At 63.2% G+C, this 55984-nt stretch carries 54 protein-coding genes, 1 tRNA gene and 1 pseudogene (2 of these 56 cut by a window edge); 31 read left to right on the top strand and 25 right to left on the bottom strand.

Annotation, left to right across the window (positions count from 1 at the left end; genetic code table 11):
- Nucleotides 1-571: the 3' portion of a bifunctional 2-polyprenyl-6-hydroxyphenol methylase/3-demethylubiquinol 3-O-methyltransferase UbiG gene (ubiG, locus tag ACZYHG_RS11265; protein ID WP_027031212.1), read on the top strand. It extends 179 nt beyond the left edge of the window; the window shows 571 of its 750 coding nt (coding positions 180-750); the start codon falls outside the window, past its left edge; its stop codon occupies nt 569-571.
- Nucleotides 572-577: 6 nt separating this feature from the next.
- On the opposite strand, the gene ACZYHG_RS11260 is transcribed toward ubiG, so the two are convergent.
- Nucleotides 578-1468 (bottom strand): DMT family transporter, encoded by an 891-nt coding sequence (locus tag ACZYHG_RS11260; RefSeq protein WP_464613847.1) that lies wholly within the window; start codon nt 1466-1468, stop codon nt 578-580.
- 117 nt (nt 1469-1585) lie between these two features.
- Between ACZYHG_RS11260 and ACZYHG_RS11255 the strand changes: the two genes are divergently transcribed.
- Entirely contained in the window at nt 1586-2071 is a 486-nt protein-coding gene (locus ACZYHG_RS11255; protein ID WP_464613846.1) for a MarR family winged helix-turn-helix transcriptional regulator, read from the top strand.
- A 4-nt stretch (nt 2072-2075) separates the two neighbouring features.
- On the opposite strand, the gene ACZYHG_RS11250 is transcribed toward ACZYHG_RS11255, so the two are convergent.
- The 4 genes and pseudogenes from ACZYHG_RS11250 to ACZYHG_RS11235 all read right to left on the bottom strand — a co-directional run bounded on the left by ACZYHG_RS11250 (nt 2076) and on the right by ACZYHG_RS11235 (nt 4457).
- Nucleotides 2076-2501 carry a DUF1178 family protein gene (locus tag ACZYHG_RS11250; RefSeq protein WP_464613845.1) on the bottom strand — a complete coding sequence of 142 codons (426 nt, stop codon included), beginning with the start codon at nt 2499-2501 and terminating at the stop codon, nt 2076-2078.
- Nucleotides 2498-3363 (bottom strand): annotated as a pseudogene (locus tag ACZYHG_RS11245) (carbon-nitrogen hydrolase family protein). The gene ACZYHG_RS11250 and the pseudogene ACZYHG_RS11245 overlap by 4 nt, the downstream one beginning before the upstream one ends.
- A gap of 9 nt (nt 3364-3372) precedes the next feature.
- The gene (gene grxC / locus ACZYHG_RS11240) at nt 3373-3642 is read right to left on the bottom strand and encodes a glutaredoxin 3 (protein WP_464613844.1); all 270 of its coding nucleotides are present in this window, start codon (nt 3640-3642) and stop codon (nt 3373-3375) included.
- A 26-nt stretch (nt 3643-3668) separates the two neighbouring features.
- Complete coding sequence (locus ACZYHG_RS11235) at nt 3669-4457, bottom strand: ComF family protein (protein ID WP_464614663.1); 789 nt, start codon at nt 4455-4457, stop codon at nt 3669-3671.
- Nucleotides 4458-4533: 76 nt separating this feature from the next.
- Between ACZYHG_RS11235 and ACZYHG_RS11230 the strand changes: the two genes are divergently transcribed.
- Nucleotides 4534-5406 (top strand): methyltransferase domain-containing protein, encoded by an 873-nt coding sequence (locus tag ACZYHG_RS11230; protein ID WP_464613843.1) that lies wholly within the window; start codon nt 4534-4536, stop codon nt 5404-5406.
- A gap of 29 nt (nt 5407-5435) precedes the next feature.
- Here ACZYHG_RS11230 and ACZYHG_RS11225 read toward each other — a convergent pair whose 3' ends face one another.
- From ACZYHG_RS11225 to argJ, 5 genes are all read right to left on the bottom strand, one after another.
- Nucleotides 5436-5615, bottom strand: coding sequence for a Flp family type IVb pilin (locus tag ACZYHG_RS11225; RefSeq protein WP_464613842.1), 180 nt, complete (start codon nt 5613-5615; stop codon nt 5436-5438).
- 110 nt (nt 5616-5725) lie between these two features.
- The gene (locus ACZYHG_RS11220; RefSeq protein WP_464613841.1) at nt 5726-6040 is read right to left on the bottom strand and encodes a hypothetical protein; all 315 of its coding nucleotides are present in this window, start codon (nt 6038-6040) and stop codon (nt 5726-5728) included.
- A gap of 127 nt (nt 6041-6167) precedes the next feature.
- Complete coding sequence (gene mutT / locus ACZYHG_RS11215; protein WP_464613840.1) at nt 6168-6590, bottom strand: 8-oxo-dGTP diphosphatase MutT; 423 nt, start codon at nt 6588-6590, stop codon at nt 6168-6170.
- Nucleotides 6583-7335 carry a GNAT family N-acetyltransferase gene (locus ACZYHG_RS11210; protein WP_464613839.1) on the bottom strand — a complete coding sequence of 251 codons (753 nt, stop codon included), beginning with the start codon at nt 7333-7335 and terminating at the stop codon, nt 6583-6585. Before ACZYHG_RS11210 ends, mutT begins: the two co-directional genes overlap by 8 nt.
- A gap of 29 nt (nt 7336-7364) precedes the next feature.
- The gene (gene argJ / locus ACZYHG_RS11205; protein ID WP_464613838.1) at nt 7365-8606 is read right to left on the bottom strand and encodes a bifunctional glutamate N-acetyltransferase/amino-acid acetyltransferase ArgJ; all 1242 of its coding nucleotides are present in this window, start codon (nt 8604-8606) and stop codon (nt 7365-7367) included.
- 168 nt (nt 8607-8774) lie between these two features.
- Here argJ and ACZYHG_RS11200 point away from each other — a divergent pair, with 168 nt between their 5' ends.
- Together ACZYHG_RS11200 and ACZYHG_RS11195 are read left to right on the top strand one after the other, a co-directional pair.
- Nucleotides 8775-10001, top strand: a complete 1227-nt coding sequence (locus tag ACZYHG_RS11200; protein WP_464613837.1) for a caspase family protein — start codon at nt 8775-8777, stop codon at nt 9999-10001.
- Between the two features lie 107 nt (nt 10002-10108).
- Nucleotides 10109-10711: a TetR/AcrR family transcriptional regulator gene (locus ACZYHG_RS11195; RefSeq protein WP_464613836.1), complete on the top strand. Its 603-nt coding sequence runs from the start codon at nt 10109-10111 to the stop codon at nt 10709-10711.
- 151 nt (nt 10712-10862) lie between these two features.
- Here ACZYHG_RS11195 and ACZYHG_RS11190 read toward each other — a convergent pair whose 3' ends face one another.
- A complete protein-coding gene (locus ACZYHG_RS11190; protein ID WP_464613835.1) occupies nt 10863-11792 on the bottom strand; it encodes a peptidylprolyl isomerase in 930 nt (309 codons plus the stop codon).
- A gap of 262 nt (nt 11793-12054) precedes the next feature.
- Between ACZYHG_RS11190 and secA the strand changes: the two genes are divergently transcribed.
- The 4 genes from secA (at nt 12055) to ACZYHG_RS11170 (ending at nt 18832) form a co-directional block, all read left to right on the top strand.
- Nucleotides 12055-14787, top strand: a complete 2733-nt coding sequence (secA, locus tag ACZYHG_RS11185) for a preprotein translocase subunit SecA (RefSeq protein ID WP_464613834.1) — start codon at nt 12055-12057, stop codon at nt 14785-14787.
- Between the two features lie 403 nt (nt 14788-15190).
- Nucleotides 15191-16591, top strand: coding sequence for an oligosaccharide flippase family protein (locus ACZYHG_RS11180; RefSeq protein WP_464613833.1), 1401 nt, complete (start codon nt 15191-15193; stop codon nt 16589-16591).
- Entirely contained in the window at nt 16591-17871 is a 1281-nt protein-coding gene (locus ACZYHG_RS11175; RefSeq protein WP_464613832.1) for a GNAT family N-acetyltransferase, read from the top strand. Before ACZYHG_RS11180 ends, ACZYHG_RS11175 begins: the two co-directional genes overlap by 1 nt.
- Nucleotides 17872-18151: 280 nt before the next feature.
- On the top strand, nt 18152-18832 hold the full coding sequence (locus ACZYHG_RS11170) for a hypothetical protein (protein ID WP_464613831.1): 681 nt from the start codon (nt 18152-18154) through the stop codon (nt 18830-18832).
- Between the two features lie 126 nt (nt 18833-18958).
- On the opposite strand, the gene ACZYHG_RS11165 is transcribed toward ACZYHG_RS11170, so the two are convergent.
- Nucleotides 18959-19750 carry a bestrophin-like domain gene (locus ACZYHG_RS11165; RefSeq protein WP_464614662.1) on the bottom strand — a complete coding sequence of 264 codons (792 nt, stop codon included), beginning with the start codon at nt 19748-19750 and terminating at the stop codon, nt 18959-18961.
- Nucleotides 19751-19937: 187 nt separating this feature from the next.
- A tRNA-Leu gene (locus tag ACZYHG_RS11160) sits at nt 19938-20022 on the bottom strand.
- Between the two features lie 274 nt (nt 20023-20296).
- Here ACZYHG_RS11160 and ACZYHG_RS11155 point away from each other — a divergent pair.
- Together ACZYHG_RS11155 and ACZYHG_RS11150 are read left to right on the top strand one after the other, a co-directional pair.
- Entirely contained in the window at nt 20297-20881 is a 585-nt protein-coding gene (locus tag ACZYHG_RS11155; RefSeq protein ID WP_464613830.1) for a YqaA family protein, read from the top strand.
- Between the two features lie 87 nt (nt 20882-20968).
- The gene (locus tag ACZYHG_RS11150; protein WP_464613829.1) at nt 20969-21487 is read left to right on the top strand and encodes a disulfide bond formation protein B; all 519 of its coding nucleotides are present in this window, start codon (nt 20969-20971) and stop codon (nt 21485-21487) included.
- Between the two features lie 187 nt (nt 21488-21674).
- Here ACZYHG_RS11150 and ACZYHG_RS11145 read toward each other — a convergent pair whose 3' ends face one another.
- Entirely contained in the window at nt 21675-22232 is a 558-nt protein-coding gene (locus ACZYHG_RS11145; RefSeq protein WP_027031236.1) for an HNH endonuclease, read from the bottom strand.
- Nucleotides 22233-22360: 128 nt separating this feature from the next.
- Nucleotides 22361-23002, bottom strand: a complete 642-nt coding sequence (locus ACZYHG_RS11140; RefSeq protein WP_464613828.1) for a DNA-3-methyladenine glycosylase family protein — start codon at nt 23000-23002, stop codon at nt 22361-22363.
- 75 nt (nt 23003-23077) lie between these two features.
- Here ACZYHG_RS11140 and gluQRS point away from each other — a divergent pair, with 75 nt between their 5' ends.
- Together gluQRS and ACZYHG_RS11130 are read left to right on the top strand one after the other, a co-directional pair.
- The gene (gene gluQRS, locus ACZYHG_RS11135; RefSeq protein ID WP_464613827.1) at nt 23078-23953 is read left to right on the top strand and encodes a tRNA glutamyl-Q(34) synthetase GluQRS; all 876 of its coding nucleotides are present in this window, start codon (nt 23078-23080) and stop codon (nt 23951-23953) included.
- Nucleotides 23954-24101: 148 nt separating this feature from the next.
- The gene (locus ACZYHG_RS11130) at nt 24102-25004 is read left to right on the top strand and encodes a DMT family transporter (protein ID WP_464613826.1); all 903 of its coding nucleotides are present in this window, start codon (nt 24102-24104) and stop codon (nt 25002-25004) included.
- Here ACZYHG_RS11130 and ACZYHG_RS11125 read toward each other — a convergent pair.
- Nucleotides 24974-25825: a YihY/virulence factor BrkB family protein gene (locus tag ACZYHG_RS11125; RefSeq protein WP_464613825.1), complete on the bottom strand. Its 852-nt coding sequence runs from the start codon at nt 25823-25825 to the stop codon at nt 24974-24976. The genes ACZYHG_RS11130 and ACZYHG_RS11125 overlap by 31 nt on opposite strands.
- Before the next feature lie 58 nt (nt 25826-25883).
- On the opposite strand from ACZYHG_RS11125, the gene ACZYHG_RS11120 reads away from it, so the two are divergent.
- The 7 genes from ACZYHG_RS11120 (at nt 25884) to ACZYHG_RS11090 (ending at nt 31559) form a co-directional block, all read left to right on the top strand.
- Nucleotides 25884-26750 (top strand): SDR family oxidoreductase, encoded by an 867-nt coding sequence (locus ACZYHG_RS11120; RefSeq protein WP_464613824.1) that lies wholly within the window; start codon nt 25884-25886, stop codon nt 26748-26750.
- Between the two features lie 26 nt (nt 26751-26776).
- Nucleotides 26777-26968, top strand: a complete 192-nt coding sequence (locus ACZYHG_RS11115) for a twin transmembrane helix small protein (protein WP_027031242.1) — start codon at nt 26777-26779, stop codon at nt 26966-26968.
- 25 nt (nt 26969-26993) lie between these two features.
- Nucleotides 26994-27575: a cob(I)yrinic acid a,c-diamide adenosyltransferase gene (locus tag ACZYHG_RS11110; RefSeq protein WP_464613823.1), complete on the top strand. Its 582-nt coding sequence runs from the start codon at nt 26994-26996 to the stop codon at nt 27573-27575.
- 33 nt (nt 27576-27608) lie between these two features.
- Nucleotides 27609-28409, top strand: coding sequence for a rhomboid family intramembrane serine protease (locus ACZYHG_RS11105; protein ID WP_464613822.1), 801 nt, complete (start codon nt 27609-27611; stop codon nt 28407-28409).
- Between the two features lie 235 nt (nt 28410-28644).
- Entirely contained in the window at nt 28645-29394 is a 750-nt protein-coding gene (locus ACZYHG_RS11100; RefSeq protein ID WP_464613821.1) for an electron transfer flavoprotein subunit beta/FixA family protein, read from the top strand.
- 161 nt (nt 29395-29555) lie between these two features.
- Complete coding sequence (locus tag ACZYHG_RS11095) at nt 29556-30485, top strand: electron transfer flavoprotein subunit alpha/FixB family protein (protein WP_464613820.1); 930 nt, start codon at nt 29556-29558, stop codon at nt 30483-30485.
- A gap of 195 nt (nt 30486-30680) precedes the next feature.
- Nucleotides 30681-31559, top strand: a complete 879-nt coding sequence (locus ACZYHG_RS11090; protein WP_027031247.1) for a 3-hydroxybutyryl-CoA dehydrogenase — start codon at nt 30681-30683, stop codon at nt 31557-31559.
- 94 nt (nt 31560-31653) lie between these two features.
- On the opposite strand, the gene ACZYHG_RS11085 is transcribed toward ACZYHG_RS11090, so the two are convergent.
- The 4 genes from ACZYHG_RS11085 to ACZYHG_RS11070 form a co-directional block, all read right to left on the bottom strand.
- The gene (locus ACZYHG_RS11085) at nt 31654-33618 is read right to left on the bottom strand and encodes a PAS domain S-box protein (protein ID WP_464614661.1); all 1965 of its coding nucleotides are present in this window, start codon (nt 33616-33618) and stop codon (nt 31654-31656) included.
- Nucleotides 33619-33797: 179 nt separating this feature from the next.
- Nucleotides 33798-34436, bottom strand: coding sequence for an NrsF family protein (locus ACZYHG_RS11080; RefSeq protein WP_464613819.1), 639 nt, complete (start codon nt 34434-34436; stop codon nt 33798-33800).
- Between the two features lies 1 nt (nt 34437).
- Nucleotides 34438-34974, bottom strand: coding sequence for a sigma-70 family RNA polymerase sigma factor (locus ACZYHG_RS11075; protein ID WP_027031250.1), 537 nt, complete (start codon nt 34972-34974; stop codon nt 34438-34440).
- Between the two features lie 110 nt (nt 34975-35084).
- Nucleotides 35085-36101, bottom strand: coding sequence for a hypothetical protein (locus ACZYHG_RS11070; protein ID WP_464613818.1), 1017 nt, complete (start codon nt 36099-36101; stop codon nt 35085-35087).
- Nucleotides 36102-36323: 222 nt separating this feature from the next.
- Between ACZYHG_RS11070 and ACZYHG_RS11065 the strand changes: the two genes are divergently transcribed.
- From ACZYHG_RS11065 to ACZYHG_RS11045, 5 genes are all read left to right on the top strand, one after another.
- A complete protein-coding gene (locus ACZYHG_RS11065; RefSeq protein ID WP_464613817.1) occupies nt 36324-36845 on the top strand; it encodes a GNAT family N-acetyltransferase in 522 nt (173 codons plus the stop codon).
- Nucleotides 36842-38068 carry a cytochrome P450 gene (locus ACZYHG_RS11060; RefSeq protein WP_464613816.1) on the top strand — a complete coding sequence of 409 codons (1227 nt, stop codon included), beginning with the start codon at nt 36842-36844 and terminating at the stop codon, nt 38066-38068. Before ACZYHG_RS11065 ends, ACZYHG_RS11060 begins: the two co-directional genes overlap by 4 nt.
- 150 nt (nt 38069-38218) lie before the next feature.
- The gene (locus tag ACZYHG_RS11055) at nt 38219-39226 is read left to right on the top strand and encodes an iron ABC transporter substrate-binding protein (protein ID WP_464614660.1); all 1008 of its coding nucleotides are present in this window, start codon (nt 38219-38221) and stop codon (nt 39224-39226) included.
- Nucleotides 39227-39399: 173 nt separating this feature from the next.
- Nucleotides 39400-40980 (top strand): ABC transporter permease, encoded by a 1581-nt coding sequence (locus ACZYHG_RS11050; protein ID WP_464613815.1) that lies wholly within the window; start codon nt 39400-39402, stop codon nt 40978-40980.
- Nucleotides 40977-42059, top strand: coding sequence for an ABC transporter ATP-binding protein (locus tag ACZYHG_RS11045; protein WP_464613814.1), 1083 nt, complete (start codon nt 40977-40979; stop codon nt 42057-42059). The genes ACZYHG_RS11050 and ACZYHG_RS11045 overlap by 4 nt, the downstream gene beginning before the upstream one ends.
- A gap of 32 nt (nt 42060-42091) precedes the next feature.
- Here the strand turns inward: ACZYHG_RS11045 and ACZYHG_RS11040 are convergent, their stop codons facing one another.
- From ACZYHG_RS11040 to ACZYHG_RS11025, 4 genes are all read right to left on the bottom strand, one after another.
- On the bottom strand, nt 42092-43192 hold the full coding sequence (locus ACZYHG_RS11040; protein WP_464613813.1) for a sn-glycerol-3-phosphate import ATP-binding protein UgpC: 1101 nt from the start codon (nt 43190-43192) through the stop codon (nt 42092-42094).
- Between the two features lie 13 nt (nt 43193-43205).
- Nucleotides 43206-44120: an ABC transporter permease subunit gene (locus ACZYHG_RS11035; RefSeq protein WP_464613812.1), complete on the bottom strand. Its 915-nt coding sequence runs from the start codon at nt 44118-44120 to the stop codon at nt 43206-43208.
- A 7-nt stretch (nt 44121-44127) separates the two neighbouring features.
- Entirely contained in the window at nt 44128-45012 is an 885-nt protein-coding gene (locus ACZYHG_RS11030) for a carbohydrate ABC transporter permease (protein ID WP_464613811.1), read from the bottom strand.
- A gap of 104 nt (nt 45013-45116) precedes the next feature.
- A complete protein-coding gene (locus ACZYHG_RS11025; RefSeq protein ID WP_464613810.1) occupies nt 45117-46469 on the bottom strand; it encodes an extracellular solute-binding protein in 1353 nt (450 codons plus the stop codon).
- A gap of 374 nt (nt 46470-46843) precedes the next feature.
- Here ACZYHG_RS11025 and ACZYHG_RS11020 point away from each other — a divergent pair, with 374 nt between their 5' ends.
- Complete coding sequence (locus ACZYHG_RS11020) at nt 46844-49294, top strand: putative bifunctional diguanylate cyclase/phosphodiesterase (RefSeq protein WP_464613809.1); 2451 nt, start codon at nt 46844-46846, stop codon at nt 49292-49294.
- A gap of 68 nt (nt 49295-49362) precedes the next feature.
- Here ACZYHG_RS11020 and tlpA read toward each other — a convergent pair whose 3' ends face one another.
- Nucleotides 49363-50043 (bottom strand): thiol:disulfide interchange protein TlpA, encoded by a 681-nt coding sequence (gene tlpA, locus ACZYHG_RS11015; protein ID WP_027031259.1) that lies wholly within the window; start codon nt 50041-50043, stop codon nt 49363-49365.
- 37 nt (nt 50044-50080) lie between these two features.
- Between tlpA and argH the strand changes: the two genes are divergently transcribed.
- From argH to ACZYHG_RS10990, 5 genes are all read left to right on the top strand, one after another.
- The gene (argH, locus tag ACZYHG_RS11010; protein ID WP_464613808.1) at nt 50081-51481 is read left to right on the top strand and encodes an argininosuccinate lyase; all 1401 of its coding nucleotides are present in this window, start codon (nt 50081-50083) and stop codon (nt 51479-51481) included.
- 117 nt (nt 51482-51598) lie between these two features.
- Nucleotides 51599-51805, top strand: a complete 207-nt coding sequence (locus tag ACZYHG_RS11005; protein WP_027031261.1) for a hypothetical protein — start codon at nt 51599-51601, stop codon at nt 51803-51805.
- A gap of 64 nt (nt 51806-51869) precedes the next feature.
- The gene (gene lysA, locus ACZYHG_RS11000) at nt 51870-53138 is read left to right on the top strand and encodes a diaminopimelate decarboxylase (RefSeq protein ID WP_464613807.1); all 1269 of its coding nucleotides are present in this window, start codon (nt 51870-51872) and stop codon (nt 53136-53138) included.
- 26 nt (nt 53139-53164) lie between these two features.
- The gene (locus ACZYHG_RS10995) at nt 53165-54106 is read left to right on the top strand and encodes a threonine/serine dehydratase (protein WP_464613806.1); all 942 of its coding nucleotides are present in this window, start codon (nt 53165-53167) and stop codon (nt 54104-54106) included.
- A 117-nt stretch (nt 54107-54223) separates the two neighbouring features.
- Nucleotides 54224-55984: the 5' portion of a TIGR02302 family protein gene (locus tag ACZYHG_RS10990; protein ID WP_464613805.1), read on the top strand. Its footprint extends 828 nt past the window's final position; only the first 1761 of its 2589 coding nucleotides appear in the window; it begins with the start codon at nt 54224-54226; its stop codon lies off the right edge, out of view.

The following is a 55984-nucleotide window of genomic DNA, read 5'->3' as shown; positions in this document are numbered from 1 at the left end:
GCGCCCTTTCGAGGGCCTGCGCATCCTCGACATCGGCTGCGGCGGTGGCCTTTTGTGCGAGCCGATGGCGCGGCTTGGCGCCGAGGTGGTCGGAGCGGACGCCTCTGAGACAAACATCGAGGTGGCGAAACTGCACGCGGCCGAAGGCAATGTGAGTGTCGACTATCGCGCCACGACGGCCGAGGATCTCGCCGATGCCGGCGAGACATTCGACGTCATCCTCAACATGGAAGTGGTCGAACATGTCGCCGACATCGACCTGTTCGTGGCCAAATGCGGGCAGATGGTCCGCCCCGGCGGCATCATGTTCGTGGCCACCATCAACCGCACGCTGAAGGCACTCGGCCTGGCGATCATCGGCGCCGAATATGTGCTGCGCTGGCTGCCGCGCGGCACCCACCAGTTCGGCAAGCTGGTGCGCCCGGAAGAACTGGAAAAGGCGCTTGGCGGCGCCGGCCTGACAATTATCGACCGCACCGGCGTCACCTACAATCCGCTTGCCGACCGCTGGGCGCGGTCGAAGGACATGGATGTCAACTACATGGTGCTGGCGGAAAAAGGATCGGTCTGATCCTGCTTACGCCTTCTGGCTTTGCGCCTTGGTGGTGATGACGACGCCGATGGTGATGATGATGGCGCCGACCCAGGTCAGCAACTGATAGTGCTCGCCAAGGAAGATCGTGCCGGCAAACAATCCGACCGCCGCCGCCACATAGCCGATCTGGCTGAGATAGACCGGGCCGCCCACCGCCTGCAGCCGGAAGAAGAAGGCAAACATTGCCGTGGCCGACGCAACCTGCGCGATGACCACCAGGGGCACGGCGCCAAGTGGGGCGAAGGCCTTGCCGCCCAGCAGGACAAGAATACCGGCGAGCAGCATCGCTGCCGACGCCAGATGGCTGCCGACGGCAAGCTCGATCGGGCCGGTGCCTTCCGGCCAGTCGATCGTGCGGTAGATGTTGCCGGCGGCAAGGCTGACCGGGATCAGCAGCCCCATCACCACCCAGAACAAATCGGCCGGCTGGCCGGCCTCGCCGCGCGTCACCGCCACCATGACGGCGCCGACGAAGCCGACGGCGATGCCAATGATGCCCAGCATGTTGGGGCGCCGGACACGCAGCACGATTGAAAACACCAGCGTGACGACGGGCGAAAGTGTGAACATGATGCCGGTGTAGCCGGCGCCAAGATGCGGAATGGCCGAGAACATCAGCAGGTTGGGCGCGGCATAGGACACTGCCGCGGTAACGAAGAAATAGCGCAATTTGTGCGCGTTGAGCCGGATGTGCTGGCCGCGTGCCAGGAGCACGCAGAGCAGCACGCCGCCGGCGCCGAGCGAGATGACGAAGGCCCAGACCATGGCCGGCACGCCGGCCGCCGTGGCGAGCTTGCCGAAGGGCAGCGTCAGGCCGAGCAGGCCGCCCGTGACGACCAGCAGGCCGAGCGCCGAATCCCAGAGATATTTCATCGGATTGTCCCGTCACTCAATTGCGAAGTTTGGCACTTGCGGCGCTTGGCCGGTCCTGTATGTTAAGATAACATATCGCAAAGATTCTTAACGTCAAGATATATAACGGTGAGACAGATGGATCGCGCGGCAAAGGCGATCGAGCAGTGGAAACGGGAGCGGCCGGACCTGGACGTCTCGCCGATGGGCGTGCTCGGGCGATTGAACGAAGCCTCGTCGCTGATCGCGCGTGACCGCCTCGCCCCGCTGTTTGCCCGTTTCGGACTGCAGGCCGGCGAATTCGACGTGCTGGCGACGCTGCGCCGTTCCGGCCAGCCTTACGCGCTGACGCCGACCGCTCTCTACGAGGCGACGATGGTGACGTCAGGCGCCATGACCAACCGGCTCGACCGGCTCGAAAAGGCCGGATTGATCCTGCGCGGCCCGCACCCCAGCGACCGACGCGGCATTGTCGTGCAGCTCACAGAGAAGGGCTTGGCCTTGTTCGACGAGGCGCTGACCGCCCACGTCGCCAACGAGCATGAGATCCTCGCCGGCCTGACTGGCGCCGAACAGGAGACGCTAGCTCTGCTGCTTGGCAAATTGATCGGAAGCTTGAGCTAGTCGCTCAGTTGCGGTCGTCCGGAAACACCGGGATCGGCATGAAATCGACGCCATCCTCGGCCAGGCTCTTGGCCTCGTCCAGCGTCGCCTCGCCATAGATTCCGCGTGCATCGGTTTCGCCGAAATGGATTTTGCGTGCTTCCTCGGCGAACTTGTCGCCAACATAGTCGGCATTCTCGCGCACCTTCTCGGCCATCGCCTTGAGCTGCGCCAGCGCCTGTTTCTGCGCCTCGCCCATGGCGAGCGCTATGGTTTCCTGCTTGCGCGCCGTCGAAACCGCCGGCGCCATCAGCGCCTTCTGCACCTTGTGCGAACCGCAGCTCGGGCAATCGACAAAGCCGCGCTTCTTCTGGCTGTCGAAATCGTCATTGCTGCGAAACCAGCCCTCGAACTCGTGATCGTGATCGCAGATCAGGGAAAATCGGATCAAGAGGCTGCACCCCTGAGGCGGGGCGCCTCCGCTGCACCAGCGTTGACGGCAAAATCCCGCGCATTTTTCAAATTGGGATCTTCTTGCGTACCGCAAGCGACTGCGCCGGGTCGATCTCTGCGACGATCACCGCCGGTTCGTTGTGCGTGGCTTCCGCGATTATGCGGCCCCAAGGATCGACGATCAGCGAATGGCCATAGGTCTCGCGCCCATCCTCATGCAGGCCGCCTTGCGCGGCAGCGATAACATAGGCGCCGTTCTCGATGGCGCGGGCTCTCAGCAGCACATGCCAATGCGCCTCGCCGGTCTGGCGGGTGAAGGCGGCAGGCACGGTCAAAACTTCGGCCCCTGCCAGCGCCTCGGCACGGAACAGCTGCGGGAACCGCAGGTCGTAGCAGACCGCAAAGCCCAGTTTCGTGCCCGCGACCTCGGTCACGACAGCCTCGGTGCCGGGCTCGTACGCTGCGGATTCGCGCCAGCTTTCGCCATTGTCGAGGTCGACATCGAACATGTGGATCTTGTCGTAGATGGCGAGCGTAGCACCGTCTGGACCGAACAGCAGCGCCCGGTTGGCGAGCTTGCCGTCGGCGCGCAGGATGGCGGTCGAGCCGATATGCAGGAAGACGCCGAGTTCACGCGCCAACCGGCGCGCGGTCGCGACGACGATGTCCTTGTCCTCCGAGGTGAAGGAAGCGGCCCGCGCTTCCTTGTCGCGGATCAATGCCCCGGTCATTTCCGGCGTCTGGATGTAGATCGCACCCTGGCCTGCCGCTTCACGCACCAGCCGTTCGAGATCGACCGCATTGCGCTCCGGGCTTTCGCCTGAACGCATCTGGATCGCAGCGGCCTTGAAAACACCCATCGTCAACCCTCAAATCGTTGCGCCGTTGGCGAGCATCTTGTCGAGCCGGCCTTCGGCCTCCAGCTCATGGAGGTCGTCGCAGCCGCCGACATGCGTGTCGCCGATGAAAATCTGCGGAAAGGTGGTGCGCCCGTGCGCCCGCGAAATCATCTCCTGGCGCAGTTCCGGCGAAAACGAAGCGTCATGCTCTGTGTAAGTAACGCCCTTGTGCTCCAGCAGCCGCTTGGCTGCGGTGCAGTAGCCGCACATCATGCGTGTGTAGATGGTGACATCGACCATGACGAATTTCCGCTTTCCTTGCCGACTTATATAGTCGCGGACTCGTCCGCCCGGAAGTCCCCCGGCAACACACGCGCGAAGGTCAGCACGTCGACGCTGGCCGCACCTCCCCTTTTTAGCGCCTTGGTGGCCGCACGCACGGTGGCGCCGGTGGTGTAGACATCGTCGATCAGAAGCACCCTGCGGCCGGCAATCTCGATTTCGGCTTCGGCGGGCACGCGAAAGGCGGCGCGCACATTCTCCTCGCGCTCCTGCCGCTCCAGCCCGACCTGCTGGCGCGTGAGTTTCACGCGCCGCATGGCGGAAGGCGCGAAAGACAGCCCACTCAGTTCGCAAACCGAGCGTGCCAATTCCGCCGACTGGTTGAACCGCCGCCTGAAGAAACGCCGCCAGTGCAGCGGCACCGGCACCACCACATCGGCCTCGGCGATGAGGTCGGCGCCGGCGCGCACCATCCAGCGCGCCATCCAAGGTGCCAAATCGGTACGATCCTGGTATTTCAGCCCTTGCACCATCTGACGGGCAACGCCGGAATAGGCAACGGCGGCCCGCGCCCGCTCGAAGGGCGGGGGATCGGCGATCGCCTCGGCCGAGAGAAAGCCCTCGCCCATATGGTGGGTGAACGGCGTGCCCATCACCGGGCACCACGGCCGTTCCAGAAGCCGCAGCTTCGGCCAGCAGGCGCCGCACAGCACGCCGGGCTGGGAAACATGCCGGCGGCAACCGGCGCAGACCGGCGGAAACAGGATGCGCGCCGGCCAGCCGAAAGCCGATCGGGTGAGCTTCCTGATCCCAATGGACTTGATCTCCAGCATCGGATCGGCCACGTGGTTGGTCCTTCGCGCCACCATACCAATTACATCGGGGCGTCGACAAACAAGGATCCGCCCGTTGCAGCCGATAATGGATACCGATCTCTGGCTGGCGCACAAGCGGCGTGCGCTCACTCACCCGGTCGACGGTGCCGATTTCCTGATGAACCGCGCGGCCGAGGATCTTGCCGACCGGCTGAGTGCCGTAGAGCGCAGGTTCGGCAAGGCGGCGGTGCTGTTTTGCCAGACGCCGGCCGCGGCTGACGTGCTCGCCGCGAGCGGCAAGGTGACGGATATCGTCCGTGTCGAGACGGACGCGGTCTTCCTGAATGGGGCCGCCGGCTTGACCGCACCGCTGGAAACCGTGCCCTTCGAGCCGCAGAGCCTCGATCTGGCGGTCTCGCTTCTGTCGCTGCAGGCGATGAACGATATTCCCGGCATGCTGATCCAGATCCGCCGCGCGCTTCGGCCGGACGGGCTTTTCCTCGGCGCCTTCGCTGGGGCCGGCACGCTCGCGGAGCTGCGCGAAAGCCTGCTTGCGGCCGAGACCGAACTTTACGGTGGCGCCAGCCCGCGCGTCATCCCGTTCACCGACGTGCGCGATGCCGGTGCGCTTTTGCAGCGCGCCGGTCTCGCTCTGCCGGTCGCCGATGTGGAGACGGTGACGGTGCGCTACGCCAATTTGTTTGCCCTGATGGCCGATCTGCGCGCCATGGGCGAAACCAGTGCGCTTGCCGACCGCAGCCGGCGGCCGGGCTCACGCCAGCTGTTTGCGAGGGCCGCGGAAATCTACGCCGAGCGTTTTTCCGATCCCGACGGCCGGATCCGGGCAAGTTTCTCGATGGTCTGGATGTCCGGCTGGGCGCCCGACGCGTCGCAGCAGAAGCCGCTGAAGCCAGGTTCAGCCAAGGTCTCGCTGAAAGCTATACTGGAGGGGCCAGAGGGACATTGACCCGCGCGCAAGCGCGGACAGGGCAGAAGTCAATGCGCAAAAGCGTTGGCTAGCCTGCTGCCGCTGTCGCTGAACATCCAGGTAATCGCGTTGAAGACCTGGCCGATACCACCAATGATCGTCAGCGACAGCACAGCGACGATCAGGGCGTACTCGACCACCGTGGCACCGGTCTCGTCCTTCACAAAGCGCAGCAGCAATGTTTTCATCACCTCGATCCCCCGTGCCGGAACCTTACCGCCGATCTGTTAAGAAAGGTTAACGGCAAAGCCTTAACAGGCGGTGAAACAGCCGCCCTTTCGAAAACATCTTAACCATATCAGCAGTCGCCGCTGGTCTTGCCGTCAGACGCGATAATGCAGACTGAATCGGGCTGCGACTGCAGCACACTGCGGCGCACCGTATAGGTGCCGCGATGGCCGATCGAGCCGGTGGCCGTCATGTCGAGGCCGGGAAAGTCATTGCGGGCCGCTTGCGAGCGCGTCCCGCTGTCGAGGAAAGGTGTCGCGATCAGGGCCAGTGCCACCGCGGCCGAGCCAAACAGCAGTGTGATGCGCAGGACGCCCATGCCGGCATCGGCGGCGCGAAAACTACGGTCGGGCCGGATCGAATCCCAATCCCTGTCCAGGCTCATACGATCGCTCCCCAGCGAAATCGGCGACGCGGCCGCGACGACACGGCCATGGGTCAATTTTTCATGATCAGATAAATCTTCCATTAACGCTGGCTGATCTGGACCGTGGTCCTCCAGTCGCGAACGCTCAGAGGAGATCGATGAGGAACGGGATCAGCGGCGCGTCGGCCGGCGGCATCGGATAGTCGCGCATCTGTTTCGGCCGCACCCACTTCAGCGCCTGCCCTTCCCGGGGTTGCGCGATGCCACGGAAGCGGCGGCAGATGAACAGCGGCATCAACAAATGGAAGTCGTCATAGGAATGGCTGGCAAAGGTAAGTGGCGCCAGGCACGGAATATCGGTCTCGATGCCGATCTCCTCTTGCAGCTCGCGGATGATGCATTGCTCCGGCGTTTCACCGGGTTCGACCTTGCCGCCGGGAAATTCCCACAGGCCGGCAAGCTGCTTGCCTTCTGGCCGCTGCGCCAGCAGCACGCGGCCGTCGGCGTCGACCAGCGCACAGGCGGCGACCAGCAGCAGGCGCTTGCCGGCATTCGCCACGTCATTCATGACCAGGTGGCCGGCGATAGTGGTAGCGGTAGACCTCCTCGAAGCCGAGCGATCGATAGAGCGCCAATGCCGGCACGTTACCGGCCTCGACCTGCAGCCAGGCTTCGCGCGCGCCGCGCAGCCGCGCCCATTTCAGCGCCGACAGGATCAGGTTGCGGCCGTGGCCCTTGTTGCGCGCCGCCTTGTCGGTGGCGACCTCGAACAGGCCGGCGAGATCGCCGTCATGCACGCAGATCAGCGTCGCCAGCGCCTCGGCGCCGTCTTCGAGCGCGAACAAGCCGGCCTCGGGCTGGATGGCGCCAATGATCTCCGACAGGCCGGGCCGCAGCGAAACGTCCGAGCCGCTGACCTTGAGCGAGGCGCCGATGAAGCGGCTGATGTCCTTCAGCGGAATCTGGTCCATGGCGGCATCGAGCTGCGCGTCAGCCAGCGGCAATCGAATGACCAGCGATTCGTCAAAGCGGCTCCAGCCCTCCTTGTCGAGATGGCTGGCCAGATCGGGACCCGACAGTGGCGACATGCGGAACGTCAGCGGCCTGCCATAGGCGTCGAAACGGCGGCTGGCGCGGCCGATGCGGTCGGCCATGTGCTGGATGTCGCCGGGATCGAGCGGATTGACCGAATTCAGACGTTTGGCGGGATGGCCGGCGGTCAGCCGCACCACCCAGGTGCCATCATAATGGACGGCCGCCGCCGGCCAGGCGCGAAAGCCGGCCGCCTCGTAGCGGCGCACGATCGCGAGCATGCTTGCCGGATGCCTGGAAGTCAAAACCGTCAGCTCCGGTAGTCGCCATTGATGGCGACGTATTCCTTGGTGAGATCGCAGGTCCACACCGTCGCCTTGCCGCGGCCGATGCCGATATCGGCGCGGATGAGGATATCGTCGCGCTTCATGTAGGCGGAGGTCTTTTCTTCCGAATAGGCCGGGTCACGTTCGCCCTCATGCGCCAGCCTGTTGTCGCCGAACCAGATCGACAGCCGGTCGCGGTCGGCGGGCTCGCCGGCCTTGCCGACGGCCATGACGACACGGCCCCAATTGGCGTCCTCGCCGGCAACCGCCGTCTTGACCAGCGGCGAATTGGCGATCGACAGCGCGATGCGCTTGGCCGAGCGGGCCGACTTCGCACCGGTGACGGTGACTTCGACCTGCTTGCGGGCGCCCTCGCCGTCGCGCACCACTTGCAGCGCCAGCGACTTCAGCACCTTGCCCAGCGCCCGGCGGAACTGGCCGAGCCGGGCGTCCTTGGGATCGGTGATCTCAGGCGCGCCACGCTTGGCGGCCTTGCCGGTGGCAAAGATCAGCAGCGTGTCGCTGGTCGATGTGTCGCTGTCGACGGTCACCGCGTTGAAGGTCTTGGCGGTGCCGCGCGACAACAGATCCTGCAGCACGGGCGCGGCGATCGGCGCATCGGTGGCGATGAAGGACAGCATCGTCGCCATGTCGGGCGCGATCATGCCGGCGCCCTTGGAAATGCCGTTGATGGTGACATCGGTGTCGCCGAGCTTGACCGTCTGCGTCGCCACTTTCGGATAGGTATCCGTGGTCATGATGGCTTTTGCCGCCTCGGTCCACAGGTCCGGTTTGCCGTCGCTGACCAGCCCGGCGAGCAGATGGCTGAATTTGGTTGTGTCGAGCGGCTCGCCGATGACACCGGTCGAGGCCAGGAACACCTCGCCAGCCGTGCAGCCGGCCGCCTTGGCCGCCGCCGCGCCGGTCAGCGCGGTGGACTCGCGGCCCTTCTTGCCGGTGAAGGCGTTGGCGTTGCCGGAATTGACGATTAGCACCCGAGCCTTGCCGGCGCCAAGGTTCTGCCGGCAGAAATCGACCGGTGCCGAAGGGCATTTCGATTTGGTGAACACGCCGGCGACCGCCGTGCCCGCATCGAAGACCATGGCCAGCAGATCGGTACGATTCTTGTACTTGATCCCCGCTTCAGCGGTGGCGATGCGCACCCCTTCAATGACCGGCATTTTTGGGTATTTCTTCGGTGCGAGCGGCGAAATCGTCGTGGACATGGGGACCTCGGGCGGGAAATTCGCAAGGGAAGGCCGGTTTGCCCGATACGGCGCGCGGGCGCAAGGGCGTTTTCGCCGCGCTTGCCGGGGCGGGCAACCATTGCGAATTAAGCTTGCATTTCAAATCTGTTGGCGTCGCGGGGGCCTGTGGCGCTATGATTGCGCCCCATGGGCAGGCTTGCGATCCTCGCATGGGCATTTCTGGGACTTTTGCTGCTGAGCGCCGACGCTGAGCCGCAGCGGCGCGTGGCTCTGGTCATCGGCAACGGCACCTATTCCGAAGCCGGGACATTGGCCAATCCGGTCAACGACGCGCTCGACATCGCCGACAAACTGCGTTCCATCGGCTTCGAGGTCATCGAAGGCAACGACCTCGGCAAGCGCGAGCTTGAACGCAGCATCGGCGAGTTCTCGGATGCGCTCGAAGGCGCTGGTGTCGGGCTTTTCTACTATGCCGGCCATGGCCTGCAGGTCGACGGGCGCAATTACATAGTGCCGGTCGACGCCAGGCTCGACATGCCGGTGAAACTCCAACTCGAAGCCGTGCCGATCGACGAAATCCTCGACATCATGGAACAGCAGACCAAGGTCAGCCTGGTGTTTCTCGATGCCTGCCGCAACAACCCGTTTGCCCGCAGCCTAAGCCGCACCGCCACGACGCGGTCGGCGACGGCACTCGCCGGCCTGGCGCAGTTCGATTCGACGCGCGGCTCCTTCATCGCCTTCTCGACAGCACCGGGTGCTGTCGCCATGGACGGAAGCGGGCGCAACTCGCCCTTCGCCGCCGCCCTTTTGCGGCACATCGCCGAACCCGGCCAGAGCATCAACGACATGATGATCGCGGTGCGCCGCGACGTGGTTTCGCAGACGCGCGAAAGCCAGCGCCCCTGGGAACAGGGCTCGCTGCTCGAGCGCTTCGAGTTTGTGCCGAGCGGCGAGCCGGTGAAACCGCCCGCACCAGCCGCGGCACCCGAGCCCTCAACACAAGTGGCGACGCTCGAGCGTTCGGTCGGTGACGACAAAAGCGCGATCGAGAAGTTCCTGCGCGACGATTACCTGTCGCCGGACATCAAGGATATGCGCGCGGCCGTCAAACGGCTTTACGGCCCATCCGCCACCATCTTCGGCACGCCTTACGATGCCGAAGCGCTCGTGAAAGTGAAAAGCGACTGGTTCGCGCAATGGGCCTCATGGTCGCTTGGCCTGGAACCAGGCAGCCTGGAGGTTACACCGCACGGTGAGGGCAGTGCCCAGGCCGTCTTTGCCATGAGCTACGACTACACACCAAAGGACAAGTCGGCGGCGCGTGTGGCAGGCAAGGCGCGGGTGACGCTGGAATTGATCAAGACCGCTGATGGGTGGCGTATCGTGTCGGAGACGTCACAGGCGATGTGACGGCCATCGCCTGATGGCGGCTCAGCTTCTGCGCTTGAAAACGGGGCGTTTCGTTTCATGGCCGGATCACTTATCGTTGCCGGCAAATTCAAACGAGGACGTCAGGAATGGCCGAGGACGCGGATCCGGCACGCAAATCGATTGGCGCCCGGCGCAATCCCGACAGCGCCGAAGCCATTCTGGAGGCCGCCGAAGCCGTACTGGTCGAGGCCGGCTATGCCGGTTTCTCGATCGAGGCGGTGGCACGCCGTGCCCGCGCCGGCAAGCCGACCATCTACCGCTGGTGGCCGAGCAAAGCGGCACTGCTGCTTGACGTCTACCAGCGCCAGAAGCGCGTCGACATTCCGGATACCGGAAGACTGGAAGAGGATCTCGTCGGCTTCCTGAAAAATCTGTTCGAGCACTGGCGCGAGACATCGTCGGGCAGCGTGTTCAGGTCGCTGATCGCCGAGGCGCAGTCGGATGAAACCGCGGCCGCCGCTCTTGCCGGATATGCCGAAGGCCGCCGCACCCACACCGGCCAGATCATCGAGCGCGCCAAGGCACGGGGCGAGATCGCCGATGATATCGATCCGGCCGTGGTCGCCGACCTCGTCACCTCCTATGCCTGGCGGCATCTGCTGACCAACCGGCTCGACGAGCCTGAGACGACGATCCGCAAAATGGTCCGCTATCTCCTGCAAGGCATAGCGGCCAGCGCGGGCCAATAAAAAAGGGCGCGGCAACCTTGGCTGCCGCGCCCTTTTGAAAAGTTTTCGAGCAATTCCAGGAAAAGTGTGAAGCGGTTTTCCGTCCGGAATTGCGTTGGAAAAGAGATAAAGCGGTTCGGCGTTTCCATGAAACGATGAACCGCTTTAAGGCTTACTTGGCGCTTTCCAGCGTGTCGACGGCCTGCTTCAGCTTGGCGTCCGCGATTTCGACCTTAGCGCCGGCGCGCAGCGACTTGACCAGAGCGAAATACTTGTCGCGGATGACCGCCTGCTTGGCCTGGTCCTTGACGTCGTCGAAGGCCGGCGGCTGCTTGGCGCGCTTGTCCTCGACCTTGATGACATGCCAGCCGAACTGCGACTGCACCGGCTGCTCGGTGTACTTGCCGACATCGAGCGCGAAGGCCGCCTTGTCGAACTCCGGCACCATCTGGCCAGGTCCGAACCAGCCGAGGTCGCCGCCATTGGACTTGCCCGAGGGATCGCTGGTGTGCTCGTTGGCGAGCTTCTGGAAGTCGGCGCCGCCGTCGAGCTGCTTGATGATTGCCTCGGCCTCTTCCTTCGTCTTCACGAGGATGTGACGGGCATGCACTTCGTTGACCGGCGGCGTGTTGGCGATTTCCTGGTCGTAGCGGGCGCGGATCTCGGCGTCGGTGACCTTGTCGACAACACCCTTCTCGACCATCTCGCCATGCAGCGCGCGCTGCTGCAGGAAGGCCATGCGGCGCTGGAAGTCGGGATCCTTGTCGAGACCGTCGGTAACGGCCTTGGCGGCCATGACACGGATCTCGATGGCCGCCGAAAGGGCAGCGGCGCGGCGCTGTTCAGGCGGCAGCTGCGCGAATTGCTGCGACAGCTCGCCCTCGGCAAGCACCAGATCGGCCTCCGTCAAGGGCTGGCCGTTGACGGTGGCGACCACGGCATTCGGGTCGACCGGAGCCGCGGGGGGTGCTGCTGGGGCCGCGGCATCGGCCGGAGCAGCGGGAGCGGTCTCCTGCGCCATGACGGGCGACAGGCAAAGAGCCGACAGGCCGAAGGCCAGACCAAGGCTGGCGAGCGACGCACGGCGAAACAACAAGGGCATAAGGATAACTCCGGTGAGGGATTATAAGGAGGGTGGCTTCCAGATCAGCCAGATTGTGGCGGAATTTGGCGCGACCGGCAGGGCCAGCGCGGCGTTGACATCAGTTGAGCCCCCTCTTATCTGTCCAACGACTTTGCGTCCAGAACCGTTTTCCGGGCGCTTTTTGTGTTTGCCCGTATTTGGGCGACGCATTCACGCGGATTTGATGGGGCCGGCCGGCGCCTATCTTAAAGATTGAGAATTCTATCGAAAGGACCATTGAATGGTCAGTCTCGGCGGTCTCGCCCGTAAGGTTTTCGGTTCCTCCAACGACCGTCGGGTCAAATCGACCCGGCCTCGTGTCGAGGCGATCAACGCCATGGAAAACGAGATGCGGGCGCTCTCCGACGCCGAACTCGCGGGGCGCACGGAAAAATTCCGGCAGGATATCGCCAATGGCGCCAGCCTTGAGGATCTTCTGGTCCCGGCTTTTGCCACCGCCCGTGAGGCAGCACGCCGCGTGCTCGGCATGCGCCCCTTCGACGTCCAGCTGATCGGCGGCATGGTGCTGCACAATGGCGGCATCGCCGAGATGCGCACCGGCGAGGGCAAGACCCTGGTCGCGACGCTGCCGGTCTACCTCAACGCGCTTGCCGGCAAAGGCGTCCACGTCGTCACCGTCAACGACTATCTCGCCACCCGCGACTCCGAATGGATGGGCCGCGTCTACAAGTTCCTCGGCCTCTCGGTCGGCGTCATCGTCCACGGCCTGTCGGACGAGGAACGCAGCGCCGCCTACGCCTCGGACGTCACCTACGCCACCAACAACGAGCTCGGCTTCGACTATCTGCGCGACAACATGAAGTATGAACGCGCCCAGATGGTGCAGCGCGGTCACAACTACGCGATCGTCGACGAAGTCGATTCCATCCTGGTCGACGAGGCGCGCACGCCGCTGATCATTTCCGGTCCGCTCGAGGACCGTTCGGAAATGTACAACACCATCGACACCTTCATCATCCAGCTGCAGCCGCAGGATTATGAGATCGACGAAAAGCAGAAGACCTCGATCTTCACCGAGGAAGGCACCGAGAAGCTGGAGAACCTGCTGCGCGACGCCGGCCTGCTGAAGGGCGAGTCGCTCTATGACGTCGAGAATGTCGCCATCGTCCACCATGTCAACAACGCGCTGAAGGCGCACCGGCTGTTCCAGAAGGACAAGGACTATATCGTCCGCAACGACGAGATCGTCATCATCGACGAGTTCACCGGCCGCATGATGCCCGGCCGCCGCTATTCGGAAGGCCTGCACCAGGCGCTGGAAGCCAAGGAGCATGTGGCTATCCAGCCGGAGAACCAGACGCTCGCCTCCGTCACCTTCCAGAACTACTTCCGCCTCTACAAGAAGCTTTCCGGCATGACCGGCACGGCGCTGACCGAGGCCGAGGAATTCGGCAACATCTACGGCCTCGAAGTCACCGAGATCCCGACCAATTTGCCAGTCATCCGCAAGGACGAGGACGACGAGGTCTACCGGTCGGTCGAGGAGAAGTACAAGGCGATCGTCAAGGAGATCCGCGAAGCCAGCGCCAAGGGCCAGCCGACGCTGGTCGGCACGACCTCGATCGAAAAGTCCGAGCAGCTAGCAGAGCGCCTGCGCAAGGAAGGTTTCAAGGATTTCGAGGTGCTGAACGCCCGTCATCACGAGCGTGAAGCGGCGATCGTCGCCCAGGCCGGCAAGCCCGGCGCCATCACCATTGCCACCAACATGGCCGGCCGCGGCACCGACATCAAGCTCGGCGGCAATGCCGAAATGCGCATCGAGGACGAACTGGGCGACATGCCTGCCGGTCCCGAGCGCGAGGCGCGGGAAAAGGAAATCCACGCCGACATCGAGCACCTGAAGGAAAAGGCGCTGGCCGCCGGCGGCCTCTACGTGCTCGCCACCGAGCGCCATGAATCGCGCCGCATCGACAACCAGCTTCGCGGTCGCTCCGGCCGCCAGGGCGACCCCGGCCGCTCGAAATTCTTCCTGTCGCTGCAGGACGATCTGATGCGCATCTTCGGCTCCGAGCGCATGGACGGCATGCTGCAGAAGCTCGGCCTCAAGGAAGACGAGGCGATCATCCATCCCTGGATCAACAAGGCGCTCGAGAAGGCGCAGAAGAAGGTCGAGGCGCGCAACTTCGACATCCGCAAGAACCTCCTGAAATATGACGACGTTTCCAACGACCAGCGCAAGGCGGTTTTCCAGCGGCGTATCGAGCTGATGGACGGCGAAGGTCTTTCGGAAACCATCGCCGAGATGCGCGAAGGCGTCATCGACGATATCGTCGCCAAGGCCATTCCCGAAAACGCCTATGCCGAGCAGTGGGACGTCGCCGGCCTCAAGGCCGGGGTTGCCGAATTCCTCAATCTCGACCTGCCGGTCGATGACTGGGCCAAGGAAGAAGGCATCGCCGAGGACGACATCCGCGAGCGCATCACTGCTGCCGCCGATGCCGCCGCCAAGGAGCGCGCCGAAAGGTTCGGCCCCGAGGTGATGACCTATGTCGAGCGCTCCGTGGTGCTGCAGACGCTCGACCATCTGTGGCGCGAGCACATCGTCAACCTGGACCACCTGCGTTCGGTCGTCGGCTTCCGCGGCTACGCGCAGCGCGATCCGCTGCAGGAATACAAGAGCGAAGCCTTCGAGCTTTTCCAGGCGATGCTCGGCAATCTGGAACAGGCCGTCACCGCGCAGCTGATGCGCGTCGAACTGGTCCGCCAGGCAGCCGAAGCCCCGCCTCCGGAAGCCCCCGACATGTTCGGCACGCACATTGACGGCACCACCGGCGAGAATGATTTCGAAGGCGGCGAAACCGCCCTCCTGGTGCGCCCGGAGCAGAACGTCATCGTCGCTCCCGAGGATCGCGACCCCAACAACCAGGCCACCTGGGGCAAGGTCGGCCGCAACGAAGCCTGCCCCTGCGGTTCGGGCAAAAAGTACAAGCACTGCCACGGGGCATTCGCGTAAGGCGGCCCTTTCTTCTCCCCGTTCAACGGGGAGAAGGTGCCCGAAGGGCGGATGAGGGGCGGCGCCGAGTTCCAAGATTTGGCCTATTTCCTCTAGCCGTATCGCCGTCGGTGTTCCGTAACACGGCGGATCTCGAAAAGCGGATTCTGGGGGCTTCACCTACTTATGCGTTCGCCGGCCCTCCGCTATGGCTCCCTGCCCTTCGGGCGTTCAGCCCCTTCAAAAGGTCCACTGGACCTTTGATCCGCCCGAAGGCGGACCGGGCCTTCACCGTTCGTCGCTCGAAAAGCCAAATCGTTGGCTTTTCGTCCGCTGCGCGGACCGCTCCTCACCCAACCGTTTCTTAATGTGTCTCGCATATACCCGAGCCTGAAAAAGAGGCGGAAAACGGAGAGAGATCGGGGTGCGCTTTTCCGCGGCCACGACAGCCGGGCGGTTCTTGCCGCAGCGTTTGGCGCTGCGTGTGGGGCCTCTGCTTGGCCGCATCGATGCCGTGCTGTTCACCGCCGATGAACGCGGCGAAGCCGGCCGCATGTCGGTCATCGCCTTCTCCATCCGCATCGTCAGCGCTGTTATCGCCTTCATCAGCCAAGTGCTGATGGCGCGCTGGATGGGTTCGTTCGAATACGGCATCTTCGTGCTTGTCTGGGTGACGATGGTCATCGTTGGCAACCTCGCTTGCCTCGGCTTCCACACCTCGGTCATCCGCTTCATCCCCGAATACCGCGAGCGCGGAATGATGGATGAACTGCGCGGCATCGTCGTGGCCAGCCGCCTGTTCGTGCTGATCGCCTCCACCATCATCGCCGGGCTCGGCGCCCTCGGCGTCTGGCTGGCAGCACCCTGGCTCGAAAACTACTACGTGATACCGTTCATCCTCGGCGTCATCTGCTTGCCGATGATCGCGGTGTCGGATCTGCTGCAGGGCCAGGCCAGGGCCAACAGCTGGGCGCTTTTCGCCCTGTCGCCGACCTATCTGATACGGCCGGTGCTGATCTTGCTGTTCATGGCGCTGATGCTCTACGCCGGCTACGCCGCCGATGCCAGGACGGCGATCTTCGCCTCGATCGCCGCCACCTATGTCACCACGCTCGCCCAGCTGATCGGCGTCACCCACCGCATGGAAAGGCAGATCCCTGCCGGGCCGATGAAGGTGCATTTCGCGCAGTGGTTCGTCGTCTCGCTGCCGATCTTCCTGGTCGAAAGCTTCTTCTTCCTGCTCACCAATGCCGATGTGCTGATGGTCGGCGCCTATATGGCGCCCAACGACGTCGCCGTCTATTTCGCCACGGTCAAGACGCTGGCGCTGGTGCATTTCGTCTATTTCGCCGTCAAGGCCGGTGTTGCCCAGCGCTATGCGCAATTCACCCATGGCGACCCGGCAAAGCTTGCCGCTTTCGCCCGCGAGACGGTGTCGTGGACCTTCTGGCCGTCGCTGCTGATGGCGTTCCTGGTGCTGGCGCTGGGCGAACCCATGCTGGTGCTGTTCGGCCCCGAATTCACATCAGGCTATCCGCTGCTGTTCCTGCTCGTCTTCGGCGTCGTGGCGCGCGCCGCCGTCGGCCCTTGCGAAAGCCTGCTCACCATGAGCGGCAACCAGAATATCTGCGCCGCCGTCTATGCCATGACGCTGGCCTTCAACATCGGCCTCAACGTGGTGCTGATCCCGCATTTCGGCCTGTGGGGCGCGGCCATGGCCACCGCCTTTGCCATGATCTTCGAAGCCAGCGCGCTGTCCTTCACGGTGTGGCGCAAGCTCGGCATCGTCATGGTGATCTTCGTGCCTGCCAAAGGAGCCGCCTGATGGCCGCCATCCCGTTGCTCGAGGAAACCAGCGGCGGCACCGCCGGCGCCATGGTGTCCGGCCTTGCCGGGCTCGGGCGCGACGCCGATCCCGCCCATATCGAAATCCTCGCCAACAACCGGCCCGAGCGCAAGCTTGCCATCTATCCGGCATCGGCCGGCTTCGATCTGGTCGAGGAACTGGATTACCTCTGCGCCCGCACGATCGAGCCGAACGTCTTTTTCAACCCGCGCTTCCTGGCCCCGGCCATGCCTCGGCTGGAGGACCGCGAAGTGCGGCTGGCGGTGATCCGCGACGGCGATGAATACCGCAACCGGCTGCGCCTGCTGGTGCCGATCTCGGTCGAGCGCCCGGTGGTGCCGTTCGGCGTTCCGGTGATGCGCACATGGTCGAGCCCGTTCGGTCCGCTCGGCACGCCGCTCATCGACCGCGACGATCCGATCGGTGTCGTCGAGGATTTCTTCTCGATGCTGTCGCGCCCACACCTCAAGCTGCCGAGGGTATTCGTCCTGCCTGACATCAGGCTCGACGGTCCGGTAGCGAGCCTGCTTGGCACGGTGGCCGAGACGCGTGGGCTGACGCTGGTCACCACCAGCCAGGCCCAGCGCCCCGCGCTGGAGAGCGAACTCGACGGCGATGACTATCTGAAGGCCTCGCTGCGCTCGCACCACTATCGCGAGTTCCGCCGCCTGAAGCGGCGCCTTGGCGACCTCGGCAGGCTGGAGCATGTGGTGGCGCGCGGCTCCGAAGACATCCGCCACGCCATCGAAAGCTTCCTGACGCTCGAAGCGTCCGGCTGGAAGGGCCGCGAGCGCACCGCCATGGCGATCGACCGCTTTCGCGCCGCCTTTGCCCGCGAGGCCGTGCACAGGCTGGCCGAACAGGACATGTGCCGCATCCATTCGCTGACGCTCGACGGCCGCACAATCGCTTGCCTCATCGTCTTCGTCGAAGCCGGCGTCGCCTATACCTGGAAGACGGCCTATGACGAGACACTGGCTACCTATTCGCCTGGCACGCTGCTGATGATTGAGGTCACCAGGCAGCACCTCGACGACCCCAACATCATGATGACCGATTCCTGCGCGGTGCCGGATCATCCGGTGATGAGCAGGCTGTGGAGCGAGCGCAAGCCGATCGGCACGCTGGTGATCGGGCTGACGCCGGATGCCGACCGGCTCACCCGCCAGGCCGCCTCGCAACTGCATCTCTACCGCGAGACCCGCAACATGGCGCGCCTGCTGCGCAACCGGATGAAGAGCCTGCTAAGACGGCGGTAGGGCGACTCAGGTCTGAGCTCACACCGGCGCGGTGGACAATGTCGGTGCCGAGCGTGCCGGCACCGTCGGCACCACCATCTCGTTGAAAAGTTACCTGCCGCCACCGCCTGGCTAGTGTGGCCAAACTGCACCGCCGATATCTCGCCCGCAGCCGTTTGAACAAAGCGACCCGCACGGATGGCACATCGTCACATAACTGTAATAGGGCGCGCCTAGCTAAATCCTCGCCACACCCCAACGCGCCTCTATCCGACGCGCCGCCACATCTCGAGGAAAGACCATGCTTTTGCGCACCATCATCGCCCCATTGGGCGTCTGCTTGTCCATGGCCACATCGGCCTTTGCAGCCGACCTGGTCGAAGTCCCGCCACCGGCAGCGCCGACCTGGACGATTGCCATCGAGGGAAGCCCCGAATTCTACGCCATCGACAATGGCAGCAACACCGCCCGGTCGCTTGCCGACAGCTACTTCAAGCTCAGCGTCTCGCACAGTTTCGAAAACAACTTCGTCGGCGGCATCTTTATTCAGCCGACCTTCAAGACGGGCGGAAAGTCGCAGTACTATGCCGAAGCGAGCCTCGGTTACAAAATCAAGATCACCGATGCCTTCACCCTGACCCCCAGCCTCGGGCTCGGTTACACCTGGCATGATACGGGCATCATCAAGGACGCGGATGCCAACGCCAACGTTCCCTACTACGCCCTGTACATCGCGGGCGATTGGAAGCTCTCCAAGCAATGGACCTGGAACGTCTTCAACTTCCGCTACCGCAATGCCTTCAGCACCACCTGGGAAACCCCGAAGCTGGCCACCGGCCTGACCTACAACATCGACTCCACCGACGCGGTCTATGCCAGCGTCGGCTATTCCTGGAAGAAGACCGAAACGACTTCGTCACCCTACAACGATCTCGCCGGCGACAAGTGGAACATAGCGATCGGCTACAAGCACTCGCTCTGAGCGGATTGGCGAGGGCCGGTTGAAGCCACAGTGCGGGCTTCATCCACGTTCTCTCGGCTCTGAACAGGCTGGGGCCGGGAGAACGTACCCTTGCGAGCGCATGGCCTCACGCATGCCCGGCACAGCCTATCTGTTCATATCAGCCAAGGCGTCGCGCATAGCGGAACTCTTGATGCCGAATATGCCTCCGTAGGGAAAATTCAAATCGACAATGACAAACATCACGCTGGCGACGGCCACGACCGAGATGGCCAAGGCCATGACACTCAACGTGCGCCGTGGAACCTGAAGTCCAAAGCTGAAGAACACGAGCGCCAGCCAGAAGCTGACTATGTCAGTGTACGAATTGCTGCCGCCACGATCCGAATCTTCAATGACCAGCCAACGGCTCTCCTCGACCATTGTGAAATTCAATCGGCACCTGGCAGCCATGTTTATATGCGCGGTATCCGCCGGCGCCACGGAGTTGATCGATACGCCGACCTCGTTCATGATGGCCTTTAGAGTCGCATCTTCGCCACTTACGGCCATGTGCCGAATATCCGGCATGCCGTCGACGACGGGCGCAATCTCGTGCGGCCACGTACTCGCTATAACGGCAGCGGTATATTGGCGAAGGCGTTCTCTCGTTGCTCCCATCTCGGGGCCAAGATTTCGAAGGCATTCGTCCAAGCGTGCCAATTTGGCGGCGTAGAGCGAGCGGTCGCGGTTGGCGACATCGAAAGTCGATCTCGCCGAAGACAACTGCAGGCTGAGAACCAGGGCGGCGAAGGTGACGAGGAGACCTGTTCCCAGGCTTACCGCATGCATATTGTCCTTCGAGAAGTGGGCTTCGTGCAGCCGGGCGCGCAATGCGACCCCACTGACCGCGCTTAAGCTGAACAGCACCAGAAACCCAAGCCCGTAGAGTATTTCCATCACGCAAAGTGGCCGGAAACTCGGCAATTGTGCCGCTTGATGTGTTGGCCTCTAGGAGTATCGCCGCAGGCTAAACTACGCAAGCAGGTGCTCCGGGCAAGGGTCGGCGGCCATGGTCTATGGGTGGACGTTCGCACCGCTCTGGAAGCAGGCCCCGCCACTGTCGCGTAGCGGGTTGTAGAGAAAATGGTGCCCCTAGCCGGAATCGAACCAGCACTCCTTGCGGAACTCGATTTTGAGTCGAGCGCGTCTACCAATTCCGCCATAGGGGCTCAGGCCGGGCGGCCTGGATGGGCGCGGACTATACGGTCGGAGGCCTGTTCGTCAACTGGCCAATTCCAGGGATCGCCCTGATGCGACCAATCTTCGCCTTTTGATTTCATTGCCGGGCTGCCATTGTGCAGCGCGGAAAATCTTTCTAGACAGGCGGCGCATGGAGCGTGGCGCGTCTGAAACGATGGCCGCGCGCGCTTTGGGTCCTGTTTTCATCCATGCCTTTGCCCCAGGCATCCGCGCGTTTTGGACGACACGGGATTAGGAGAGCCGATGCTTCGCGGACTGTACGATTGGACCCTGTCGCTGGCGGCGCGCAAATCCGCCGAATGGTGGCTGGCCTTCATCGCCTTCGTCGAGAGCTCGGTGTTCTTCATTCCGGCGGACGTACTGTTCCTGCCCATGGCGTTGGCACGGCCCGACCGCGCCTATCGCTACGCGCTGACCGCCACGGTGGCGTCCGTGCTGGGCGGCATTGCCGGGTGGCTGATCGGCTATTATGCCTACGACACGATAGCACGGCCGATCCTGGAGCACTTCGGCGGCCTTGCCGCCTTCGAGCAGTGGCAGTCGTCCGGCACGGGGCTAATGCTGGTGCTGCTCGTCACGTCCGGCGTTGCGCACCTGCCGCCGATCAAGGTGGTCACCATTCTGGCCGGGGCGCTTCACATAAATCTTGTTGTCTTCATCGTTTCGGCCATCTTGGCGCGAGGCGCTCGGTTCCTGCTGCTTGCCTGGCTGCTGCGCCGCTATGGTGAGTCGATCAAGGAGTTCATCGAGAAGCGCCTGGGATTGATTGTCGGCGCCGGCGCGGCTGCCCTGATTTTGCTCTATATCCTGATCAAATACGCGCTCTAGTCCATGTCGCCCAATAGTGTCCTGCGGTTTTGGGACAACGACATGGATAAGGGCGAACGGGCGGCGAACACAACGGACGAAAGAACCATGACAGCGACCATGAATGCCGACACCGGACGCCAGCGCACGCGGATGGCCTTGTTTCTCGCGGTCGCCATGGCCGCGACCGTCGGCTCGGCGCTCGGCTTCCAGTATATTGGCGGCTACATCCCCTGCCATCTCTGCCTGGAACAGCGGACCCCCTATTATATCGGCGCGCCGCTGATGCTGCTGGCGGTGATTGCATCGATGCTGCGCGCGCCCGCTTGGCTGACGCGCGGCCTGCTGGGCATTGGCGGCCTGCTGATGCTCTACGGCCTCTATCTCGGCGTCTACCACTCCGGCGTCGAATGGCAGTGGTGGGCAGGCCCGACCGATTGCACGGCAGGCGCCGGGCCGGTGGACACCGGCGGCAAGGGCGTGCTCGACGCACTCGACAAATTCGTGCCGCCCTCCTGCGACAAGGCCGCACTGCGCATCCTGGGCCTGTCTTTGGCCGGCTGGAACGCCATCGCCAGCCTGATCCTCGCCGCCGTCGCGTTCAGGGGTGCTCTGGCCCGCGATTGATCTAGCGCGAAAGCGCCGACGCGAGATCTTTCCAAGAATTCGGCAGGCTGAGTCATATGGAGTGATTGTCGAGAACCGAAGCGGAGCGGACATCTGGTCCGTGAGCTCTGTTCTACTGTGACGCAGTAGAACGGGGAAGCGCAGACAATTGCTCCAGACGGCCAGCCTCCCGAAGTCTCGAACGATCTCAAGGTTCCAGTTCGACATCCCAGTAGAGATAATCCATCCAGCTTTCATGCAGATGGTTCGGCGGAAACAGCCGGCCATTGTTGTGCAGATCGTGCACAGTCGGCTGGTAAGGCTTCTGCAGCGGAAACATCTTGGCATGCGCCGGCATCATGCCGCCCTTCCTGAGGTTGCAGGGCGAACAGGCGGCAACGACATTCTCCCAGGTCGTGGCACCGCCGCGATGGCGGGGAATGACGTGGTCGAAGGTCAGATCTTCCGGCGTGCCGCAGTACTGGCACTGGAAGCGGTCGCGCAGGAACACGTTGAAGCGGGTAAAGGCCGGATGCCTAGACGGCTTCACGTAGGCCTTCAGGCTGACCACGCTCGGCAGCTTCATCGAGAAGGTCGGCGAGGACACCGCATGCTCGTATTCGGCGACGATGTTCACCCGGTCGAGGAACACCGCCTTGATGGCGTCCTGCCAGGACCATAGCGACAAGGGGTAATAGCTGAGCGGACGGTAATCCGCATTCAGCACCAGTGCTGGAAGCCCATCCGGAGATACGGCAACCGTCACGTGTTCACCTCCTTGGTTCTAGACCCGAACGGCGCGGATACTGTAAGCCCGACATGACAGGGATGTGAAGCGGATTGTCGTTCGGCCAAAGCGCCAAAAACGCATGATTTTCATGGTTTTTTGCAGAGTCAGGCCGGCGGCGCAGCGTCTCGCCCCCTGGTTTCGCGATAATAGGACCAGAAAAGCCGCGATGCGACACCTCGCCACGGGCTCCATGATTCGGCGAGTTGGATCAGTATTTTCTCCGGCGGACGCGGGTCGATGCCGAGCGCATGGCCGACCGCGCTCTGCAAGGCAACGTCACGCGCCGGGAAGATGTCGGGGTGGCCCGCGGCAAACAGGAGGTAAACTTCCGCCGTCCACGGGCCGATACCGGACACCGCCGTCATCGCCGTGATCGCCTCCTCAGCCTCAAGTGAACAGAGGTGATTGAGGTCGAGGCCGTCGGCAACCGCCTGGGCAACCGCGATCAGGCCGCGCTGCTTGGGCCGCGACAGGCCGGCCTCGCGAAACATGTCCTCGCCGGCGGCCAAGATCGCCTGGGGCGTCAGCGGATCGACCAGCCTGGTCAACCGGCCGAAGATGGCGTCGGCGCTCGCCCGGGAAACCTGCTGCGAGACGATGATCGAGGCCAGGCTTCTGAAGCCCGGCTCTGAGAGCCGCAGCGGCACCTCGCCGGCCATGCCGCGCACCTTCTCCAGGCGCGGATCGATGATGCAAAGCGCATCCAGCCCCCGCGCGATGTCGTCCAGTGTCGCGATGCGTTGCATGGTATCCTTGTCCGCCAATGTGCAGCAAGGTAGCAACCGCCAAAACCACAGCACAACCCGATTGCCGCTTGAGACATGACGCTCCTGACATTCCGCTTCGCGCCCAGCCCCAATGGCGAACTGCATCTCGGCCACGCCTATTCGGCGCTGCTCAATCAGGAGCTGGCAAGGGCGTCGGGCGGCCGCCTGCTGCTGCGCATCGAGGATATCGACACGACGCGCTGCACGCCGCAATTCGAGGCCGGCGTGCTTGCCGATCTCAAATGGCTGGGCCTTGGCTGGGAAGAGCCGGTGCGCCGCCAGTCCGAGCATTTTTCCGAGTACGGGGCGGTGCTTGACCGGCTGATCCGCGAGGAACTGGTCTATCCCGCCTTCATGAGCCGTGGCGACATCAGGGCCTTCATCACCGACAGTGAAAACCGTGGGCGTGACTGGCCGCGCGATCCCGACGGCGTGCCGCTCTATCCACCGGCGGACAAGACGCTGCCGATCAGGGAACGCAAGCGGCGCATCGCCGAGAACACACCCTTCGCCTGGCGTCTGGACGTCGATGCCGCCATTGCGCGTGTCGGCAAGCACCTCGCATGGACCGAATTCGCCGATGAGACGCTTTCCGCGACCCGTTCGGTCGAAGCCCGACCGCGGGACTGGGGCGACGTGATCGTGGCGCGTCGCGACATCCCGACAAGCTATCACCTCGCAGTCGTCATGGACGATGCGCTGCAAGGCGTCAGCCATGTCGTGCGTGGCCAGGATCTGTTTTCCGCCACCGGCGTGCAGCGCCTGCTCCAGGAGCTTCTGGGGCTCCCGCAACCGGCCTATTTCCATCATCGTCTCATCCTCGGGCCGGATGGGCGAAAACTGTCGAAGAGCCTTGGCGACACTGGCCTTGGCAGGCTGCGCGAGGCCGGCACATCGCCGGACGATATCAGGCGAATTATCGGACTTTGACCTCAGTGAGCCTGTAAGCAGCCTGCCGGACGCACCACCGGTTGAATTCCCGTGATGCATGGATCAATCGTTTGGTTTTGCGCGCCGGGCTGAACGGGATTAGAGCAGCGCCACGTTCAACTCTTTCCAGTGCGGCGGTTTCCGGAAAATGCACAGCATCAAGCGGTTCATCCCCGCCACCTTCGTCGTCCTGTGGGCGACCGGCTTCATCGGCGCGCGCTACGCCATGCCGTGGGCGGAGCCGTTCACCTTCCTCGCCGCACGCTTCGTTATCGCCGCCATCTTGCTGGCTGTGCTGATGCTGGTGCTCGGCTCGAAACGCGCAACGCGGGAAGAGGCGCTGCACGCGACGGGCGCCGGTGTGCTGATGCACGGCGTCTATCTCGGCGCTGTCTTCTGGGCCATCCACCGGGGCATGCCGGCCGGGTTTTCTGCCCTGATCGTCGGGCTGCAGCCGCTGATCACGGCCGTGCTTGCCGGCAAATTCCTTGGCGAAGCGATCCTGCCGCGCCACTGGCTTGGCCTTGGCATCGGCCTGATCGGCATCGTCATCGTGCTGTGGCCAAAGCTCGGCGCGCTCGGCGGCGGCGTGACCACGGCGACCCTGACCGCCTCGCTTGTCTCGGTGCTCGGTATGAGCGCCGGCACCATCTGGCAGAAGCGCTTTGCCTCCGGCGGAGACCTCGTTGCCGCAACCATGTGGCAATATGTCGGCGGCGCTTCCGTGATGATCCTGGCCGCGCTCGCCTTCGAGACGCACACCGTGGTCATCAACGGCGAACTGATCTTCGCCATGGCCTGGCTGGTGCTGGTGCTGTCGCTCGGTGCCATCTTCCTTTTGATGGTGATGATCCGCGACGGCGAAATGTCGAAAGTCGCCTCGCTGTTCTACCTAGTGCCGGCGGTGACGGCGATCATCGCCTGGGCCTTGTTCGACGAGCAGCTCAACGCGTTGCAGATTGCCGGCATGGCGATCACCACCTTCGGCGTTGGGCTGGCAACGGCGCGATCTGCAAAATCTCAGCCGACCCGAGCCCGGGCCTCCAGATAACGGCTGATGGCGGCATTGAGCTCGCCACCAAGGATGAAGATCGCCGACACAATGTAGAGGAAAACCACCGCGATCATGATCGAGGCGAGGCCGGCATAGGTCGTCACATAGGACGAGAAATGGTCGAGATAGGTGGCAAACATCGTCGAGCCGATAAGCCACGCGGCCAGCGTGAAGATGATGCCCGGCACCAGCGACACGAAGCGGCGCTTGCCGGCCGGCAGCCAGTAGTGCACCGAAAACAGCCCACCGATGATAACGGTTGAGGCAATGATGTAACGCCACAGCGTGATCGTGCCGGTATAGGGTTTGATCCACTCGAAATGCGCTTCCGCCAGCCGCGCCAGCAAGGGCGCGAACACCAGCAGCACGCTGATCGCGAGGAACCCGGCCGTCGCGATCAGCACGAAGAACAGGCTCTGCACGCGGCGATGGATGATGCCGCGCGTCTCGGTGACCCGATAGGCACGGTTGAGCGAGGTGCGCAGCGCCTCGATCCCGTTGGAGGCAAAGTAAGCGGCAAGCAGCACGCCATAGGTCAAAAGGTCGGTGCGCCTGACAGTCAGCACGTTCAGCACCTCATGCGCGATCGGCTTGGCGATCTGATCCGGCCAGGTATCGAAGACCAGGTGCACGGCCGTGTCGGCAAAGGCCTGGGCGCCGAGGAAGCTGCCCAGCGTTGTGGCAAAGATCAGGAACGGAAACAGCGCCATCAGCGAGGTGATCGCCAGATGGCTGGCCATCGCCCAGCCGTCATCGGTGTTGAAATGGCCAAGCGCGTCGTAGAGCACGCGGCGCAGGGCGACAATATTCCGCAGCAAGGACGCGCGCTCCCTTCGATTGTCTCGACGCCGCGAATATGGGAAGTGAATGCGGCAAATGGCAACCCTAAGTCAAACCACGAATTCTCCAGCGACCGAGTTGCGCACCATCATCGTCACCGGTGCATCCTCGGGCATCGGCGCCTACTGCGCCCGCGCGTTGAAGGCCGAGGGCTGGCGGGTGTTCGCGACAGCGCGCAAGCCGGAAGACATCGCCGCCCTCGAAGCGGACGGCATCGAGGCTTTCTATCTCGACTACAGCGAACCGGACTCGATCGCCGCCCTGGTAGCGGCGGTGCTCAAGCACACCGGCGGAACGCTCGACGCGCTGTTCAACAACGGCGCCTACGCCCAGGCCGGCGCCGTCGAGGACCTGTCGGTGGCAGCGCTGAAAGAGCAGTTCGAGGTCAATTTCTTCGGCTGGCATGATTTGACCAGCCGTCTCGTGCCGGGGATGCGCCGCCATGGTCATGGCCGCATCGTCCATTGCTCGTCGATCCTTGGCCTGGTGCCGGTGCGCTTTCGCGGCGCCTATTCGGCGTCGAAACATGCGCTGGAAGCGCTGATGCTCTGCCAGCGCCAGGAACTGGCCGGCAGTGGCGTCCATGTCTCGCTGATCGAGCCGGGGCCGGTGAAATCGAAGATCGCCAGCAACGGCCTGCCCTGGTTCCTGAAAAACATCGACATCGAGAATTCAGTGCATAGCGCCGACTATGCCGCGCAACTGGAACGGCTGCGCGCCGGCGGCAGCCAATCGGCGCTGAAACCCGGGCCTGAAGTGGTTTATAAGGTCCTGCGCCATGCACTTCTGTCGCGGCGCCCGCGTCCGCACTATGTGGTAACGGTGCCGGCTAAGATCGGCGCGACGCTCAAACGCATCCTGCCGGCATCGATACTCTACCGCCTGATGGCCAAACGCGCCTGAACACCAAAACAACTGGAAACGCAACAATGGCAACCGTCTTCAACATCCTCGCCATTCTGGTCATGGCCGCCGTGGTGATCGTGCTGATCCGAGGCCTCATTAACATGATGCGCGGCGGTTCCGGCGTCACCTCGAACAAGCTTATGCAGGCACGCGTCATGCTGCAGGCCGTGGCGCTGGTGCTGATCCTGCTGGCCGTGTATTTCACCCGCAAGTGAGGATATCGGCAGCGGAAGAGACGACGTGGTCAAGCTCAACAAGATCTACACCCGCACCGGCGACGACGGCACCACGGGCCTCGGCACAGGTGAACGGCGGCTAAAATCCGACCGGCGTGTGGACGCCTACGGTACGGTGGACGAAGCCAATGCCTGCATCGGCATTGCCCGGGTCCATACCGCAGAGAACCACCCGGCGATCGACGCCATGCTTTCGCGCATCCAGAACGACCTCTTCGACCTCGGGGCCGACCTTGCGGTGCCGGACGACGGCAAGCCGCTCGAATACGAGCCGTTGCGGATCACGGCGGCTCAGACAGACCGTGTCGAGAAGGACATCGACCTCCTCAACAAGGACCTCCAGCCGCTCAAATCCTTTGTGCTCAATGGCGGTTCGCCGGCGGCCGCAGCCTTGCATCTTGCCCGCACCGTGGCGCGGCGGGCCGAACGGCTGATGGTGGCCTTGGCGCAAGAACCGCATGAACACGTCAACCGCGACGGGCTGAAATACATCAACCGCGTCTCGGATTTCCTGTTTGTCGCCGCCCGGGCGGTCAATGACAATGGAAATGCCGACGTGCTATGGGTTCCCGGCAAGAATCGCTGAACGGACCGACAAGCGGGAGGGGGCCAGCAATCGATGTTCATCCCGCTTTATGACACCAACAGACTGCGCCATATCAGGCTGCAATATGTGACGATCGGGCTGATCGTGGCCAACGCGCTGGTCTATTGCGCCACCGCACTCGGCGGCGAGAACTTCACCAATGCGGCGGTGCTTGGCCTCGGCTTCATTCCATCGGTCGTTCACAACACGGCCGAACTCGACCCGCGCTTTATCATCATCCCCGAAAGCCTGAGCTATCTCACCTATTCCTTCCTGCATGCCGATATCTTCCACCTCGGCGGCAACATGCTGTTCCTGTGGGTGTTCGGCGACAATGTTGAGGACGCGCTCGGCCACATCCGCTACCTGATCTTCTATCTGCTGTGCGCCATCGCCGGCGCCGCTTTCCAGGGGCTCGTCGCCTGGGATTCACAGGTACCGCTGATCGGCGCCTCCGGTGCCATCGCCGGCGTGGTCGTCGCCTACCTGATCCTCTATCCCAGGGTGAAGGTCTGGGTGCTGGCCTTTGCCCGTATTCCTTTGCGCATACCGGCCTTCATCCCGCTCATCCTGTGGGTGCTGTTCCAGGTTTTCATGTTTGCCCGCGGCGGGGAGGACCAGATTTCCTGGGCCTGCCACATCGGCGGCATCATGGCAGGCGCCGTGCTGGTGCTTGTCCTGCGCAGCCGCGGCGTGCCGCTTTTTGCCGGCGCCGATGAGGATATCGTGTCTCCCGCGCCCGACCAGCCGCCGGTTGCTGCCGAACCAGCGGCGTCGGAACCGCCGGCCACCACGGCGCGCTGGGGCCGCGGAAACCCATCTGGCCCAAACTGAACCGATTTGAGCCGCTTGCAGCGTATTGACGTCAAGGGTTGCCCCAACTACGGAAACGTCTCCGTCTGAGCCTAGGGCTGTTAAGGGAGCAGTCCAAGACGGGCAAAGACCAGAATTTCCATCCGGCCAGAATTCCATCTGGCCGGAATTCAGTCAGGAATGTCGGCTTTCGACAACTCAGAACGGGCGCAGGCTGCTATAGCGCGCCCAACTAGCGTGAAGAGGTGACAGGCAAATGAAGATCCTTGTGCCCGTGAAGCGGGTTGTGGATGCGAACGTCAAGGTTCGTGTGAAGGCTGATGGTTCGGCAGTTGAACTCGCCAATGTCAAGATGGCGATGAACCCGTTCGACGAGATCGCGGTCGAAGAGGCGATCCGGCTGAAGGAAGCCGGCAAGGCCGAGGAAATCATCGTCGTGTCGATCGGACCGCAGCAGGCGCAGGAAACCTTGCGCACCGCGCTCGCCATGGGCGCCGACCGCGCCATCCTGGTCAAGACCGACGAGCAGACCGAGCCGCTGGGTGTCGCAAAGGTGCTGAAGGGCGTCGTCGACGCCGAGCAGCCCGGCCTCGTCATCCTGGGCAAGCAGGCGATCGACGACGATTCAAACCAGACCGGCCAGATGCTGGCCGCTTTGCTCGGCTGGGCGCAGGGCACCTTCGCCTCCAAGATCGTGCTCGAAGGCGACAAGGCCAAGGTGACGCGCGAAGTCGACGGCGGCCTGCAGACGGTGGAGCTGAAGATGCCGGCGATCGTCACCGCCGACCTTCGCCTCAACCAGCCGCGCTATGCCTCCCTGCCCAACATCATGAAGGCCAAGAAGAAGCAGCTCGACGAAAAGAGCCCGGCGGACTACGGCGCCGACGTCAAGCCGCGCCTCAAGGTCGTCAAGACCGAGGAGCCCAGCGGCCGCAAGGCGGGCGTCAAGGTGAAGAGCGTCGCCGAGCTCATCGACAAGCTCAAGAACGAAGCCGGCGTCTTGTAAGGAATTCCGATGAGGCCGGCCTGCAAACGGTCGGCTTCTGCGCTTCCGGTGCTCACGTACAAACGTACGCTCCGCTCCGGTTCTCGAAACCAACCGTTTTCGGCTCGGCCTGACCGGAATTCAGGGAGCCTCGAAGACGAAAGTCAGGGAAACCAAATCTAATGGCAATTCTCCTCATCGCCGAACACGACAACGCGACGCTTTCCGACCAGACCGCCAAGGCGCTGTCGGCAGCCCTGCAGATCGGCTCGGACGTGCATGTACTGGTGGCCGGCAAGGGCGCCAAGGGCGCTGCCGACGCCGCCGCCAAGTTGAAGGGCGTAACCAAGGTTCTGCTGGCCGAGGCCGACGAGCTCGCTGAGCGCCTCGCCGAACCGACGGCAGCACTCGTTGTGTCGCTCGCGGGCGCCTATGACACCATCATCGCACCAGCGACATCATCGGGCAAGAACGTCGCACCACGCGTCGCGGCCCTGCTCGATGTCGCGCAGGTCTCCGAAATCATCGAAGTGGTGTCGCCTGATACCTTCAAGCGGCCGATCTATGCCGGCAACGCCATTCAGACGGTGCAGTCGACCGACGCCAAGAAGGTCATCACCGTGCGCACGGCTTCCTTCCAGGCGGCCCCCGAGGGCGGTTCGGCCGCGGTCGAAACCGTCAAGGCGGCGGCCAATCCCGGCCTGTCCACCTTCGTCGAGAACAAGCTCTCTGAGAACGACCGTCCGGAACTGACCTCGGCCAAGATCATCATCTCCGGCGGCCGCGCGCTCGGCTCGGCGGAAAAATTCCAGGAGGTCATCCTGCCGGTTGCCGACAAGCTTGGTGCGGCGGTTGGTGCTTCGCGCGCGGCGGTCGATGCCGGCTATGCTCCGAACGACTGGCAGGTCGGCCAGACCGGCAAGGTCGTCGCCCCCGATCTCTACATCGCGGTCGGTATCTCCGGCGCTATCCAGCATCTCGCCGGCATGAAGGATTCCAAGGTTATCGTCGCCATCAACAAGGATGAGGAGGCGCCGATTTTCCAGGTTGCCGACTACGGCCTCGTCGGCGATCTTTTCGTTATCCTGCCGGAGTTGCAGAAGGCGCTTTGACGCTTTCTGACAAAGCGTATTAAATGCCTGGGGTGGGGTAGACGAAGTCGCCCCGCCCTTTTAGTTTGCACTGCACAAAAACAGGCCGCAAAGGCCTAAGCAATTCCAACGGTTTTGCGTCCGGAATTGCGGAAAACAAAAAAGGTGGGGCGCTTCCGCAATTCAGGCGGAAGGGCTCCGGACGGGATCGGTGTAATGAGCAAGATCGAGACGATCGGCATCATCGGCGCGGGCCAGATGGGTGGGGGTATCGCCCACGTCTCCGCGCTTTCAGGCTTCAAGGTGCTGATCTACGATATATCGCCTGATCGCATCGAGAAGGGCATCGCCACCATCAGCGGCAACATGGCCCGCCAGGTGGGCTCAGGCAAGCTCGACGAGAAGCTGCGCAACCAGGCAATGGCGCGCATTGCCTCGGCGCCGACGATGGCCGATCTTGCCGGCGCCGATCTGGTGATCGAGGCGGCGACCGAGGACGAGACGGTCAAGCGCAAGATCTATGCGCAGCTCTGTCCGCAGCTCAATCCCGAAGCGATCCTGGCGACCAACACCTCATCGATCTCGATCACCCGGCTGGCCGCGCAGACCGACCGGCCGGAGCGTTTCATCGGCATACATTTCATGAACCCGGTGCCACTGATGAAGCTGGTCGAACTGGTGCGTGGCATCGCCACCGAGGACCAGACCTTCGAGGCGGCCAAGACCTATGTGAAGCAGCTCGACAAGACGATCACGGTCTCGGAGGATTTCCCGGCCTTCATCGTCAACCGCATCCTGCTGCCAATGATCAACGAGGCGATCTACACGCTCTATGAGGGCGTCGGCTCGGTCGACGCCATCGACACCGCCATGCGGCTCGGCGCCAACCATCCGATGGGACCGCTGCAGCTGGCCGACTTCATCGGCCTCGACACCTGCCTGTCGATCATGCAGGTGCTGCATGACGGCCTGTCGGACTCGAAGTACCGCCCCTGCCCGCTGCTGGTCAAATATGTCGAAGCCGGCTGGCTCGGCCGCAAGACCGGGCGCGGCTTCTACGACTATCGCGGCGAGCATCCCGTCCCGACGCGCTGAAGCAATTCCAGGAAAAGTGTGAAGCGGTTTTCCCGGGAAACGCATCGCGTTTTCCCTTGGGAATTGCCCCAAAACAAAGAGGTAACGCGTCCGCTTACGACGCCGCAGCCAGCGGCGTGGGCGGCGCTGACCTGTCATCATCGATTTTGACGTCCGGCGCCACGGAAACGCATCCGCGGCCGGCGGCCTTGGCCGCGTAGCAGGCGGCATCGGCCTTTGCGATGATCTCGTCGACTTCCCCGCAATTGGCGCAGATCGCCGCCAGGCCGATGCTGGCGCCGATCGCGTGCTGGCGGCCATCCCAGGTGAAGTTCAGGCCGGCTATCGCATCGATGACGGAGCGTGCCGCGATCCTGGCGCCGGCGGTCGAACCGGATTTCAGGATAACCGCGAATTCGTCGCCGCCCAGGCGCGCGACGATGTCTTCAGGACTAAGCACGTCGCGCACCGCCTCGGCAACCCGCTTCAGCAAGGCGTCTCCCGCGGCGTGACCGCCGGTGTCGTTGACCAGTTTGAAATGGTCGAGGTCGATGAACATGAACTGATGGCCGCCCCCAGCCGTCGTGCCGTCCTTGCGCGCCTGATCGACCAGTCCCTCCATGGTGCGGATAAAGCTTGAGCGATTGGCAAGGCCGGTCAGCGCATCATGCGCCGCGGCGTGGGCCAGCTGGCGCTGCAGCGCACGCGCATCGGTGAAGTCCTGGAAGACGATGACCAGACCGCAGAATTCGCTGCGTTCATTCATGATCGGCGACACGACCTGGCGGATGCTGCAGCGTGTGTCATCACGCCGGATCAACACGGCGCGGCTGTTCTGGTCGGAGGGCGCCTCCGCGCCAATCGCGGGCCGTGTCACCCCGATCCTGTGACCCGTCTCCTCGTCGACCGCCCAATAGACATGGCCGAGCGTCTTGCCGAGAGCCGCCGCGCCGGCAACGCCGGTCAGCTTCTCGGCAACCGGGTTCATGAAGGTGACGCGGTTCGCCGCATCGGTGCAGATCACGGCATCGCCGATCGACTGCAGCGTCACCCTGAGCCGCTCTTTCTCGTCGGCCAGCATCGCCGCCGACACCGTCAGGCGCTCTTCGGCCTGCTTGCGCCGGGTGATGTCAGTCAGGCTGCCGATGGCCCTGACCAGACGCCCGTCCCGGTCACGCTCGATGGCTTTGCCGCGATCGAGGATCCAGACCCACTGGCCATCCTTGTGGCGCATCCTGAACTCGGCTTCGAAAAACTCGGTCTTGCCGTCGAGATGGGCGCGGTCCGCCTCGGCGACGGCCTCGCGGTCGTCGGGATGGATCATCGTCAGCCAGCGATCGGGGTCGCCATCGAGTTCACCATCCGCGTAGCCAAGCATCTTGACCCAGGTCGAGGAATAGGTGGTGCCGCCTCTGCGGATATCGAGGTCCCAGACGCCTTGGCCGGCGCCGGCCAGCGCGAAATTCCAGCGCGTTTCGGCCTCGACAATGCGCGCTTCGGCCTGCTTGCGCGCGTCGATGTCCTCGATCTGCGAGACGAGATAGAGCGGGCGCCCGTTTGTCTCGTCACGAATGACGGAGCCGGCAAGATGTGCCCAGACGGGCGTGCCGTCCTTGCGCAGATAGCGTTTCTCGAAGTGAAAAGCATTGACGGTCCCGGCCTTCAGACCGCCCATCGTTTCGCGTCCGATCTGCAGGTCGTCGGGATGGGTGATCTGAAGAAAGGTTAGCGCCTCGATCTCCTCGCGGCTGTAGCCAAGCATGGCGGCGAAAGCTGGATTGGTTTCGAGAATGCGCCCGTCCAGCCCGACAATGGCGATGCCGATCGCCGAATCCTGCATGGCCCGACGGAACCGCTGCTCGCTCTGCGCGATCTGCCGCCGGTCGTCGGAGATGCGAACGACAAACAGGCCGGCGAGGAAAAGCGCGCCGGCGGCAACGGCGACCGACACCTGAAGACAAAGCCTGAGTGTGTCCGCGCCAAGATCCAGCCTCGGCAGCATGAGGGAGGCTGCCACCACGGCAAGACCGGCCACAAGCAAAGCCGGTGCAGCATGTTTGTGGCGCCGCGGCCCCATCATTCCTCGCAATGTCACGATCTGTGCCACCCCCGTGGGCAATCGCTTTTTCCCGAAAAACCTTGAAGGATCGATTTTAAGGAAAGGTTGCGCCTGGGGTACTGGCGATATGGAGAACCGGCAAACAATTGCCGGCATGATTAAGGATCGGTATGCACGAGGTGTGGTCGCAGGTACCCAAGCTACCAGCGCACGAAAAAGCGCCCGCCCAGCGCGCCAAGCACGGCAAGGGCCGCGATTGCGATCGTGTACCAGGTGGCGACGAAAAGCGGTAAGTCGTCGAAACAGTGCGCGGCATAGAAGGTCGCCGCCAGCCCGCCGGCGAGCAGGCCAGCCACCGCCCCGGCAAGCACCGGCCGCGTCGGCGCGCCGTAGCGCAGCATCCACAGGAAGATGGCCAGCGGGCCGATGCCGATCAGCGGGATGAAGCCCATGCAGATCATCATGTTGGAGCCGACCATGCGCGTGCCCCACAACGCCTCCGGCACCATGAAGAGCTCCAACACCACCGCCACGGCGACCAGCAGCGGCGCAGCGATCATTCCCGCCATTGCCCGGCCTGTCGCCGCACCCGGTGTAGACAAGGCACGGATCAGGGCGAAGGCGCTGACGGCGAGCACGATGGTGAAAACGAATTTGGACAGAAAGCGCATCGTGTGCGCGGCCACCATGAAATCGGGGCGCGGACCGATCGTCAGCAGGAAAACGACCGCCGCAATGACAATGGCCGCGCCAGCCGCCAGCCGCCAGGCCGAGCGCAGCGGCATCGCCTTGCTGCTTGCATCGGCGTCGAGCGCCTTGATGAGATCCTCGGTCCTCATGTCATTCCCGCCCAAAACGCTTGGCTATGGCGGCAAGTCCGCGATGCAGCGACACACGCACCGCCGTCTCGGTGATGCCGAACTTGGCAGCCGTCTCGCCGATGGATCGGCCTTCCACCGACACAGCCGACACCACGGAACGTTGTGCCGGCGACAGGCCGTCGAGAGCCCGGTTGATATCACGCTCACTGACGGTTTCCGGCTCCGGCTCGGCGAAGGTCTCGGCGATATCGTCGACATCGATCTCGATGCGTCGGCCGCGCCGCCGGAACGCGTCGATCAGCTTGAAGCGGGCGATCGCATAGATCCATGGCAGCACCGGCGCGTCCTGGCGCCAGGTATGCCGTTTCACATGAATGGCCAGCAAGGTTTCCTGCACGACATCCTCGGGATCGACCCCGCCCTGCACGATCTTGCGCCGGACAAAACCGCGAACCAGCGCGGCAATCCTGTGCAGAAAGTCGGCGTAGGCCCTTTCATCTCCTGCGATCGCGGCTCGCAACAGCCGGGAAAGCTCGGCCTCGTCCTTGCCGCTCACAAGAGTTCACTCCCCGATTTTCGCGCCTCGGCACTGATTTGTTACGTGGCCGGCGAAATAATGTCCAAGCCAAACTATGGGCAAGTCACGAAAGTTTGCAGGCTCCGTTCTTACGTCGCGCCGAACGTGGCGCCCCAGAAATATCTCAACCCCTTCCGAACCGTTAGCTTCACCCGTCTGCGGCGGTACTTGGTTCGCAAGCGGCCCAGCATCTGGAAATGGGTCTTGTCGATATCCGGTGTGGAGGCGGGATCGTCAGCATGGGGCAGTTGTGCCAACGCTTTCGCATGCATATCGGCATAAGGCTGAGAATCATACGTATCGAAAGGTGTTGGCGGATAATTCAACACTGTCGGATTGGTGTTGATCTCAAACACCTGGATGCGACCATCGACAACCGTATAGTCAATCCGGCCGTATGAAATCCTGGCCTTCTCAAAGATCGGCATCAACGCGCTTGCGTGCGGATTGTCACGAACATAGGCGTTGTGCTCGGCCAGTTGCTGTCCCGACATAGCTTTTCCCGGGTCTTTTACGAACCATTCCTCGCTGGCGAAGCAGTGCTGCGCATAGCTGTGCGCACCGATGCGATAGGCTGCATACTTTCGGTAGCTGCCGTCGGACTCCGCTTTTGATCCGAACTCTACCACCATGGGGCGAACAAAGTTCATCCCGCCCAGATTCGAAAGCTCCCGGTCGAGATCTGCTCGTGATGGTAGCAGCCGCGGCGTCTTGTAGGTCGCACCAGCTTCGTCGCGCAGGAATACGGGAAAACGCATCCTCTCCGGCAGAATCTCGGGCCGGTATACGTTGAAATCATTGGTGCCGTCCGAGAACAACATGCACAGCAGATCGAAACGCTGAAGACTTTGCCGAGGATGATTGAGTTGGAAGAGATCGGGCTGCCGCAATCTCATATGCTCGCTGAGGTTGGAGCTTGCTTCAATCTCGGCCTCGCTCAAGCGGTCCAGATCCGTCCAGATAACCGTGCCTTTGGAAATTCCAGACAGATGCGCCGCTTTGTCATAGGGAACGAAGCGGACGAAATCCTGCAAATCGGTTCGAAAATAAAGCAGCAGGCTTGCCTGAGTGTTGGCATGTGAACGATGACAAACGTAGAAGATCATGAGACACCCAGCCCTTCCTGATGCATTCTCCAACGGTTGGCACAAGGAATCGCCCATTTTGTTGCGCAATTGTCGAGTAACCACTCTAAGATGATAACGGTCACATTTCGTCAACTTGTTGAAGACGACATATCAGCCATGGTGGCGATGGAAACAGCTGCCTGGGGTCCGCTTGGCGCCAGCGAGGCAGCGATCCGTCGCCGCCTTTCATACGGACATACAATGATCGTGGCCTTGGTCGGGAACCTTATCGCCGGTGCGATCTGCTTCGTGGAGACAAGCCAGGACCCTCGCGATACGCAAAAGTTCCCAAAGACCTTCTCCGCTTATTCGTCACTTGCCAGGAGCGAACCGGCGCACTCGCTCTACGTTTACAACCTTGGTGTGCGACCCGAGTTTCGCGGCACCGACATAGCGCGCCAGCTCCTGTCGCAACTAACGGACCACGGCCGTCGAGCCGATGCGCGTTGGTTGGTCGGCGATGGACGCTGTCCGTCCTATGCTGGAGCGCAGAATGATTTTCCCGACAAGGTTCGGCCGGATCCAGCATTCCGCCAAACGATCGATGAGTGGCAACGGACCGGCGTGATGCCTTCAATCGAGGCGATAACCAAGGACCCTTTGCTGCGGTTTTACCGACGCGTTCTGCATTGTGAATTTCTGCATCTGGCGCCCGACTTTCTGCCCGAGGACCTGAGTTCCGGCGGATTTCGCGTGATCTTTGCCGTCGATCTCACCCGATGACAGGCCAGGCCGACCTTTTCGATCCTTTCGCGCTGGACGGCGATCCGTTTCCTGAATTCGCACGCCGTCGGAGCGCGGGAGGCGGCAGTTGGGGCAAACCTCCTTACCCGGAGGTCGGCGAGGCGTTCTACGTATTCAGCCACGAGCTTGTATCGCAGGCATTGAAACACCCGTTGTTACTCCAAGCCCCGCCGGGCGCCTATCAGGAAGTCAGGCAGAAAATCAGTGCCAATCCGGCGTTGGATATTTTGACCCGCTCCATGCTTTTATCCGACCCGCCGCGGCATATGAGCTTGCGCCGTCCACTGGCAGGTTCGCTAACCTTTTCCGCTGGCAGAGGCCTGCTCGGCCAGCTAGCGTCCAGGGCATCGGAGCTGGTGCGATCCGCCGTGAGAAAACGGGAGTTCGACGCTGTCGTCGATATAGGCCTTCCACTGGCTTTCTCAGGCCTGGAGCGCATCCTTGGTATCGACATCGATGATCCATGGCGCATTGGCTACGACGCACAGCGTATGGCCGATGCCTTGGACATGAGGATTGGCGGCATCAACGAAGATGCAAACGAGGCTTGTCGCCGGTTGGAGGCATGGGTCCTGCGGGCGATAGAGCACGGCGACGTCCATCCAGACGGCATTTCCGCTCATATGCTCGCTGAGGTCGATGCTGGCCGCTGGCACAAGGACGATGCCGTTGCAAACATCGTGTTTCTGCTGTTTGCCGGACAGGCGACGGTTGTGGACACATTCGGCAATGCTCTGGCGGCGCTGGCCAGTTCTCCGGAGCAACTGTCGTCGCTCGAAAACGGGAATGTCGGTTGGTCCACAGCAGCAGAGGAACTGCTTCGTTTCTGCGCGCCCGTCCAATACGCCGGGGCACGTATTGCCGCGGAGGATCTGCAGTTTGGTGGTGCTGCCATAAAGGCTGGGCAGGCTGTTGTCCCTGTTCTGGCGAGCGCAAATAGAGACGTTTCCGTCTTTCCGGCAGGTGATCGGCTGGATCTGCATTCCGGTGTTTCGCCGGCCCTTGCGTTCGGCACCGGGCTTCATGTCTGTCTCGGTCAGCATGTGGCCCGGGTGGAGCTGGCAGTGCTGCTGGAGGCACTGTTCACTGAAGCCAAAGGTTGGCGCCTTGATGCTTCCAAGGCTGTCAGACGGCGCTCAGTGCTTTTCTACGGTCTGCAAACCGCCCCGATGATTCAGGCGAAAGATCGGTCATCGGCTTGAATTCCGCGTTGCGGCTTTTGGGCGCGCGACATCACATGGAATTATCCCCGGCCTCGTTACGTTTGTGTGGGCACGAGAACAATGTTGACTAACGTAGTCATGTATTGATAGGTGGAACTCGTGCCAAAACCCCAGATCGAGGACGACACCATGAAATACAAGCTTTCCATGCTCGTCGGCGCGACGGCGCTGGCAATTGGCCTGATCGCCGGCCCGGCGATGGCCGAGGATGCCGGCATCATCGTCTACAACGCCCAGCACGAAAGCCTGGCGAAGGAATGGGCCGAAGGTTTCACCAAGGAGACCGGCATCAAGGTCACCTTGCGCAATGGCGGCGACAGCGACTTCTCCAACCAGATCGTCGCCGAAGGCACCGCTTCACCCGCCGACGTGTTCCTGACCGAGAATTCGCCGGCCATGGTGCTGGTCGAAAGCGCTGGACTGTTCGCGCCGGTCGACGCCGACACGCTGGCTCAGGTGCCGCAGGACTATCAGGCAGCCAGCGGCAAATGGGTGGGTGTGGCCGCGCGCAGCACCGTCTTTGCCTACAACACGACCAAGCTCAAGACCGACCAGTTGCCCAAGTCGCTGCTCGATCTTGCCGACCCAAGCTGGAAGGGCCGTTGGGCGGCATCGCCCTCGGGCGCCGATTTCCAGGCCATCGTCAGCGCGCTGCTGCAGCTCAAGGGTGAAGCCGCCACGGCGGACTGGCTGAAGGCCATGAAGACAAACTTCACCGCCTACAAGGGCAACAGCACGGTGATGAAGGCGGTCAACGCCGGCGAGATCGAAGGCGGCGTGATCTATCATTATTACTACTTCGGCGATCAGGCCAAGACCGGCGAGAACAGCAAGAACGTTGCGCTGCACTATTTCAAGAACCAGGATCCGGGCGCCTTCGTCTCGGTCTCCGGTGGCGGCGTGCTCGCCTCGAGCAAGCATCCGAAGGAAGCCCAAGCCTTCCTGAAGTTTGTGACCGGCAAGGGTGGCCAGGATGTGCTGAAGAACGGCACATCCTTCGAATACGCGGTCGGCAAGGGGGCTGAGTCCAACCCGAAGCTGGTGCCGCTGGTTGATCTGCAGGCGCCAAAGGTCGATGCCACGACACTGAACTCCAAGAAGGTCACCGACCTGATGACGGCAGCCGGCTTGCTTTAATAGCCGTTCGTCCTGATAAGGACGTCAGACCGTGCTCCCGCAGGGCTTTGCCTTCCGCGGGAGCGTTTTGTTTTCGAGATGGCATTTGTCGATGACGACACGCTGTATTCCGGACCGCGATCGCGGTTCTTCAATGGCTGCCGCTGGACGGCAGCGGCACGGCGTCTGACCTGATGCAGTCCGCGGTCGATCTCACGCGCTCGGGCCTGCCTTCGGGCAAGGGCAGAAGGGCCCGAAGGCGCGTGGCACCTTGGCTGATCACCGCCGCCATTTCCGTTTCGCTGCTCGCCCTGTTGCCGCTCGCTTTCATCATCTGGATCGCGGTGCAGACCGGCTGGGACACCGTCTCGGCGCTGGTCTTCCGGCCGCGCGTCGGCGAACTGCTGGTCAACACCACGCTGCTGGTGCTGCTGGCCGTGCCGATCGCCATCGTGCTGTCCGTCGCGCTGGCCTGGCTGACCGAACGCAGCGACCTGCCTGGCGCCCGGCTGTGGGCATGGCTGTGCGTGGCGCCGCTCGCCATTCCCGCCTTCGTGCATTCCTATGCCTGGATCACCATGGTGCCCGGGCTGCATGGCCTGTGGGCCGGCGTGCTGGTATCCGTCATCGCCTATTTTCCCTTCCTCTATCTGCCCATATCGGCGGCGCTGCGGCGCCTCGATCCTGCCTTGGAGGACGCGGCCGCAGCCCTTGGCCTTGGTCCTTGGCGCGTGTTCTGGCGTGTCGTGTTGCCGCAGCTCAGGCTCGCCATCTGCGGTGGCTCGCTGCTGGTCGGACTGCATCTGCTGGCCGAATACGGCCTCTATGTCTTTATCCGCTTCGACACCTTCACCACGGCGATCGTCGACCAGTTCCAGTCGACCTTCAACGGACCGGCCGCCAATATGCTGGCCGGCGTGCTGGTGACCTGCTGCTTCGTGCTTCTGGGCCTCGAAGTGCTGGTCCGCGGCGAGGAGCGCTATGCCCGCGTCGGCTCCGGTGCTGCCCGCTATCAGCAGCGCGCCAGCCTCGGACGCGCCACCATCCCGAGTCTCCTCTTGCTTCTTGTCACCACGCTGCTCGCGTTGGGCGTGCCGTTCGTCACCATCGGCCGCTGGCTTGCCGCCGGCGGCACGGATGTCTGGCGCCTCGACGAGATCGGCCTGGCGCTCGGCCAGACGCTGTTCCTGGCGCTCGCCGGCGCCCTGCTCGCCACCGTCGCCGCCATGCCGATGGCCTGGATATCGATCCGCGCGCCGGGACCGCTGCAACGCTTGCTGGAGGGCTGCAACTACATCGTCGGCTCGCTGCCAGGTGTCGTCATCGCACTGGCGCTCGTCACCATCACCGTGCGCATCGCTTTGCCGCTCTATCAGACCCTGTTCACCATCCTGGTCGCCTATGCACTCATGTTCCTGCCACGTGCGCTGGTCAGCCTGCGCGCCTCGATCGCCCAGGCGCCGGTCGAACTCGAACGTGCGGCGTCCAGCCTCGGCCGGGCACCGCTCAACGCGTTGTGGTCGACGACGATCCGCCTGTCGGCGCCAGGCGCCGCCGCCGGCATGGCGCTGGTGGCGCTCGGCATCATGAACGAACTGACCGCGACGCAGATGTTGGCCCCGAACGGCACCCGTACCCTGGCGATGGCATTCTGGTCCTATAGTGGCGAGATTGATTATGCCTCTGCGGCGCCTTACGCCTTCATCATGGTAGCGATGTCGCTCCCCCTCACCTGGCTGCTCTATGTCCAGTCGAAACGGATGGCCGGACGATGAGCTTTCTCGAAATCAGCGGCCTGAAAAAGCACTACGGCCCGGTCGCCGCGCTGGCCGGTGTCGACCTGAGCGTCGCCAGCGGCAGCCGCACGGCGATCGTCGGACCATCCGGCTGTGGCAAAACCACCTTGCTGCGACTGATCGCCGGTTTCGAAGCGCCGGACCAGGGCCACATCGCGCTTGACGGCGAGGTGTTGGCCAAGGACGGCGCCGCTGTCCCGGCGTATCGCCGTGGCATCGGCGTGGTAGCGCAGGACGGCGCCCTGTTCCCACATCTGACCATATCGGACAATATCGGTTTCGGCATGGGCCGGAACGAGGACAAGCGCGCCGAACGCATCGTCGAGCTCGCCTATATTGTCGGCCTGGACAAGGCTATCCTCAAGCGCCGCCCGCACGAACTTTCCGGCGGCCAGCAGCAGCGCGTGGCGCTCGCCCGCGCCATGGCGATGAAGCCAAGGCTGATGCTGCTCGACGAGCCGTTCTCGGCACTCGACACCGGCCTGCGCGCCTCGATGCGCAAGGCGGTCGCCGAACTTCTCGAGGCCGCCGGCATCACCACCATCCTGGTGACGCACGACCAGGCCGAAGCGCTGTCCTTCGCTGCCCAGGTGGCGGTGATGCGCGACGGCAAGTTCTCGCAGGTCGGCACGCCGCGCGATCTCTACCTCAAGCCGAAGGACAGGATGATCGCCGAATTCCTCGGCGACGCCATCATCCTGCCGGCAAAGATCGCCGATGGCTTCGCCAGCTCGCCGCTCGGCCGCATCGCCGTCGAGACAATGGAGCGGCGCGATATCGCCCGCATCATGTTGCGGCCGGAGCAGATTGCCTTGAAGAGAACGTCGCGCGAAGGCATGTCGGGCACATCGGACATGCCGTTCGGCGAGGTAACGGAATCGGAGTTCGCCGGCTCGACATGCACGATAGCAGTGCGGCTCCTGAACAATTCCGACCCGCCGGACGCCGCCGCCATCGGCAACACGCCGCTGATCCTGCGCAAATCCGGCATGGACGCGCCGGCGGTTGGCGAGATCGTGCGGCTGACCGTGTCAGGAAAGGCGCATGTGTTCGCCTGAGCGTCCGAGGGCTTACGGCGCAGGCTTGAAGATCAGAGCGCCGGCTCGGGGACGGACGCCTTGAACACATCGAGGCGGCTTCCCGTCTCCGACGAGAAGAAATGCATGTCCTCGGGCGAAATCTTGAGACCAACCGTACTGCCGGGCTCCAGGTGCACAGCCTCCGAAGTCATCACCGAAAACGGCGCACCGTCGAGATCGACATAGATGACCCGCCCCGCGCCCAGTTCCTCGACCAGGTCGACGGTGGCACTGAGCGCGCCGGCCGTGTCCGGAGCCACCAGACGGACGGCTTCCGGCCGGATGCCCATCGCCACCTTCGTGCCGACCGGCAGGCCGGCGCGTGCCATCGCCAGGCGGCGGCTACCGCCAAGCAGCGACAGCCCGTCGAGCTCGACCGTGCCTTCCAGAATGTTCATCGCCGGCGCGCCGACGAAGGTGGCGACGAAGCGGCTGGCCGGACGGCTGTAGACCTCCGCCGGTGTACCGACCTGTTCGACACGCCCGCCGTTCATCACCACCAGCCGGTCGGCCAGCGTCATCGCCTCGACCTGATCGTGGGTGACGAAGACGGAGGTGACGTTGAGCCGTCGATGCAGCTTGCGGATTTCCGAGCGCATCTGGACGCGTAGCTTGGCGTCGAGGTTGGACAGCGGCTCGTCGAACAGGAACACTTTCGGCTCGCGTATCATTGCGCGGCCCATGGCGACGCGCTGGCGCTGGCCACCGGAAAGCGCCATCGGCTTGCGGTCGAGCAGATGCTCGAGCTCCAGCGTGCGGGCAACCGCTTGGATGCGCTGTGTGCGTTCAGCCGTGGGAACGCCGGCGACCTTGAGCGAATAGCCGATGTTCTGCGCTACGCTCATATGCGGATAGAGCGCGTAGTTCTGGAACACCATGGCGCAGCCACGCTCGCGCGGCTCCAGTTTGTTGACCACGGTGCCGTCGATCGCGATCGTGCCGCCGGAGATCTCCTCCAGCCCGGCGATCATGCGCAGCAGCGTGGACTTGCCGCAGCCGGAAGGCCCGAGAATGACGACGAACTCGCCCGAGGCGAAGTCGAGGTCGACGCCGTGCACGACCTGCGTCTTGGCGTAATTCTTCTTGACGCCGCGAATGGTGATGGAGGCCATTGTTTGTCTCCTGTTATTTCTCGGTGGCGACCAGGCCACGCACGATCCAGCGTTGCATGAGCACCACGACAAGCAGCGGCGGCAGCATGATGATAAGCGTGCCGGCCATGGCAATGTGCCATTCCGGAGTGCCGCCGACATTGGGAATGAGCTGCTTCAACTCGGTCACCGCCATCGCATGCGACTGGTCGGTGGTGATGAGCAGCGGCCACAGATACTGGTTCCAGGCCCACAGGAACATGATGGTGCCGAGCGCGGCCATATTGTTGCGCGACAGCGGAAGAAGGACATCGATGAAGAAGCGCAGTGGCCCCGCCCCGTCCATGCGCGCCGCCTCGGTCAGTTCATCCGGTAGGGTGAGGAAGAACTGCCGGTAGAGGAACGTGCCGGTCGCCGTGGCGACCAACGGCAGGATCAGTCCGGGATAGGAATTGAGCAGCCCAAGGTTGAGCGAGACCTGCACCCCCGACACCTTCTCGATCAGCCAGCTCAAGCCTGTCAAATCGAGGATGGCCTGATAGGGCGACAGCACGTTGGCGACGACCGCGTAGGTCGGCACGATGCGCACTTCCAGCGGCAGCATCAGCGTGATGAAGATCAGCCAGAACATGAACATCCGGCCGGGAAAGCGGAAATAGACGATCGAGAAGGCGGTGAGCGCCGAAATGATCACTTTGCCCGCCGCCACGCCGCCAGCGACGATGAAGCTGTTGAGCAGTTTGGGGCCGAGATCGGCTGTCACCCAAGCCGTCTTGATGTTGGCCCAGAAGTCGCTGCCCGGCAGCAGCGACATCGGCACATCGTTGACATCCTTCAGATTGTGCGACGCCGCGATGGCGACGATGAGGAACGGCGCGACGCAGAAGACAAAGCCGATGAACAGGATCAGATGCGTGAAGAAATTGAGGAGTGGGGTGCGCTCTACCATGTCATCCTCACCCGTAATGCACGCGCCGCTCGATAAAGCGGAACTGGAAGATGGTGAGCAGAATGATGAGCAGCATCAGGATGATGCTCTGCGCGGCGGCACCTGAATAATCCAGACCTTTGAAGCCGTCGGAATAGATCTTGTAGACCATCAGGTTGGTCGCGTTCGCCGGCCCGCCTGATGTCATGATGTCGACGATGCCGAAGGAATCCTGGAAGCTTTCGGTGATGTTGATGACCAGAAGGAAGAAGATCGTCGGCGTGATCAGCGGGAACTGGATATCCCAGAAACGCCTGATGACGCCCGAACCGTCCATTGCGGCGGCCTCGATCAGCGAGCGGGGTATGGCCTGGAACGCGGCGAGGAAAAAGATGAAGTTGTAGCCGACATATTTCCACGAGAAGGCGACGATGATCGACGCCATGGCATCCGCGCCATCGAGACCCGGATCCCAGATCCCCGGCCACATCCGGTTGACGACGGAAAGGAACCCCGCCTCCGGCGCCAGGATGAAGCGGAACGCCAGCGCCAGCGCGGGCGCAGCGATGCCATAGGGCCAGATCAGCACCACGCGATAGAGGCGCGAGCCAGCGAGTTGCCGATCGGTCAAGGCGGCGAGCACGAGCGCAATGAACATTGCAAGCCCGGTGCTGATGCCGGCAAAGACGAGGCTGGCGGTAATCGAGTTCCAGTAGTCGGCGTTGGCCAGGATCGAGCGGAAATTGTCGAGCCCGACCCAGATGTTGCCGTCGCCCCAGGGCTGCTGCAGCGTCAGCGACCAGTATACGGCCTGGCCGGCCGGCCAGTAGAAGAAGGTGAAGATAAGAAGCAGCTGCGGCACCGCGAAAAGGATGCCGATCGTCCAACTGTTGAAGGTAACGCGTTTTTCCATCGGTCCGCCGATGCCGCACAACGGCCACTTAGAGCAAAGGTGAGATTAATATACGAAATGGCCGCCCGTCGAATCTGGACGGACGGCCCTTCCGCTACCCGGGATCAGGGCAGGGTCTTACCCGGATAGGTCTGCTGGAAGCGGTCGAGGATGGCGTCGCCGTTCTTGACCAGCGTGTCGAGGCCTTCCTGGACGCTGACCTTGTTGGCGAAGATCGCCTGCATCTGCGTGCCGAACTCGGCGCGGATCTGGGTGAAGTTGCCCAGGCGCACACCACGGGTGATTTCGGTCGGCTCGGACGCGGTCAGGCTGGCGATCGCGGTTTCACGGCCCTTGTAGGGCGCCTTGTCGTAGAAGCCCTGGCCCTTCATGTAGTCGAAGCCCGACTTGGTCACCGGGATGTAGCCGGTGTTGGTCGACCAGAACAGCGCAGTCTTGGGGTCGTGGATGAAGTTGAGGAACGCGGCCGCGCCCTTGTACTCGGCATCCGACTTGCCCGAGAGAACCCACAGCGAAGCGCCGCCGACGAGCGAATTCTTGCGCTCGGTGCCGGCATAGACCGGCAGTTCGGCAACATCCCAGTTCATGCCTTCCTTCTGGGTCCGGCCGACAGTGCCGTGGTCGCCGACCGACGTCAGGATCACCTGGCAGGTGCCCGAGGCGAAGGCCTGAACCATGTCCTGGCCGAGGTCCTTGGACTTGATCTTGATGAGACCGGAATCATACCACTTCTTCAAGTCGGTGACGTACTGGACGAACTTGGTCTTGTTGACTTCCAGGCGCGCGTCGAGGCCGTCATAGCCGTTGTTCTTGGTGGCGACCGGCTGATTGTGGATGGCCGAGAACTGCTCCATCAGCTGCCAGCTTTCGTTGGCCGAGATGTTGATCGCCATCGGGCATTCATAGCCGGCGTCCTTCATGGCCTGCAGGTCGGCGCCGACATCTTCCCAGGTCTTTGGCGCTTCGGTCTTGCCGATCTTGGCGAAGGCGTCCTTGTTCCAGTACATCAGCGCGGTCGAGGAATTGAACGGGAAGGACAGCATTTCTCCCTTCGACGTCGCGTAGTAGCGCGCGATACCGGGGAAATAGTCGGCGTAGTCGATCTTGTAGCCGTTTTCTTCCATCAGCTTGTCGGCGGGCTTGTAGGCGCCCGACAGCATCATGGTGGCGGTGCCGACGTCATAGACCTGAACGACGGTCGGCTGCTTGCCGGCACGGAAGGCAGCGATGGTGTTCTGCAGCGTGGCGTCGTAATTGCCCTGGCTGGTGCAGACCACCTCATAATCGGACTGCGAAGCGTTGAAGTTCTTGCACATCGTGTCGACGACACGGGCGAGATCGCCCGAAAGGCCGAACCAGAAATCGAACTTTACCGGCTCTGCAAAGGCAGGCATTGCGAGCGCGGTGCTGAGCGCGCCAGCGGCAAGGGCAGCAAAGCCCCGCTTGATCATGGTCATGGGTTTTCCCTCTTGAGTGGCTAGAGACAAGGGTCTTGCGCAAGTCCTTGCCCGCTCTCTTAGAGAAGGTATGTGACAGTTCTGTTGTGGCCTCCGGCCTTTGCACAGCTGCTCATTCCTCGCCTTCGGCGGCTTGGCCGGCATCAAAACGTCACACCGGCGCCTTTCTAGCTAGGGCGTCTGTCGAGGGCGTAAAGACCATGACCGGCAGCCATGATTATCCGACTAATGGGGTCATGAAATGTCGGTGCGGCAGCTGACGCCTGCGCCGAGAAAGCACGCTACGGTTGCAGGCGGACTTATCGATCCTTCAACAGCCAAGCATTAATCAGTCATATTTCGTTTCTTATCTCCGGTGGGCTTGGGGAAATAAGATGTTGACGGTCTACAATTGCATCGTGAACCAGCACGATCTGAGACTGGTCGCACTCGCAGCACTGATCTGCGGAATTTCCTGTTTCTCTGCTGTCAGCCTGCTTCGCCACATCAGCCGCTCAGCGGACCGGAACAGGCTTGCCTGGCTGATGATCGCGGCCAGTTCGACCGGCTTCGGCATCTGGGCAACGCATTTCATCGCCATGCTAGCGTTCACGCCGGGCATTCCCAGTGCCTACGAGCCGGCGCTTTCCGTGCTCTCGCTCGCTGCCTCGGTCATGCTGACGGCGGCCGGTATGTGGATCGCCACCTTGCGGGACGAGCTCGATTATCATCTCGTCGGTGGCGCCGTTCTGGGTGGCGGCATCGCCGCCATGCACTACATCGGCATGGCGGCGTTCGAGGTCCAGGGCCGGATCGAGTGGAACCTGCTGCTTGTCGCCGTCTCCCTGCTGGCTGGCCTGACGCTTGCGGCGCTGGCGCTGCGTGTCGTGCTGCGCCGCCCCTCCCTGGCCGCGACATCCGCCGGCGCGGTGCTGCTGACGCTGGCGATCTGCACCTTGCATTTCATCGGCATGGGTGCGGTCTCGATCTTTCCCGATTCCTCGATCGTCATATCCGAATACACGATCGAGCCGACCTCGCAGGCTTTCGCGGCCGCGGCCGCCACTCTGGTGATCCTGGTGTTGTCGGCATCGGCGCTGTGGATCGATTTGCGCTTCCGTCGCCAAAAGCTCGAGGTCGACCGCATGCACGGCCTGGCCAATGCCGCCGTGGAAGGCCTGATCGTCTGCGACGGCAACCGCATCGTCAGTGCCAATGACAGCATGGGCAAGCTGACCGGCACGCCGGCGGCAATGCTGGCCGGCACGGATCTGGGCGAGCTCTTCGACGAACGCACCGCAGCCGACGCGGCCGATTTGGAAGGCCAGCCGCGGGAGGCGGAATTGAGGAACCGCGACGGAACCCGAATTCCCGTCGAGCTGATCGCCCGAAGCATCGACTATTGCGGTAAGCCCCACAACGTCATCGCTGTCCGCGACGTTCGCGAACGCAAGAAGGCGGAGCAGGAGATCCTTCGCCTCGCCCATTTCGACCCGCTGACGGGACTTGCCAATCGCCGCTCCTTTTCCAGCCGTCTTGACGCGGAAATCGCATCCATGACCCGGCTCGCCAATACCGGCAAGGGCGTCAAAGGCCGGCATCTTGCGCTTCTGCTGTTCGACCTCGACCGCTTCAAGGAGGTGAACGACCTTTACGGTCATGGCGCCGGCGATGCGATGCTCCAGAAAGTGGCGACCTGCGCGGCCGGCGTTCTGCGCCACGGCCAGATGCTTGCGCGCCTCGGCGGCGACGAATTCGCCGTCATCGCGCCCGACCTGCCCGACCCGCAGGCGGCTGGCCGAATCGCCGGGTCACTGCTCGCCGCCATGCGCGGGGAAAACCGGGCCGCGGTCGGCGGCGGCCTAGTCTCGGCCAGCATCGGCATCGCGATCTATCCGCTCGATGCCGAGGACCAGACCAGCCTGATCAGTCATGCCGACACGGCACTCTATCGCGCCAAGTCCGAAGGCCGGGATACCTATCGCTATTTCGAGGCGTCGATGGGCGCCGAGGCCCGCGACAAGCGGGTCATGGAGCACGAACTGCGCCATGCCGTGGTGCGCGGCGAATTCTACCTCGTCTACCAGCCGCAGAAGGAGATCAGCAGCGGCAAGATGGTTGGCTTCGAAGCCCTGATCCGCTGGCGCCATCCAGAGCGCGGCGACGTTCCCCCAGGCATATTCATCCCGGTGGCCGAGGACAGCGGCGCTATCGGGCAGATCGGCGACTGGGTGCTCGACGCGGCCTGCGAGGAAGCCGCCCGCTGGGAAAATCCGCTGGCGGTCGCCGTCAACGTCTCCGCGGTACAACTTCACAATCCCAATTTCAGCCGCAAGGTGCACGAGACCTTGCTGAGGACAGGTCTTGCTCCGGCAAGACTGGAACTCGAGATCACCGAAACCGCGCTGGTCAAGGATATGCCGCGCGCACTGGCAACCTTGCGCCAGGTCAAGGCACTTGGTGTGCGCGTGGCCATGGACGATTTCGGTACCGGCTATTCCTCGCTTTCCAACCTGCGCGCCTTCCCTTTCGACAAGATCAAGATCGACTCCTCCTTCATCAAGGCGGTGGACACCAACGGCCAGGTCGCGGCCATCGTGCGCGCCGTGTTGGGGCTGGGGCGCGGCCTTGGCCTGCCGGTTCTTGCCGAAGGCGTCGAGACGCTGGGCGAGTTGAAGTTCCTGGACGCCGAAGCCTGCGAGATCGGCCAGGGCTACTATCTCGGCAAGCCGGCGCCGATCGACGCGTTTGACGACCTGACCCGCCACGGCAAGCGCACTCCGGCGCGCGCCCATCCCAAGGATGGCGGTGTCGTATTGCTCAAGTCAAAGGTGCGCTCGGCCTAGTCCAGGGAAAGCGCTACGCGCTTTTCCCTCGGAAAACCGTTGCCCACTTTTCCTGGAATTGCTTGATCTTACGACCCGAGTGCGGTCTCGACCAGCCGCTTGGCATCAGGCCCCGACCATTCGGCGGGACCGTTCATATGGGCGATCAGGCAACCCTCGCCGTCGATCAGCATGGTGACGGGAAGGCCGAGCGCCAGGCCACGCGCCTTGAGGTCGTTGAACAGCGCCACCGTCGAATCCCGATAGTAGCCGAGCGCCTCGACGCCTGTGTCCTTGAGAAATTTCTTCGGCTTTTGATCGTCGCCGGCATCGACATTGACGGCCACGACCTGAAAGGCGTCGCTGCCCTTTTCCTTCTGCAGCGCATCGAGCGCTGGCATTTCGGCGCGGCACGGCGCGCACCATGTCGCCCATAGATTGAGCAGCACCGTCTTGCCGGCATGGTCGGCGATCGTCATCGGCTTGCCGTCAGGGCCATTGAAGGCAAGGCTCTTCAGGGATTGCGGCGGATCGGCGGGCAACAAAGCGGCGACCTCGCCGGTGGCAGCAGCCGCGACCTTCTTGGCCCGGTCGCTCTTGGCGGCGCAGGCGACGTCGTCCTTGCTGTCGCCGACCGCCGCTTGGGGTGCGCCGTTGTTGCCAGACCGGCTCTCGCTGACATATACCGCGACCGCGCCGGCCAGCACTCCCGCCACCAGGGCGGCGAGGATCAGGCGCGGTGCCGGGAAAAATCTGTTTCCGTCTGCCATTTTCTCAAAACTGCTCCGAAGCACGGGTTTTATAGCGATGAGCGACAAGAAGACCAGCAACCAGATGTGGGGCGGACGATTTGCCTCGGGTCCGGCCGCGATCATGGAAGCGATCAACGCGTCGATCTCGTTCGACCGCAAACTCTACGCGCAGGACATCCGCGGCTCGATCGCTCATAGCGTGATGCTGGCGCAAACGGGCATTATTTCGGCGGCCGATCAAGAAAAAATCGCTCATGGGCTGAACACGATCCTGAAAGAGATCGAGGCCGGCACGTTCGAGTTTTCGACCAGGCTGGAAGACATCCACATGAATGTCGAGGCCCGCCTCGCCGACCTGATCGGCCCGGCTGCCGGCCGCCTGCACACCGCGCGCTCGCGCAACGACCAGGTGGCGGTCGATCTGAGGCTCTGGGTCAAGGACGAATGCTTTCGTGTCGCCGAGGCGCTGAAAGGGCTGATCCAGGCGCTGCTGGAGCGGGCCGAGGAACATGCGGCGACCGTGATGCCGGGCTTTACCCATATGCAGGCGGCGCAGCCGGTGACCTTCGGCCATCATTGCATGGCCTATGTCGAGATGTTTTCGCGCGACCTGTCGCGGACCCGCGATGCGATCGAACGCATGGACGAGAGCCCGCTGGGTGCTGCCGCCCTTGCCGGCACCAGCTTCCCCATCGACCGCCACCAGACCGCCAAGGCGCTCGGCTTCCGCGAGCCGATGCGCAATTCGCTGGACAGCGTTTCGGATCGCGATTTCGCGCTGGAGTTCCTTGCCATGGCCGCGATATGCGCCACGCATCTGTCGCGGCTGGCGGAAGAAATCATCATCTGGTCGACGCCGCAGTTCGGCTTCATCAGGCTGTCGGATAGTTTCTCCACCGGCTCCTCGATCATGCCGCAGAAGAAGAACCCCGACGCCGCCGAACTGGTGCGTGGCAAGACCGGACGCGTCACCGGTCACCTGGTCGGCCTGCTGACCGTGATGAAGGGCATGCCTTTGACCTATGGCAAGGACATGCAAGAAGACAAGGAATCCATCTTCGATGCCGCCGAGACCCTCGACCTGATGCTGGCCGCGATGACCGGCATGGTCTCGGACATGACAGTCAACGCAGCGGCGATGAAGAAGGCCGCCGGCTCCGGCCACGCCACCGCGACCGACCTCGCCGACTGGCTGGTGCGCACGCTGGGCCTGCCGTTCCGCGAGGCGCATCACGTCACCGGCCGTGCCGTGGCGCTGGCCGAAGAGAAGAGGTTGAGCCTGGAGAAGCTTTCGCTCGAGGACCTGCAGTCGATCAATCCCGGCATCACATCCGATATCTTCTCGGTGCTGGCGGTGCAGAACTCGGTCAAGAGCCGCACCAGCTTCGGCGGCACCGCGCCATCGGAGGTGAGGAAGCAGATCCGGACCTGGAAAAAGCGACTGGCGAAAGCGTGACGCCCGATATTGCGACCGGCAACATTCAGGATATTGCAACCGGCAATATCCGGGGTGCAATACGTTGAGAACTCGGCTAAAAGCGGCGGCTGGCAAACATTTCGGACGGATGGATCGATGACCGGAAGCAGGATTTTGGTGACGCTGACGCTGCTGGCGGCGCTGGCTGTCGTTTCGGCTTGCGGTCGCAAGGCCGGTCTCGACACCCCCTATGAAGCCGCCGAACAGGCCCGCAAGGATGCCGAGAAGGCCAAGCAGCCGCTGCCGCCGGAGCCGGAAAAACCGGTCAAGGACAAGAAGTTCTTCCTCGACCCGCTGATCTAGAGCCGACGGGACCGGGGCATTCCAGCCCGATCTCTTCGTGCTCCAACTTTCCGGAACCACTCTCGTGAACCATTTCGACTACCGCGACGGCGTGCTCCATGCCGAAGACGTGGCAATCCCCGATATCGCCGCGCAGGTCGGCACCCCCTTCTACTGTTATTCGACGGCCACGCTGACCCGGCACTACCGCGTGTTTGCCCAGGCCTTCGCCGGGCTCGACACGCAGGTCTGCTACGCCATGAAGGCCAACTCCAACCAGGCCGTGCTGCGCACCCTGGCCAAGCTCGGCGCCGGCGCCGACGTGGTCTCGGAGGGCGAATTGCGCCGCGCTTTGGCCGCCGGCATTCCGGCAAACAAGATCCTGTTTTCGGGCGTCGGCAAGACCGCGCGCGAAATGGACTTTGCGCTCGAAGCCGGCATCCTTTGCTTCAATGTCGAATCCGAGCCGGAGCTTGAGCTGCTTTCAGCCCGCGCCGTGGCGCTCGGCAAGGTGGCGCCGATCTCGCTGCGCATCAATCCCGATGTCGACGCCAAGACCCACAAGAAGATTTCCACCGGCAAGGCCGAGAACAAGTTCGGCATTCCGTGGCAGCGGGCGCGGCAGGTTTACGCCCATGCGGCTGCGTTGCCGGGCATCAGGATCACCGGCATCGACACCCATATCGGCAGCCAGATCACCGAGCTACAGCCTTTCGACGACGCCTTTGCCCTTCTCGTCGATCTGGTCGGCACGCTGCGCGCCGACGGCCACGCCATCGAGCATGTCGATCTCGGCGGTGGGCTTGGCATTCCCTACCGTGTCGACAACAATCCGCCGCCCTTACCCGACGCCTATGCCCAGATCGTCAGGAAGCATGTCACCAAGCTCGGCTTGAAGGTGATGTTCGAGCCGGGCCGGCTGATCGTTGGCAATGCCGGTATCCTGGTCTCGGAAGTGATTTTCGTGAAGGAAGGCGACGCGAAGAACTTCCTCGTCGTCGACGCAGCCATGAACGATTTGATCCGGCCGACGCTCTACGATGCCTTCCACGACATCAAGCCGGTCGTGCAGCCGCCGGCCGACACGCCGCGCATGATGGTCGACGTGGTCGGCCAGGTCTGCGAGACCGGTGACTATCTCGGCCTCGACCGCGATCTGCCCAGGCTGAAGGCCGGCGACCTCGTTGCTGTTTCGACGGCCGGGGCCTACGGCGCCGTACAGGCCGGCACCTACAACACCCGCCTGCTGGTGCCCGAGGTGCTGGTCGACGGTGACCGCTTCCACGTCGTGCGTCCGCGCCTGACCTATGACGAGCTGATCGGGCTGGATTCTATGCCCGACTGGCTCGCATAGGCCGGGATTTCATACGAGGAAAAATCATGCCGCAGGGCAACATCGTCACACGCGAGCGCATTGCCGCGATGGAACCGCGCATCCGCCCCTATATCAGGCACACACCGGTGTTGCGCGTCGACATGGCCGACTTCGACCGGCTGCCGCTGGCAGTCGACCTCAAGCTCGAATGCCTGCAGCATTCCGGCTCGTTCAAGGCGCGCGGCGCCTTCACCAATCTGCTGGAAAGGCCGGTTCCCGCAGCCGGTGTCGTTGCCGCGTCGGGAGGCAATCATGGCGCCGCCGTCGCCTACGCTGCCATGCGGCTTGGCCACAAGGCGACCATCTTCGTCCCCGAAGTGAGCCCACAGGCCAAGCTGGACCGCATCCGCTCCTATGGCGCCGAGCTGGTGGTCGGCGGCGCCCGCTATGCCGAGGCACTGGCCGCCAGCGAACGTTTCGCAGAGCAAACCGGCGCCCTGCAGATCCACGCCTTCAACCAGGAGGAAACGCTGGTAGGCCAGGGCACGCTCGGCCTCGAAATCGAGAACGACCTGCCCGAGATCGACACGCTGCTGGTCGCCGTCGGCGGTGGCGGCCTGATCGGCGGCATCGCCGCCTGGTATGCCGGCCGCATCCGCATCATCGCGATCGAGCCCGAAGGCGCGCCGACGCTTCATCGTGCCTTCGAGGCCGGCCATCCGGTCGACGCGCCGGCCGAGGGCATCGCCGCCGATTCGCTGGCGCCCAAGCGCGTCGGCGAAATGATGTTTCCGATCGCCGAGGCCTTCGTCGAACGCTCCATCCTGGTCAGCGACGACGATATCATCGCCGCCCAGAAGGCGCTGTGGAACCGGGTGCGCATCATCTCCGAGCCGGGTGGTGCCGCCGCCTTCGCCGCGATCCTGTCCGACCGCTATACGCCGGCACCAGGCGAACGCATCGCTGTGCTGGTGTGCGGCGCCAACGCGAACCCCGCTACGTTCTGAGCTGAAACCATTCGGCCCGGCTTCACGTTTTTTCAAACTGCCTCGCCTTTGCCGTGTTTGCTGGTATTCTTCAAGTCGTGAGGATCGGGCTATCCTGTCCGATTCCAGGAAGGGCCGATGACGGAACGACCCACCTTCAGCAACGATCGCGGCCTGGCTGGACGCCTGGCCCTGAGCCGGCTGGCGACACGGGTCTCGATGATGGTCGAGCGTGGCTGGCCGCTGCTGCTGCCGCTGATCATCGTCGGCAGCCTTTTCCTGAGCATCTCCTGGTTGGGAATTTTCTCGCGGCTGCCGGATGCCGCACGCATCGGCCTTGTCGCGGCGTTCGGCCTGGCAGGGCTGGCAGCGCTCTATCCGCTGCGGTTCTTCCGCATGCCTGGTGCCGCCGAGGTCGATCGCCGTATCGAGGCCGCCAACAAACTGCTGCACAGCCCGGTGCTTGTGCAAACCGACCGGCCAAGCGGCCGGGAAAGCAGCTTTTCGCAGGCGCTGTGGCGCGAACACCAGAAGCGCATGGCCGGAAAGCTCGACAGCCTGGGCGCCGACTTGCCGCGCACGCGCGTTCCGGAACGCGATCCCTGGGGGCTGCGTGCGCTGGCGGCGCTCCTGCTCGTCACCGCCTTTGCCTTCTCCTTCGGGCCGACCGGCGGCAGGATAGCTGACGGCTTCAGCGCCCACGGCACGCACGATGCCGTGCCGCCACGCATCGACGCCTGGGTGACGCCGCCGGCCTATACCGGCAAGCCGCCGATCTTCCTGACCGCCGATGCCAACCAGACGACGCCGACCTTTCATGTTCCCGAGGGTAGCGACGTCTCCTTGCGCGTTACCGGAGGCTCGGGCGAGGAAACGCTTGCCTATGCCGACAAGGATGGCAATGCGCGCGCCATCGACCCGGCCAGCCCGCAGGCAGCCACCGCCAAACCGGCCGCCAGCCCTGCAACACCGTCCCCCGCCTCCCCCTCGAAGGTTCGCCAGTTCACCGGCAAACTGACCGGCGACGGCACGCTGACGCTGAAGTCGGGCGAAAACCAGCTTGGCCGCTGGGCCTTCGCCGTCATCGCGGACAAGCCGCCGCAGATCCGCTTCGTCGGCGAGCCCAAGCGCGCCGCCAACGGCGCCTTCGAACTCAACTACCAGATCGACGACGACTATGGCGCCGCCACCGCCAAGGCGGTCTTTGCTCTGGCCGACCCGCAGGCGCCGGACGCACACCCGCTCTATGGCCCGCCTGACATGCCGCTGACGCTGCCGCGCCGCGGCGGCAAGTCGAACGCCGCCAAGACCACCAAGGATCTGACCGAGCATGTCTGGGCCGGCAACAGCATCAAGCTGACGCTGGTCGCCACCGACGACGCCGGACACACCGCGTCCAGCGAAACCAAGACACTTGTGATGCCCGAGCGGCCGTTCGCCAACCCGCTGGCGCGCGCAGTGATCGAGCAGCGCCGTCTGCTGGCGCTCGACACCAATGCCAAGCCACGCGTGTTCGACCTGATCGACGCCATCACGCTGCGCCCGGAAGACACGTTCGACAACATGTCCAACTATCTCGGCATCATGAGCGCGCGCAGCCGGCTGAAGATTGCCGACAGCGACGACCAGCTGCGCAGTGTGGTTTCCTATCTCTGGGAGATCGCGCTCGGCATCGAGGAGGGCAATCTCTCGGCCGCCGAAAAGCGGCTGCGCCAGGCGCAGCAGGCGCTGCAGGATGCGATCAAGAACGGCGCCAGCGACCAGGAAATCGAAAAGGCGATGAAGGAACTGCGCGAGGCGATGAACCAGTTCCTGCAGGAATTCGCCGAACGCGCCAAGCAGAACCCGAACGCGCCGCAAATGCAGCAGAACGGCCAGGACCTGCGCCAGAGCGACATC

The organism is Mesorhizobium subarcticum (assembly GCF_055456085.1).
The sequence above is the reverse complement of the archived record's forward strand: the minus strand, read 5'-3'. Positions and strand labels throughout refer to the sequence as shown.

What these genes read in the sequence shown, in the direction of transcription:
- ACZYHG_RS11260 (WP_464613847.1), bottom strand. Translation starts at nt 1,468, where the DNA reads ATGAAATATCTCTGGGATTCGGCGCTCGGCCTGCTGGTCGTCACGGGC.
- ACZYHG_RS11255 (WP_464613846.1), top strand. Translation starts at nt 1,586, where the DNA reads ATGGATCGCGCGGCAAAGGCGATCGAGCAGTGGAAACGGGAGCGGCCG.
- grxC (WP_464613844.1), bottom strand. Translation starts at nt 3,642, where the DNA reads ATGGTCGATGTCACCATCTACACACGCATGATGTGCGGCTACTGCACC.
- ACZYHG_RS11235 (WP_464614663.1), bottom strand. Translation starts at nt 4,457, where the DNA reads ATGCTGGAGATCAAGTCCATTGGGATCAGGAAGCTCACCCGATCGGCT.
- ACZYHG_RS11225 (WP_464613842.1), bottom strand. Translation starts at nt 5,615, where the DNA reads ATGAAAACATTGCTGCTGCGCTTTGTGAAGGACGAGACCGGTGCCACG.
- ACZYHG_RS11220 (WP_464613841.1), bottom strand. Translation starts at nt 6,040, where the DNA reads ATGAGCCTGGACAGGGATTGGGATTCGATCCGGCCCGACCGTAGTTTT.
- mutT (WP_464613840.1), bottom strand. Translation starts at nt 6,590, where the DNA reads ATGAATGACGTGGCGAATGCCGGCAAGCGCCTGCTGCTGGTCGCCGCC.
- ACZYHG_RS11210 (WP_464613839.1), bottom strand. Translation starts at nt 7,335, where the DNA reads ATGCTCGCGATCGTGCGCCGCTACGAGGCGGCCGGCTTTCGCGCCTGG.
- argJ (WP_464613838.1), bottom strand. Translation starts at nt 8,606, where the DNA reads ATGTCCACGACGATTTCGCCGCTCGCACCGAAGAAATACCCAAAAATG.
- ACZYHG_RS11200 (WP_464613837.1), top strand. Translation starts at nt 8,775, where the DNA reads ATGGGCAGGCTTGCGATCCTCGCATGGGCATTTCTGGGACTTTTGCTG.
- ACZYHG_RS11195 (WP_464613836.1), top strand. Translation starts at nt 10,109, where the DNA reads ATGGCCGAGGACGCGGATCCGGCACGCAAATCGATTGGCGCCCGGCGC.
- ACZYHG_RS11190 (WP_464613835.1), bottom strand. Translation starts at nt 11,792, where the DNA reads ATGCCCTTGTTGTTTCGCCGTGCGTCGCTCGCCAGCCTTGGTCTGGCC.
- secA (WP_464613834.1), top strand. Translation starts at nt 12,055, where the DNA reads ATGGTCAGTCTCGGCGGTCTCGCCCGTAAGGTTTTCGGTTCCTCCAAC.
- ACZYHG_RS11175 (WP_464613832.1), top strand. Translation starts at nt 16,591, where the DNA reads ATGGCCGCCATCCCGTTGCTCGAGGAAACCAGCGGCGGCACCGCCGGC.
- ACZYHG_RS11170 (WP_464613831.1), top strand. Translation starts at nt 18,152, where the DNA reads ATGCTTTTGCGCACCATCATCGCCCCATTGGGCGTCTGCTTGTCCATG.
- ACZYHG_RS11165 (WP_464614662.1), bottom strand. Translation starts at nt 19,750, where the DNA reads ATGGAAATACTCTACGGGCTTGGGTTTCTGGTGCTGTTCAGCTTAAGC.
- ACZYHG_RS11155 (WP_464613830.1), top strand. Translation starts at nt 20,297, where the DNA reads ATGCTTCGCGGACTGTACGATTGGACCCTGTCGCTGGCGGCGCGCAAA.
- ACZYHG_RS11150 (WP_464613829.1), top strand. Translation starts at nt 20,969, where the DNA reads ATGACAGCGACCATGAATGCCGACACCGGACGCCAGCGCACGCGGATG.
- ACZYHG_RS11140 (WP_464613828.1), bottom strand. Translation starts at nt 23,002, where the DNA reads ATGCAACGCATCGCGACACTGGACGACATCGCGCGGGGGCTGGATGCG.
- gluQRS (WP_464613827.1), top strand. Translation starts at nt 23,078, where the DNA reads ATGACGCTCCTGACATTCCGCTTCGCGCCCAGCCCCAATGGCGAACTG.
- ACZYHG_RS11130 (WP_464613826.1), top strand. Translation starts at nt 24,102, where the DNA reads ATGCACAGCATCAAGCGGTTCATCCCCGCCACCTTCGTCGTCCTGTGG.
- ACZYHG_RS11120 (WP_464613824.1), top strand. Translation starts at nt 25,884, where the DNA reads ATGGCAACCCTAAGTCAAACCACGAATTCTCCAGCGACCGAGTTGCGC.
- ACZYHG_RS11115 (WP_027031242.1), top strand. Translation starts at nt 26,777, where the DNA reads ATGGCAACCGTCTTCAACATCCTCGCCATTCTGGTCATGGCCGCCGTG.
- ACZYHG_RS11105 (WP_464613822.1), top strand. Translation starts at nt 27,609, where the DNA reads ATGTTCATCCCGCTTTATGACACCAACAGACTGCGCCATATCAGGCTG.
- ACZYHG_RS11100 (WP_464613821.1), top strand. Translation starts at nt 28,645, where the DNA reads ATGAAGATCCTTGTGCCCGTGAAGCGGGTTGTGGATGCGAACGTCAAG.
- ACZYHG_RS11095 (WP_464613820.1), top strand. Translation starts at nt 29,556, where the DNA reads ATGGCAATTCTCCTCATCGCCGAACACGACAACGCGACGCTTTCCGAC.
- ACZYHG_RS11090 (WP_027031247.1), top strand. Translation starts at nt 30,681, where the DNA reads ATGAGCAAGATCGAGACGATCGGCATCATCGGCGCGGGCCAGATGGGT.
- ACZYHG_RS11085 (WP_464614661.1), bottom strand. Translation starts at nt 33,618, where the DNA reads ATGATGGGGCCGCGGCGCCACAAACATGCTGCACCGGCTTTGCTTGTG.
- ACZYHG_RS11080 (WP_464613819.1), bottom strand. Translation starts at nt 34,436, where the DNA reads ATGAGGACCGAGGATCTCATCAAGGCGCTCGACGCCGATGCAAGCAGC.
- ACZYHG_RS11070 (WP_464613818.1), bottom strand. Translation starts at nt 36,101, where the DNA reads ATGATCTTCTACGTTTGTCATCGTTCACATGCCAACACTCAGGCAAGC.
- ACZYHG_RS11065 (WP_464613817.1), top strand. Translation starts at nt 36,324, where the DNA reads ATGATCGTGGCCTTGGTCGGGAACCTTATCGCCGGTGCGATCTGCTTC.
- ACZYHG_RS11060 (WP_464613816.1), top strand. Translation starts at nt 36,842, where the DNA reads ATGACAGGCCAGGCCGACCTTTTCGATCCTTTCGCGCTGGACGGCGAT.
- ACZYHG_RS11055 (WP_464614660.1), top strand. Translation starts at nt 38,219, where the DNA reads ATGAAATACAAGCTTTCCATGCTCGTCGGCGCGACGGCGCTGGCAATT.
- ACZYHG_RS11050 (WP_464613815.1), top strand. Translation starts at nt 39,400, where the DNA reads ATGCAGTCCGCGGTCGATCTCACGCGCTCGGGCCTGCCTTCGGGCAAG.
- ACZYHG_RS11045 (WP_464613814.1), top strand. Translation starts at nt 40,977, where the DNA reads ATGAGCTTTCTCGAAATCAGCGGCCTGAAAAAGCACTACGGCCCGGTC.
- ACZYHG_RS11040 (WP_464613813.1), bottom strand. Translation starts at nt 43,192, where the DNA reads ATGGCCTCCATCACCATTCGCGGCGTCAAGAAGAATTACGCCAAGACG.
- ACZYHG_RS11035 (WP_464613812.1), bottom strand. Translation starts at nt 44,120, where the DNA reads ATGGTAGAGCGCACCCCACTCCTCAATTTCTTCACGCATCTGATCCTG.
- ACZYHG_RS11030 (WP_464613811.1), bottom strand. Translation starts at nt 45,012, where the DNA reads ATGGAAAAACGCGTTACCTTCAACAGTTGGACGATCGGCATCCTTTTC.
- ACZYHG_RS11025 (WP_464613810.1), bottom strand. Translation starts at nt 46,469, where the DNA reads ATGACCATGATCAAGCGGGGCTTTGCTGCCCTTGCCGCTGGCGCGCTC.
- ACZYHG_RS11020 (WP_464613809.1), top strand. Translation starts at nt 46,844, where the DNA reads ATGTTGACGGTCTACAATTGCATCGTGAACCAGCACGATCTGAGACTG.
- tlpA (WP_027031259.1), bottom strand. Translation starts at nt 50,043, where the DNA reads ATGGCAGACGGAAACAGATTTTTCCCGGCACCGCGCCTGATCCTCGCC.
- argH (WP_464613808.1), top strand. Translation starts at nt 50,081, where the DNA reads ATGAGCGACAAGAAGACCAGCAACCAGATGTGGGGCGGACGATTTGCC.
- ACZYHG_RS11005 (WP_027031261.1), top strand. Translation starts at nt 51,599, where the DNA reads ATGACCGGAAGCAGGATTTTGGTGACGCTGACGCTGCTGGCGGCGCTG.
- ACZYHG_RS10995 (WP_464613806.1), top strand. Translation starts at nt 53,165, where the DNA reads ATGCCGCAGGGCAACATCGTCACACGCGAGCGCATTGCCGCGATGGAA.